A 40,393-nucleotide genomic window follows, 5' to 3' on the forward strand; every position below is an offset into this window, starting at 1 on the left:
GCGCAGCGCCGTCTCGAAGGACACGGAGGGAAAGACGGGGAAGATCGGGGGAAATAAGGAGACTGGCAGCGACCCGAAGCGAAACTCGTTACGGCTGCTTCCTTCCGGATCTGACCGGGTTGGCGAGGACTCCGTCCGCGCCAGCCTCCCGGCCCCTATATCGCGCAGCGGGCCGTCCAGCGCAAGGCCCTCTGGCGTCGCAAGGCGATTGAGCTATGCTCCTTGGCATAAGAACAATCGCGACACGCCCGGGAAACCCCTCATGCCGAAAATGAATTTCTACGCCTATGGCGGGCTCGACCGCGCGGCGGCGCTGCGCCAGCAGGAGGAATGGCTGGAGCGCAGCCTGATGGAGCCGGAAACCCGGCTGGTGCCGATCTGGCGCAGCCGCAATCTGGTGGCCGAGGGCGAGGAGCCGAAGGCCGTGCTGCTGGAGCCGGGCGCCGCGCGCGGGCTGATCGACGGCAAGCGGCACACCGCGCTGCTCGGCATCCAGGACGGCGTGACCTATGTCGCCGTCGATGTCTCCGATCTGGAGGAGGCGGACGCCCAGCAGCAATTCGCCCCCCTGGGGGCCTTCGCCGACCTCCGCAGCGTCGGGCCGTTGCTGGCGCGCCGGGAAGGCTCTCTGCTGGCTTATGCGCGCGGGCTGATGTACTGGCAGCTCCGCCACCGCTTCTGCGGACTGTGCGGATCGCCGACCCTGGCGAAGAAGGCTGGCCATGTGCTGAAATGCAGCAATCCCGACTGCGCCACCGAGCATTTCCCGCGCACCGACCCGGCGGTCATCATGCTGGTGGAGGATGGCGAGCGCGCCCTGCTGGGCCGCGCCCCGCGCTTCGCCGACGGCATGTACTCCACCCTGGCTGGCTTCGTCGAGCCGGGCGAAAGCCTGGAGGAGGCCGTGGCCCGCGAGGTGGAGGAGGAGACCGGGGTGAAGGTCTCGGACGTGCGCTACCACTCCTCCCAGCCCTGGCCGTTCCCGTCCTCGATCATGCTGGGCTTCTATGCGCGGGCGGAGAGCACCGCCATTACCGTCGACCCTGAGGAATTGGTCGACGCCGCCTGGTTCACCCGCGCCGAGATGCGCGATTTCGAGAATGTCGGCAAACGCCTGCCGCGCCCCGATTCCATCGCCCGCCGCCTGATCGAGGATTGGATCGACGGGACGGCGTGAGGGTGAGCGCCTTCCCTTAATGTCATGCCCGGGCTTGACCCGGGCATCCAGGGCAGCCTGCCAGGCCGGTGCGGCTGGATTGGAAAAATATCCCTTAAAGCCTCAAGCCCCGTTCTGCTTGGCGATCACGCGGTAGGGGTGCGCGGGATAGGTGCCGAGGATTTTCACCGCGCCCTGGGGGCAGAAGAATTTCAGCTCGTCGAGGGCGAGCTGCATCAGGTGATCCTCGGGGTGGCCTTCGGCGTCGACGTAGAATTGCGCCGCCTCGAAGGAGCCGCCGACCATGTAGCTTTCCAGCTTGGTCAGATTGATGCCGTTGGTGGCGAAACCGCCCAGCGCCTTGTACAGCGCGGCCGGCACGCTGCGCACGGCGAACACGATGGTGGTGACCATCGTGCCGGAATCGGCGAGCGGCACGATGCCGTCGCGCGCCATGATCAGGAAGCGCGTGGTGTTGTGCTCGGCATCCTCGACATTGCGGCGCAGGATGTCGAGATCGTAAATCTCCGCGGCCAGCGGGGAGGCCAGCGCGCCGCATTCCGGGTCGCCCAAATCGGCCAGCTCGGCGGCGGCCCCGGCGGTATCGGTGCTGGCGACGGCTTGCAGCTTCAACTCGCGGATCAGCTTGCGGCATTGCGCCAGCGCCATGGAATGGCTGCGCACCCGTTTCAGGCTTTCGATCCTGGTGCCCTTGGGGGCCAGCAGCGCCAGCTCAATGCGCTGGAAATGCTCGCCGATGATGTGCAGGCCGGATTCCGGCAGCAGATGGTGAATATCCGCCACCCGGCCGGCGACCGAATTCTCCACCGGCACCATCGCCAACGCGGCGTCGCCCTGCTTCACCGCGTCCAGCATCTCCTCGAAGCTGGGGCAGGGCAGCACCGTCATCTCCGGCTTCGCGGCCTTGCAGGCCATGTGGGAGAAAGCGCCGAGGACGCCCTGGAAGGCGATGGTGTTTTTCGGGTCGGACATGGGGGCTCTATTCACTGGAGGGGGCAAGGATGCGCCGCGCCCGTTCGAGGTCGGCCGGAGTATCGACGCCGAGCGGAACCGTGTCAACGCGAGCCACGGCGATGCGCATGCCGGCCTCCAGCGCGCGCAACTGCTCCAGCTTCTCGCGCTGCTCCAGCGGGCTCGGCGGCAGGGCGACAAAACGCTCAAGCGCCGAGCGGCGATAAGCGTAGAGGCCGATATGGTGGAACAGTTCGCCCTCGCCCCAGGGCGCCGTGGCGCGGGTGAAATAGAGCGCGCGGCCGACGGCGCCATCGTCGTTCCAGGCGACCACCGGCTTCACCACCTGGCTGGCCGTGCGCTCCTCCTCGATGCGGATGGGAGCGGCCAGCGTGCCGATATCGACCGAGGGATCGGCCAGCAGGTCGAACGCCGCCGTCACGATGGCCGGGTCGAGCGTCGGCAGATCGCCCTGCACATTCACGATCACGTCGAACGCGCCGCCGGGGTCGATGCGGCCCAGCGCCTCCCAGATCCGGTCGGACCCGCTGGGGTGGTCCGGATCGGTCAGCACCGCCTTGCCGCCCGCCGCCTCCACCGCCGCGACCACCGCCGGCTCCGACGCCGCGACATAGACCGGGCCGATGCCGGCATCCATCGCCCGGCGCCAGACATGGGCGATCATCGGGGCGCCGTGAATATCCGCCAGCGGCTTGCCGGGCAGGCGGGTGGAGGCCATGCGGGCCGGGATCAGAACGACAGGGCTGGCGGGCATGATTCCTCGATCCATGAGCAGGCAGCGACACGAATTGCGACAGAATGCCGCATAAATTTCACCGGCTTAGCGACGGTTTTGCGTCCCATCCTCGGCAAAAGACGATATATCGGACACCGAATTGCCGAAAGCTCGCCGCCTTGGCGCGACGGGCAGCGGCTTTTTTTGGACAGGACCGGCGGAAACCACTAATCTCCGCCGCCTGAGAAAAGCAATACGGGACTTGCACGAGGGCTCCCCATGTCGACGTTCGAGTTGAACAAGATCGCAGCAGGCATCCTTCTGGGCGCCCTTCTGTTCATGGTTACCGGGACCGTGGGCCATATGCTGGTGTCGCCGAAGCAGCTGCAGGAAAACGCCTATAAGGTGGATGTTCCCGAAGAGGAGACCGCGACCGCCGCGGCGCCGCAGGAAGTGAAGTGGCCGGAGCCGATCGCCCCGCTGCTCGCCTCCGCCGACGCCAAGGCCGGCGAAGGCCTGGTCAAGCGCTGCGCCGCCTGCCACAGCTTCGACAAGGGCGGCCCGAACAAGGTGGGCCCGAACCTGTACAGCATCGTGAATGCCAGCAAGGCGCATCTGGACGGCTTCGCCTACTCGCCGGCGCTGGCCGAGGCCGAGGGCGACTGGAATTACGAGAGCCTGTCCAAGTTCATCTACAGCCCGAAGGATTACGTGCCGGGCACCAAGATGAACTTCGCCGGCCTGAAGAAGGACGAGGACCGGGCGAATCTGATCGCCTATCTGCGCAGCCTCGCCGACAGCCCCGCGCCGCTGCCGTAATCGCCGCCATTCCGGTGAGCGAGACCTGCCCTGCCGAACTGATCCGCTTCGCCGGCCTGCTGGCCGACGAGGCGGGAACGGTGGCCCAGCGCTATTTCCGCAGCGGCGTTCTGGCCGAGGACAAGGCCGACGAAAGCCCGGTCACGATCGCCGACCGCACCGCGGAAGCGGTGATGCGCGAGCGGATCGAGAAGGAATTCCCCGAACACGGCATCATAGGCGAGGAGCACGGCACCGTGCGCCGTGACGCCGACTGGGTCTGGGTGCTCGACCCGATCGACGGCACCAAGGCCTTCATCACCGGCAAGCCGCTGTTCGGCACGCTGATCGGGCTGCTGCACAAGAACCGGCCGATCCTGGGCGTCATCAACCAGCCGATCATCCATGACCGCTGGATCGGCGCGGCCGGCCACCCGACGACGCTGAACGACATCCCCGCCCGCACCCGCCGGGTCGATGGCGGACTGGCCCAGGCGATCCTGCAGACCACCTCGCCCGACATGTTCAAGGGCGACAAATACGGCCAGTTCAACCGCGTGGTCGGGGCGACCAAATTCACCCATTGGGGCGGCGACTGCTATGGCTTCGGCCTGCTGGCGGCAGGCTTCATCGACCTCGCCATCGAATCCTCGCTCCAGCTCTATGATTGGGTCGCCCTGGCCCCGGTGATCGAGAATGCCGGCGGCATCATCACCGATTGGCAGGGCCGGCCGCTGGAAGTGCGCGAAGGCAGCTTCGACGTCATCGCCTGCGGCGACCGCGCCCTGCTCGACCCTGTCGTCGCGCTGCTGAACGGCTGACGTCCCTCCCTTTGCCGCCGCATCCCTTCGAGACCTCTCGACGAAAGGGGCGGCTGTCGCCACCCTTTCCGTTTCGTTAAATCCGGTTAATTCGGCGAGTTAGTACGAAGCGGCTCCTTTATCCCCGCCGATCTGCCATTATATCGCCCTGAGGCTGAGCTAGTCGGAACGGAACAACGACAAGGGAGCGTCGGGAACGCATGCGGATCTTCGCCATCCTCCTCTCCGCCCTGGCTTGTGGAATGCCACTGGCCAGCCAGGCCCAGACAGAAACCAGCCACGCGCTGGTGCTTCACGGCGAACCGAAATACGGGCTCGACTTCAAGCATTTCGATTATGTGAACCCGGACGCGCCGAAGGGCGGCCAGGTCACCATGGCGACCATCGGCACCTATGACAGCCTGAATCCCTTCATCCTGCGCGGCGTGCCCGCCGCCGGCCTGGCGCTGACCTTCGACACGCTGCTGACCGGCAGCAGCGACGAGGCCTTCGCCGAATATGGCCTGCTGGCCGAGAGCATCGAGCTGCCGGCGGACCGCAAATGGGTCGCCTTCACCCTGCGCCCGGAAGCCCGCTTCCATGACGGCAAGCCGGTCACCGCCGCCGATGTGGTCTGGACCTTCGAGACGCTGAAGGCCAAGGGCGCGCCCTTCTACCGCGCCTATTATGCGGATGTGCTGAAAGCCGAGGCGCTGGGCGAGCGGCAGGTCAAATTCACCTTCGGCGAGGCGGTGAATATGGAGCTGCCGCTGATCATCGGGCAGATGCCGGTGCTGCCGAAGCATTATTTCGAGGGCAAGGAATTCGATCGCGGCGCGCTGGAGCCCATCACCGGCAGCGGCCCCTACAAGGTGGCGAGCGTCGAGGCCGGCCGCGCCATCACCTATGAGCGGGTGGCGGATTATTGGGGCAAGGATCTTGGCGTGAACAAGGGCCGCAATAATTTCGGCACCCTCCGCTTCGATTATTACCGCGACGCCGCCGTGGTGATCGAGGCGCTGAAGGCCGGGGCCTACGATTTCCGCCAGGAGAACAGCGCCAAGGATTGGGCGACCGCCTATGACTTCCCCGCCCTGCAACAAGGCATGGTGGTGAAGGAGGAAATCGCGCATCAGCTGCCAACCGGCATGCAGGGTTTCGTGATGAACACCCGGCGGCCGATCTTCCGCGACCCCCGGGTGCGCCAGGCGCTGATCTACGCCTTCGATTTCGAATGGTCGAACAAGGCGCTGTTCTATGGCGCCTACAAGCGCACCGAGAGCTATTTCTCCAATTCCGAGCTGGCTTCGCGCGGCCTGCCGCAGGGCGAGGAGCTGAAGATACTGGAACGCTATCGCGGCAAGATTCCCGATCAGGTCTTCACGGCTGAATACAAGGCCCCGACCACCGACGGGTCCGGCAACAACCGCGAGAATCTGCGCAAGGCGCTGGAGTTGCTGCAGGCCGCCGGCTGGAGCGTGAAGGGCGGCCGCTTGGTGAATTCTGAAGGCCAGCCGCTGGAATTTGAAATCCTGCTCGACAGCCCGACCTTCGAGCGGATCGCCCTGCCCTACGCCAAGGGGCTGGAGCGGCTGGGCATCCGCGCCAGCGTGCGCACGGTGGACACCGCGCAATACCAGAATCGGGTGAATGATTACGATTACGACATGATCGTCGGCCTGTGGCCGCAATCCCTGTCGCCGGGCAATGAGCAGCGCGATTTCTGGGGCTCCGACAAGGGCAAGGAGCCGGGCAGCCGCAATTATGCCGGCATCGACGATCCCGTGGTCGACGAGATGATCGACCTGCTGATCCAGGCCCCCGACCGCGACAGCCTGATCGCCCGCACCCGCGCGCTCGACCGGGTTCTGCTGTGGAGCCATTACGTGGTGCCGCACTGGCATTTGCAGGCTTTCCGGACGGTCTATTGGAACAAGTTCAGCCATCCGGAGATAACGCCGAAATACGCGCTGGGCTTCATCGACACCTGGTGGGTCGATCCGGCCAAGGCGGAGCAGGTGAACGCCTTCCGCCGTCGCGGCAACTGACCCAGCCGGCCAGGATAGCCCCCGCATGCTCGCTTACATCGTCCGCCGCCTGCTGCTGATCCTGCCGACGCTGTTCGGCATCATGGTGATCAATTTCGCCATCGTGCAGGCCGCGCCCGGCGGGCCGGTCGAGCGGATGATCGCCGAAATCAGGGGCACGGCCGTCGACGCCACGGCGCGCATCACCGGCGGCCAGAGCGAGCAGGTCCAGGCCGGCCGTAGTTTCGATGCGGCCGGCGGCGACGTGACCAGCCGTTATCGCGGCGCGCGCGGCCTGCCGCCGGAGCTGATCCTGGATCTGGAAAAGCAGTTCGGCTTCGACAAGCCGCCGCTGGAACGCTTCGCCCAGATGATCGGCAACTACATCATGTTCGATTTCGGCGAGAGCTTCTTCCGCAACCAGCGCGTGGTCGACCTGGTGCTGGACAAGATGCCGGTCTCGATCTCGCTGGGGCTGTGGACCACCCTGCTGGTCTATCTGATCTCCATCCCGCTCGGCATACGCAAGGCGGTGCGCGACGGCAGCGCCTTCGATATCTGGACCTCCGGCGTGGTCATTGTCGGCTACGCCATACCGGGCTTCCTGTTCGCCATCCTGCTGGTGGTGCTGTTCGCCGGCGGCAGCTTTCTCGACTGGTTCCCGCTGCGCGGCCTGACCAGCAGCAACTGGGCGGATATGAGCTGGCCGGACCGCATCGTCGATTATTTCTGGCATCTGGCCCTGCCGATCAGCGCCATGGTCATCGGCGGCTTCGCCAGCCTGACCATGCTGACCAAGAATTCCTTCCTGGAGGAGATCAACAAGCAGTACGTCATGACCGCCCGCGCCAAGGGGCTGACCGAGAATCGCGTGCTGTACGGCCATGTGTTCCGCAACGCCATGCTGATCGTCGTGGCCGGCTTTCCCAGCGCCTTCATCGGCGTGCTGTTCACCGGGGCGCTGCTGATCGAGGTGATCTTCTCGCTGGACGGGCTGGGGCTGCTGGGCTTCGAGGCGGCGATCAACCGCGATTATCCGATCATGTTCGGCACGCTGTATTTCTTCACCCTGCTGGGGCTGCTTCTGAACCTGCTGGGCGACCTGATGTATGTCGTCATCGACCCGCGCATCGATTTTGAGAGCCGGGAGGTCTGACCGGTGACGGATACCGCCTTCGCGGCCGACCCCGAGACGCCGGCCCAGGACCGCTTTCTGGGCATCGCCATCACGCCGCTGACCCGCCGCCGGCTGGAGAATTTCCGCGCCAACAAGCGCGGATTCTGGTCGCTGTGGATTTTCCTGGTGCTGTTCGTGCTGTCGCTGTTCGCCGAGCTGATCGCCAACGATAAGCCGATCCTGGTCTATTACGATGGCGGCCTGTACGCGCCGGTGGCCAAGGCCTATCCGGAAACCGTCTTTGGCGGCTTCTTCCCGACCGAGGCGGATTATACCGACCCCGCCGTGCAGGAACTGATCCTGGACAAGGGCTGGATGATCTGGCCGCTGATCCCCTACAGCTACAACACGGTCTCCAGCGACCTGACCGGCCCGGCCCCCTCGCCGCCTGACGGCAACCACTGGCTGGGCACCGACGACCAGGCCCGCGACGTGCTGGCGCGGCTGATCTACGGCTTCCGCCTGTCGATCCTGTTCGGCCTGACGCTGACCTTCTTCAGCTCGATCATCGGCGTGGCGGCCGGCGCCGTGCAGGGCTATTTCGGCGGCTGGCTCGACCTGCTGGCGCAGCGCTTCATCGAGATATGGTCCGGCCTGCCGGTGCTCTATCTGCTGATCATCCTGGCCAGCGTGGTGGAGCCGAATTTCTGGTGGCTGCTGCTGCTGATGCTGTGCTTCTCCTGGATGGCGCTGGTCGGCGTGGTGCGCGCGGAATTCCTGCGCGCCCGCAATTTCGACTATGTCCGCGCCGCCCGCGCGCTCGGCGTCTCCTCGACAATCATCATGGTCCGCCATGTGCTGCCGAACGCCATGGTGGCGACGCTGACCTTCATGCCCTTCATCCTGAACTCCTCAATCACCACGCTGACCTCGCTGGATTTCCTGGGCTTCGGCCTGCCGCCCGGCTCCGCCTCGCTGGGCGAGCTGCTGGCCCAAGGCAAGGCCAACCTGCAGGCGCCCTGGCTCGGCATCACCGGCTTTCTGGTGCTCGCCGTGATGCTCAGCCTGCTGATCTTTGTCGGCGAGGCGGTGCGCGACGCCTTCGACCCGCGAAAGACGCTGCGATGACCGCTCCCCTGCTCGCGGTCGAGAATCTGTCGGTGCGCTTCACCGCCCGCAACCGGGTGGTGGAGGCGGTGAAGCATGTCTCCTTCACCGTCGCCAAGGGCGAGACGGTGGCGCTGGTCGGCGAATCGGGGTCCGGCAAGTCGGTCTCGGCGCTGTCGATCCTCCAGCTTCTCCCCTACCCGGCGGCGCAGCACCCCAGCGGATCGATCCGCTATCGCGACATGGAGATGATGGGCCAGGACCAGCGCGCCCTGCGCAAGGTGCGCGGCAACGAAATCTCGATGATCTTCCAGGAGCCGATGACCAGCCTGAATCCGCTGCATATCGTGGAGCGGCAGATCGGCGAAATCCTGGCCGTCCATCGCGGCCTGGGCAAGGAGGCGGCGCGCGCGCGGACCATCGAGTTGCTGGAGCAGGTCGGCCTCGACAATGTGGAGCAGCGGCTGGGCAGCTACCCGCACCAGCTTTCCGGCGGGCAGCGCCAGCGCGTGATGATCGCCATGGCGCTGGCCTGCCGACCGAAGCTGCTGATCGCCGACGAGCCGACCACCGCCCTCGACGTCACCATCCAGGCGCAAATCCTGCTGAAGCTGCGCGAGCTGAAGCGCGACACGGGCATGTCGATGCTGTTCATCACGCACGATCTGGGCATCGTGCGCAAGATGGCCGACCGGGTCTATGTGATGACCCAGGGCGAGGTTGTGGAGCATGGTCCGGTCGCTGAGATTTTCGCCAACCCGCAGCATCCCTACACCCAGCGCCTGCTGGCCGCCGAGCCGAAGGGCAGGCCCGCCCCGGTGCCGGCCGCGGCGTCGGAGATGCTGGCCGGCGAGGGGGTGAAGGTCTGGTTTCCGGTCAAGCGCGGTGTGCTGCGCCGCACCGTCGGCCATGTGAAGGCGGTGGACGGCGTGGATCTGGCGATCCGCGAGGGCGAGACGGTGGGCGTGGTCGGCGAGAGCGGCTCCGGCAAGACCACGCTGGGGCTGGCCCTGCTGCGGCTGGAGCGCGCCGAGGGCGTCATCCGCTTCGACGGCGCTGAAATATCCGCGCTGAGCACCGGCCAGCTGCGCCCGCTGCGCCGGGAAATGCAGATCGTCTTCCAGGACCCCTTCTCCTCGCTCAGCCCGCGCCTGTCGGTGGCGGATATCGTCGGCGAGGGGCTGGCGGTGCATCGGCTGGCGCAAACCAAGGCCGAGCGCGACCGGATGATCGATGCGGTGCTGGAGGAGGTCGGCATCGACCCCGCCATGCGCTTTCGCTACCCGCACGAATTTTCCGGCGGGCAGCGCCAGCGCGTCGCCATCGCCCGCGCCATGGTGCTGAAGCCGCGCCTGGTGGTGCTGGACGAGCCGACCAGCGCGCTGGATATGAGCGTGCAGGCGCAGATCGTCGAGCTGCTGCGCGACCTGCAGGCCCGGCACGGCCTGGCTTACATGTTCATCAGCCACGATCTGAAAGTGGTGCGCGCGCTGGCCCATCAGGTCATCGTGCTGCGCCAGGGCAAGGTGGTCGAGCAAGGCCCGGCCGATGCGATTTTCGACCGGCCCGCCGACCCCTACACGAAAGCGCTGATGAAGGCGGCCTTCGATCTGGAAGCGGTGGAGGATGGCGTGGTAAAGACCTGACAGCAGGTCTTACAACTATCCGCCGTCAATAAGGGGTTTCCATGGCCGTTCTGTTCAAATCCAATTCGGATTCCGCCGCCCGCTGGGCGCAGGAGATCAGAAAGCTGGTGCCGGACGTCGATTTCCGCATCTGGCCGGATTATGGCGATCCCGCCGACATCAAGTTCGCGCTGGTCTGGGGCATGCCGATCGGGGAGTTTCATAAATTCCCCAATCTGCGCTGCATCGCCTCGCTGGGGGCCGGCGTCGACCATATCTTCCGCGACCCCGACCTGCCCGAGGGCGTGGCGATCACCCGCCTGGTCGATCCCTGGATGGCCGAGGCGATGAGCGAGTATGTGCTGTTGCAGGTGCTGCGCTTCCACCGCCAGGGCGATACCTATGCCCGGTTCCAGGCCGAGAAGCATTGGGAGACCCTGCCCTTCCCGGATACTGCGCAGCGCCGGGTCGGCATTCTGGGTCTGGGCGTGCTGGGCGAGGATGCGGCGGTGAAGCTGGCCCGCCACGGCTTCCCCACCGCCGGCTGGAGCCGCCGGGCGAAGCAGATCGACGGCGTCGAATGCTTCCACGGGGCCGAGGGGCTGAAACCGTTCCTGAACCGTACCGATATCCTGTGCTGCCTGCTGCCGCTGACGCCGGAAACCGAGGACATCATCGACGCCAAGCTGCTGACCGAGCTGCCGAAGGGCGCCTACATCGTGAATTCGGCGCGCGGCCGCCATGTCGTCGACGAGGATCTGATCGCCGCAATGGATGCCGGCCATATCGCCGGCGCGGCGCTCGACGTGTTCCGACAGGAGCCGCTGCCGGCCGAGCATCCCTACTGGACCCACCCGAAGGTGCTGCTGACCCCGCATGCCGCGGCCCTGACCAACCCGCGCACGGCGGGCCAGCAGGTGGCGGAGAATATCCGCCGCGTGCTCGCAGGCGAAGCGCCGCTGCATCAGGTCGACCGCGCCGCCGGCTATTGAGGAAGGCGGCCTACGGGCTGGGGTGCAAATCCATATGGTTGCGATGGGAGGCGGCCGCCGTCTCCTTCGCCACCCGGTTCAGCCGGCGGGCGGCGTTGAATTCCGCCCCCACGATCAGCGCCGCGGCCGAGAGATAGAAGAACAGCAGCGTGATGACGATGCCGCCCAGGCTACCATAGACCACGGTGAACCGCCCGAAGCTGCGCAGATACCAGGAAAAGACCACCAGGATCGCCAGCCAGGTCACGCCACTTAGAATCGCTCCCGGAACGACATCGCGAAAGTGCTGGCGCACATTCGGCAGCCAGCGATAGAGCAGCGCGATCCCGATCCAGACGATCAGGATCGACAGGGCGATCTGCACCGCGTTCACGATCCACACCGTCGCCGCCGCGATGCCCAGCCAGCGCGCCAGCGGCTCCCACAGAAGCGGCAGGAAGACGAAGGACGTCATCACGAACAGCACCGCGACCGAGGAGATCAGCACGATCGCCGTGCCCTGCAACCGGCGCATCAGGAAATGCCGGTTGGTCTCCACATCGTAGGCGGCGTTCAGCGCGTCGCGCAGCGCCTCGACGCCGGAGCTGGCGGCCCACAGGGTCATCAGCATGGAGAAGGTCAGCACCCCGCCCTCGCCGGTGGTCAGTACCTGCTGGATCGCCGGGCGAAGCGTGTCGGCAACCTCCGGCGGCACGCTCTGCAACGCGAAATCGACGAAATCGCGCGCCGTCTGGGTTTCGCCCAGCGTCGCCGCCACCGCGGTCAGGAAAATCAGGAACGGAAACAGCGCGAACAGGCTGCTGAAGGAGATCGCCCCCGCCCGCGTCATCCCCTCATGCTGGACGAAGCGGATCGCCGTGGTGGCGATCAGATTGTAGCAGCCGCCGACGATGCCCCAGAGCTTGCCGGAGGCCATCCTACGCGACCGCCTGCGGCGTGGCGCCGGGGGCCTGGCCGGGGGTCGGCTGCGGCGTGTTTTGCGCCCCGGCGGCATCGATGACCAACACCGCGAAATCCGACAGGAAGACCGACCCCTTCACCGTGCGCTGCACCAGAACGCTGCGCCGGTCGGCATCGTCCACCTTGCGTTTCAGCATGCCCAGCTCGCCCAGCCGGTCGAGCGCGCGGGTGATCGCCGGCTTGGAGATGTTGAGCGTCTGGGCCAATCCGCGCACCGTGTGCGGCGGCGGCGTCAGATACACCGTGAGCAACACCGCCATCTGCCGGGCCGACAGATCGGGCGCATCGGCCCGCACGCCGTTCACCAGCGCAATCCGCCACAGATCGAGTGCCTGGTTCTGAGTCAGCATCGCCATTGCCAAGACCGCCAGCATGCTTTGCATGGAAACTCCGTAACGCAGCGGCAACCGCAGCTCGTTACGATAACGAACTGAATGGTACAGCCGATGAGTGGTTCCGCAAAGAATAATCCGACGAACGCGCGGTTTTGTTCCCAGGCAAATGAACGGGAGGCCGCCTTAAGCCCTCAAGCGTACTGGCCCTTCAGATAGGCGAACACCGCGCGGATCGCCTGCGCCTCGCCGCCCTCGGGCCGGCCGGGGCGGTCGCTGGGGTTCCAGGAATAGACGTCGAAATGCGCCCATCGGGTCGTGTCGGAAACGAAATTCTGCAGGAACAGCGCCGCCGTGACGGACCCGGCGAAACCGCCGCTGCCGGTCGATGAGGTGTCGGCGATCTTCGCCTTCAGCATGCGCTTATAGGGCTGGTAGAGCGGCAGCCGCCAGCAGGGATCGCCCTCCGCCTCGCCGGCCGCCAGAATATCGGCGGCAAGCCGGTCGTCATTGCTGAACAGCGCCGGCAGGTCGGGGCCCAGCGCCACGCGGGCCGCCCCGGTGAGGGTGGCGAAATCCAGCAGCAGCTCCGGCTTCTCGGAATCCGCCTCGACCAGCGCGTCGGCCAGGATCAGCCGGCCTTCGGCGTCGGTGTTGCCGACCTCGACGGTCAGCCCGTTGCGCATGCGGATGATATCCATCGGATGGAAGGCATTGCCGGAGACGGCGTTCTCCACCGCCGGGATCAGCACGCGCAGCCGCACTTTCAGCCCGGCCTCCATGATCATCCGCGCCAGGCCCAGCGTCTGGGCCGCGCCGCCCATATCCTTCTTCATCAGCAGCATGCCGCCGGAGGGCTTCAAATCCAGCCCGCCAGTATCGAAGCACACGCCCTTGCCGACCAGCGTGACCTTGGGATGCTTCTTGTCGCCCCAGGTGAAGTCGATCAGGCGCGGGGCCTGGGCCGCCGCCCGGCCGACGGTATGGATGCCGGGATAATTCTGCTTCAGCAGATCGTCGCCGACGATCACTTTGGCCTTGCTCTTGGCCGCCTTGGCAAGGCCGGCCGCGGCATCGGCCAGCTCGGCCGGGCCCAGATCGCCGGCCGGGGTGTTGATCAGATCGCGGACCATGGCGATGGCGGCGGCCATGCTCTCCACCTCCGCCTTATCCGCGCCGGCGGGCCAGACCAGCGTGGGCCGGACGCGCTCATCCTTGCGGTAGCGGGTGAAGCGGTAGCAACCCAGCGCCCAGCCCAGCGCCACGCGATTGGCCTCCGACGGCGTGAACGCCGCCTCCAGCCGGTAACGCCCGGCCGGCAGCCGGTCCGGCAGGCCGGCGACGGACCATACGCCCCAATCCGCCTCCACGCCGATCAGCACTTGCGGGGCCGCGTCGTCTTTCCCATCTGTCGGCAGGAAGCAAATTTCCCCGGCCTCGCCCTTGAAGCCGGTCGCCGCCACCCAGGCCCGCCGTCCGGCGGGCTGCTCCGCCAACCATTGCGTCAGGTCGCGTTGCCGTACCGGAATAAGGGTGACGGTGCCGGCATTGGCGCGGTTGGCGAAAGCGGATTGGGACACGGCGGCGGCTCCTAAAGGGCAGCGGGGACAGTGATATCGGCCGAAGGATGGCCCGGTTTGCCGGGCCTGCAAAGCCCGTTTCACGCGCAAGGTTGCGCCAACGGGCGGATGCGGGCAGGTTTGCGGGGCTCTGCCGAAGCTGAGGCCGACAGGTTTAGTGGGGGAGATAAAAAATGAGCGTTTCAGACGAAGCCGACAGCGCCATCACGCTCGTCATCGGCAACAAGAATTATTCCTCCTGGTCGCTGCGCGCCTGGCTGGCGCTGAAGATGACCGGCGAGGATTTCACCGAGGAGCTGATCCCGCTCGGTCAGGGCAATTCGCGCGAGCAGATTCTGCGTCACGCGCCGTCCGGCCAGGTGCCGGTGCTGAAACAGGGCGGCCTGGTGATCTGGGACAGCCTGGCGATCTGCGAATATCTGGCCGAAACCTATCCCGACGCCACCTTGTGGCCGGCCGACCCGGCGGCCCGAGCAGTCGCCCGCGCGGTCTCCGCCGAGATGCATAGCGGGTTTGCCAAGCTGCGCCAGAACATGCCGATGGATGCGCGCGAGAGCCTGCCGGGCAAGGGCATGGCGACGGGCGTGCAGGATGATATCAACCGCATCACCGCGATCTGGCGCGATTGCCGCCGGCGTTTCGGCGGCGACAACGGCTTCCTGTTCGGCCACTTCACCATTGCCGATGCGATGTTCGCGCCCGTCGTGCTGCGCTTCAACACCTACAAGCCGGAGATCGGCGACGACGCGCTGGCCTATTGCGCCACGATCCTCAGCCTGCCCGAGGTCGAGGCCTGGGTCGCCGCCGCCAGCAAGGAACCCTGGATAATCGAGCAGGAAGTGGCGTAGCGCCCGCCCCGGAAATCTCCGGGCGGGATCAGTTCGTCTTGCCCGCCGCCGGCAGGCGGGCGGGCTGCTTGCCGACTTCCTCGTAATAACGCATCGCGCCGGGATGCAGCGGGATGGCAACCCCGTCCAGCGCCGTTTCCAGCTGGATCTGCCGGGCCAGCGGGTGGCCGCGCTCCAGCGCCGGGCGGGCGGCTTCGTGCCACAGCGCCCGGGTCATCTGATAGACCAGCTCCTCCTCCACTTCGGAGGAAACCACCCACAGCGCGCCGACCGTCAGGGTCGGGGTTTCCGGCAGGCCATCATAGGTATCAGCCGGGATGGCGCCCGCCGTGAAGAATGGATAGGCGGCCGTCACCTTCTCCGCCGGCGCGCCTTCGATCGGGATCAACCGCACCGGCTGGCGGCGGGCCAGCTCCGTGATCGCCGCCGTGGGCGGGCCGGCGATGAAGAACAGCGCGTCGATCTCGCCGGCCGCCAGCTTGTCGATGGAAGGGCCGGGCTGCGCATAGACCGGTTTGATCGCCTTCTCGCCAAGACCATAGGCCTTCAGCAATATCTGCGCATCGACCATGGTGCCGGAGCCCTTGTCGCCCAGCGACACGCTGCGACCCTTCAAATCCTTCACCGTTTTCATCGGGGCGTCGGCGCGCACGACAAGATGGATCGCCTCGCGATACAGCGCCGCGATGGCGCGCAGTTTGCCGCCCTCCTTCTTACCCTTAAAGGAATCGCTGCCGTGAAAGGCGGAATAGGCGATGTCGGCCTGCACCAGGGCGGATTCGATCTCGCCACGGCCGATGGCCTCTATGTTCTCGACCGAGCCGCTGGTGGTCTTCGCCGCCGCAATCAGGCCGGGCACGCCGCAGCTGCCGCCCCGGTCGCAGGGCCGCGAGCCTTGCGGGTTGCTGATGATCGAGGCGATCATCGTGCCGATCGGAAAATAAGTGCCGCTGGTGGAGCCGGTGGCGATGCGCAGGAACTTCACGCCCGACCCTTGGGCGAGCTGCTGGGCCGACGCCGCGCTGGCGACGGACCCGGCGATCAGCGCCATCGCACCGGCCAGCCAGGCGCGCCGCATCCAGGCCCATCGGCGCCGCGTCGCGCGGGTGCCGGAATCCTGAATCGTCGCTCTGTGCCGCTGCATGGCGGGCGTCTCCAATAGCTCGCCCCATTCCGGCCCGAAGACCGCTCGAAAACCGCCGCCCCCTGTCTCTCCGTTAAGCTATGGCGGTTGCCCAGGAGAGCAAGGATAGAGCGGCGTCCGGTAAGAAACCCTTAAGATGAAGCCTCATAATGACGGAACGCCGGAACCGCGCGGCCGTTGCGATCCGCGGCAAACTGTCGCGGCCCGCCACCGCCTGACCGCTAGGCCAGATCGCGGCCGATGCGCGGATAATAGGCCGCCAGCGTCGCCCCGCGCGCCACCATGAACAGCATGAAGGCGCTCCACAGGCCGGCATTGCCCCAATGCGGGATCAAAAGCTCCCCCGCCGCGACGCACAGCGCCAGGCAGAGGATCATCGCGTTGCGCACCTCCACCGTCCGCGTCGCGCCCAGGAAGACGCCGTCATAGGTGTAGCCCCAGACCGAGACCAGGGGCGAGGCGATCGCCCAGGGCAGCAGCGCATAGGCGGTGGCCCGCACCGCCTCGATGCCGGTCAGCAGGCGGATCAGCGCTGGGCCGCCGGCGACCCAGAACAAGGAGAACAGCACGGCGAAGATCAGCGCCCACAGGAAGGAGGCGCGCACCGCCGCGCGCAGCACCCGGCGGTCGCGCTGGCCGACGGCGCGGCCAACCAGCACCTCGGCGGCATGGGCGAAGCCGTCCAGCGCATAGGCCATGATCGACTGGAATTGCAACAGGACCGCATTGGCGGCCAGCGTGACGTCGCCCATCGCCGCCCCCTTGGCGGTGACATAGCCGAAGGCGGTGAGCAGGCACAGCGTGCGGATGAAAATGTCGCGGTTCACCACGATCATCTTGCGCAGCGCGGCGGCGTCCAGGATGCGCGCCCGGCGGAAATCGCCGCCCATCTCCGCCAGCAGCCGCCGGGCGATCAACAGCCCCAGCGCCAGGCCGGCATATTCGGCGATCACGCTGGCGACGGCCACGCCCTCCACCCCCCAGCCCCAGCCCAGGACGAACAGCAGGTCGAGCGCGAGGTTGACCAGGTTCATCGCCAGCTGCATCAGCAGCGTGACCTTGGCCTTCTGCAAGGCCAGGAACCAGCCGATCAGCGCGAATTTCGCCAGCGCCGCCGGGGCCGACCAGATGCGGATCAGGAAATAATCCCCCGCCTCGGCGGCGACCGCCGGACTGCCGCCGATGGCCCAGAGCGCGAATTCCAGGATCGGCTTTTGCAGCAGGATGGCGATCAGCCCCAGCGCGCCGGCCATCAGCATGGCGCGGGCCAGGGTGGAGCGCACCTCCTCCAGATCGCCCGCCCCCGCCGCCTGGGCGGCGAGGCCGGTGGTGCCCATGCGCAGGAAGCCGAAGCTCCAGAACAGGTAATTGAAGATCAGCGCGCCGACCGCGACCGCGCCGATATGATGCGGCTCCGGCAGATGGCCGACCACGGCGGTATCCACCACGCCGATCAGCGGCACCGTGATGTTGGACAGGATGATCGGCCCGGCCAGCAGCCAGACGCGGCGGTTCCACTCGGAGGAGATTGGCGGGGCGGGCATGATCCGGTGCTGGCGACGGGCTTGGCTTGCGGGAGACGGACAGTAGCGCCGGAATCCCGGGACCGGAAGAGCACGCATCGCGCTTGCAACCTGGACGCTTATGACTAATGGTGGGCTGGCTTTGATCGCAACAGCGGAATGCCGCTCTTGTCTCCCGCGCTCGATCTTCGTCCCATCCTGTTTGTCCTGGGCTGGCTGCTCACCGTTCTCGGCGGGGCCATGCTGGTGCCGCTATTCGTTGACCTGGCGCTCGGCCATCCCGATTGGACCAGCTTCCTCGCCTCGGCGATCATCACCGGCTTCACCGGCTTCAGCCTGGTGCTGACGATGCGCGGCCGCACGCTGGTGCTGCGCCGGCAGCAGACATTCCTTTTGACCACCTCGGCCTGGGTATCGACCGGCGTGTTCGGCTGCCTGCCCTTCATGCTGTCGGAATTCGAGCTGGATTTCGCCGGCGCCTTTTTCGAGACCATCTCCGGCCTCACCACCACCGGCTCTACCGTGATGGCCGGGCTGGACACCGCGCCGCCGGGCATCCTGCTATGGCGCTCGATCCTGCAATGGCTGGGCGGCATCGGCATTATCGGCATGAGCCTGGTGATCTTCCCGTTCCTGCGCATCGGCGGCATGCAGCTCTTCAAGACCGAATCCTCCGACACGACGGAGAAGATCCTGCCCTCGGTCGGCCGGCTGGGCGTGGCCATCAGCCTGGTCTATCTGGGGCTGACAATCCTATGCACCCTGGCCTACTGGGCCGCCGGCATGACCGGCTTCGAAGCCGTGCTGCATTCCATGACCACATTGTCGACCGGCGGCTATTCCAACCATGACAGTTCCTTCGCCTATTTCGAGGAAGGGGCGATCCATTGGGTCGGCATCATCTTCATGACCGCCGGCAGCCTGCCCTTCGCGCTGTTCATCGGCGCGCTGCTGGGCCGGCCGATGATGCTGTTCGGCGATCGCCAGGTGAAGATGTTCCTGGCCTTCCTCGCCCTGGCCAGCCTGGCGGTGACCGCCTCGCTGATGATCACCGAAGTGGATCTGGATTTCGGCGAGGCGCTGACGCTGGCGACCTTCAACGTGGTCTCCATCGTCAGCACCACCGGCTACGCCTCGGCCGATTATTCGCTGTGGGGCGGCTTCGTCGTGGTGTTCGTCTTCCTGCTGATGGTGGTCGGCGGCTGCACCGGCTCCACCACCGGCGGCATCAAGATGTTCCGGCTGGATATCGCCTGGAAGCTCTATGGCGGCTATATCCGCAATTTGCTGATGCCGCATGCGGTGAATGTGCCGCATTATAATGGCCGCCCGGTCACGGACGAGCTGGGCCGGGCGGTGCTGCTCTACATCTTCCTCTACCTGGCCACCTGCACGGCCCTCAGCCTGGCGCTGGCAATGCTTGGCATGCCGGCGCTGGAGGCCGCCAGCTCGGCTTTTTCCGCGGTCGGCAATGTGGGCCCCGGCCTGGGCCCCATCGTTGGCCCGGTGGGCAATTTCGCCGACATCCCCGATACCGCGAAATGGCTGATGAGCTTCGGCATGCTGCTGGGGCGGCTGGAATTCTTCACCGTGCTGGTGCTGCTCAGCCCGAATTTCTGGAAGGCCTGACGGAAACATAACCGGCGGGAACGGCGTTATTGATTTCAGAGCGCCTTTCCGCTCCTCCCCACATTCCTAGCGAGCGCCCGCATGCCCACCGATGTCGTGCTGATTTTCGTGCTGCTTGTCGTCGTCATGGCCCTGTTCATCTGGGACCGCTGGCGCTACGACCTTGTCGCCTTCGGGGCGCTGCTCGCCGCCACCGCCCTGGGGCTGGTGCCGGCGAACGAGGCTTTCCTGGGCTTCGGCCATCCCGCGACGGTCACGGTGGCCGCGGTGCTGATCATCAGCCGCGGCCTGTCCAACACCGGCGTGGTCGATATGATCGCCGCCGCCATCCAGCCGATGACCAAGCGTACGGTCACCCATGTCGGCGCGTTTTCCGGCACGGCGGCGCTGCTCTCCACGGTGATGAACAATGTCGGCGCGTTGGCGCTGATGATGCCGGCAGCCATCCAGTCGGCGCTGAACGCCAAGCGGTCGCCGGCCGCGATCCTGATGCCGATGTCCTTCGCCGCCATTCTGGGCGGGCTGGTCACGCTGATCGGCACGCCGCCCAACATCATCGTCGCCACCTTCCGCGCCGAGGCCATGGGCGAGCCGTTCGGCATGTTCGACTTCACGCCGGTCGGCGGCCTTGTCGCCCTGATCGGCGTGGTCTTCATCGCCACGGTCGGTTGGCGGCTGATTCCCAAGGAGCGGCGCAGCGCGGCCTCCTCGCTCGACATTTTTGATATCGAAAATTACGTAACCGAAATGAATGTCACGGAAAGCTCGCCGATCAGCGGCAAGAGCTTTCAGGAGCTGGAAGAGGCGCTTGAGGATATCGACGCGGTAGTGATCGGCCTGGCCCGTGGCAGCCGCTTCATCCTGGCCGGTCGGCGCGACGAAAGGCTGTTGCCGAACGATGTGCTGTTGATCGAGGCCTCGCCCGAGGCTATCGGCCAGGCGGCGGAGATTCTCGATCTCGCCTTGCCCGGCGCGCCGCTGAAAGAAGATGAGGAAGAAAAGGCGCGCGACGAGGAAGAGGAGACGCCCAACACCCGCGCCCGGTTGAATGCCAGCAACAATACGCTGGTCGAGGCGGTGGTGGCGCAGAATTCCGCCATCGAGGGCTATACGCCCGCCTCCACCCGGATGCGCCGCCGCTATGGCGTCAATCTGCTGGCGGTTTCGCGCCAGGGCAAACCCTATCGCGGGCGGCTGCGCTCCTTCCGCTTCCAAGTCGGCGACGTGCTGCTGCTGCAGGGCGACACCGACCGGCTGCCGGACATCATCCAGGAGCTGGGCTGCCTGCCGTTGGCCCCGCGCAAGCTGATGGGCGCCAGCCGGCGGCTCGCCTGGGCGACCATCGCCATCTTCGGCGCCGCCATCGTCGCCTCCAGCTTCAATCTGATGGACCTGACCGTATCGCTGGGCATCGCCGCCATCCTGCTGGTGACGCTGGGCAGCGTGCGGCCGCTGGAAATATACGAGAGCGTCGACTGGCCGGTGATCGTGCTGCTGGGCGCGATGATCCCGGTCGGCACCGCGCTCCAGACCACCGGGGCGACCGAAGTGCTGGCGCAAGGCATCGTCGACCTTACCTTCGGCGCGCCGCCCATCGTCGTTCTGGCCCTGCTGATGGTGGTGACGATGACGCTGAGTGACATCATGAACAACGCCGCCACCGCCCTGGTGATGGCGCCCATCGGCGTCGGTATCGCCAAGGTGCTGCAGGTCAGCCCCGACCCGTTCCTGATGACCGTCGCCATCGCCGCCTCCTGCGCCTTCCTCACGCCCATCGGCCACCAGAACAACGCCCTGATCATGGGCCCCGGCGGCTATAAATTCGGCGATTACTGGCGGTTGGGGCTGCCGCTGGAAGTGCTGATCCTGGTCGTCTCCCTGCCCGCCATCCTGTTCTTCTGGCCGCTTTAATGCGGGAGGGGAAAAGGGGGCCGGCCTTTTCTTCCTATCCGTCATTCCTGGGCTTGTCCCCGGGAATCCAGGGTTCAGCCTACGCGACCGACATCCAGTAAGCGGAAGCATGGACCCCCGGCACAAGGCCGGGGGTGAGGGTCGGAATAGGAGGCAATAAAGAGAATCGTCTGGTCGCCTGCCCTATACAGCCGGCGCCGCTTTCTCTTTCGTCATGGTCGGATTTGATCCGACCATCCAGCGAACGGCGCGGCCTGGTTTGGCCCCCGGGTCAAGCCCGGGGGTGACGAAAGAAAGCAGGAACCCTTAGGCGAGCCTCAGATATGGATCGGCCTGCCATGGACGGCCAGCGCGGCTTCCTTGACGGCCTCATTCAGGGTCGGATGGCCGTGGCAGGTCATGGCGATGTCCTCGGCGGAGGCACCGAAGGCCATGGCGGTTGCCACCTCATGGATCAGCGTGCCGGCCTCGGCGCCCAGGATATGGCAGCCCAGTACCCGGTCGGTCTTGGCGTCGGCCAGGATCTTCACCAGCCCGTCGGTCATGTTGATCGCGCGCGCACGGCCATTGGCGGTGAACGGGAACTTGCCGACCTTGTACGCGACCTTGGCTTCCTTCAGCTCCTCCTCGGTCTTGCCGATGGAGGCGACTTCCGGCCAGGTATAGACGATGCCCGGCACCAGATTGTAATCCACATGCGCGGCCTCGCCGGCCATGATCTCGACGGCGGCGATGCCGTCCTCCTCTGCCTTATGGGCCAGCATCGGGCCGGGGATCGCGTCGCCGATGGCGTAGATGCCGTTCACGCTGGTCTGGTAGTCCTCATCGACCTGGATGAAGCCGCGCTTGTCCAGCGCCACGCCCAGCGCCTCAAGGCCGAGGCCCTGCGTGTAGGGCCGGCGGCCGATGGCGACCAGCACCACATCGGCCTTCAGCTCTTCCTTCTTGCCGCCGGCAGCCGGCTCGACGGTCAGGGTGACGCCGGACTTCGCCGTCTTGGCGCCGGTCACCTTGCTGCCGAGCATGAATTTGAAGCCCTGCTTGGTCAGCACGCGCTGGAACTGCTTGCCGATATCCTGATCCATGGTGGGAACGATGCGGTCAAGGAATTCGACAACCGTCACCTCGGACCCGAGGCGGCGCCAGACCGAGCCCATCTCCAGCCCGATCACGCCGCCGCCGATGACCACCAGATGCTTCGGCACGGAGGACAGCTCCAGCGCGCCGGTCGAGGTGACGATCTGCTTCTCGTCGATCTCCACACCCGGCAGCGGGGTCGATTCCGAGCCGGTGGCGATCAGGATCTTGCCGGCCTTCAGCGTGTGCTTCTTGCCATCCTCGCCGGTCACCAGCACCTCGCCAGCCTTCGGGATGGACCCGGTGCCGACGACCTGTTCGATCTTGTTCTTCTTGAACAGAAAGGCGACGCCGTTGACGTTGGCGGCGACGACGCCATCCTTATGCGCCATCATCTGCTTCATGTTCAGCTTCGGCTTGCCGACATCGACGCCGAAGGCGGCCAGCCCGGATTCCGCCTCGTGGAATTTCTCGGACGCCGCAAGCAGGGCCTTGGACGGGATGCAGCCGATGTTCAGGCAGGTGCCGCCCAGCGTGGCGCGCTTTTCGACGCACGCGACCTTCATGCCGAGCTGCGCGGCGCGGATCGCCGCCACATAGCCGCCGGGGCCGCTGCCGATCACCACGAGGTCGAAGCTGTCAGCCATGATGGTTCCTTAAGGTTTCCGTAAGCCGATTACATGTCCAGCAGCAGGCGCTGCGGGTCTTCCACGGCATCCTTCAGGCGGACCAGGAAGGTAACCGCCTCGCGGCCGTCGATGATGCGATGGTCGTAGCTGAGCGCCACATACATCATCGGCCGGATCTCGACCTTGTCACCGATCGCCATCGGGCGCGGCTGGATCTTGTGCATGCCCAGAATGCCGGATTGCGGCGGGTTGATGATCGGCGTGGACATCAGCGAGCCATAGACACCGCCATTGGAGATGGTGAAGGTGCCGCCCGACATGTCTTCCATCGACAGCTTGCCGTCGCGCGCCTTCAAGCCCAGCGCGTTGATGCCCTTTTCCACACCGGCAAAGGACAGGTGATCGGCGTCGCGCAGCACCGGCACCACCAGACCCTGCGGCGTGCCGACGGCGACACCGATGTCGTAGTAGTTCTTGTAGATGACGTCGTCGCCATCGATCTCGGCATTCACCGCCGGCAGTTCCTTCAGCGCGGCGATGGCGGCCTTCACGAAGAACGACATGAAGCCCAGCTTCACGCCGTGCTTCTTCTCGAACTCGTCCTTGAACTGGTTGCGCAGCGCCATGACGTTGGTCATGTCGATTTCGTTGAAGGTGGTGAGGATCGCCGCGGTGTTCTGCGCCTCCTTCAGGCGCTGGGCGATGCGCTGGCGCAGGCGGGACATGCGCACCCGCTCCTCCCCCTCGCGGTCGGCGCGCGGGGCCTTCGGCGCGGACGGAGCGGCGGAACCGGCCGCCGGGGCCGCACCATAGCTCGCCTTCGCCGTGCCGGCCTCAATGGCCTTCTGCACGTCTTCCTTCACCAGACGGCCATCCTTGCCGGAGGCCTGAATCTTGCGCGGATCGAGATTATTCTCGTCGATCAGCTTCTTCACCGCCGGGGACAGCACCTTGTCATAGCTGGCGGAAGCAGAGGCAGCGGCCGGAGCGGGCGCCGCAGCCGGCTTCGGCGCCTCGGCCTTGGCGGGTTCGGCCTTGGGTTCTTCCTTCTTCGGCTCCTCGGCCTTGGCGGCCGGCTTGGCGGCGGCGCTGGCCTTCTCGTCGATGGTGCCGAGCAGCGCGCCGACCTCGACATTCGCACCTTCCTGGGCGCTGATGTCGGCCAGAACGCCGGCGGCGGGGGAATTCACCTCCAGCGTCACCTTGTCGGTCTCCAGCTCGACCAGCGGCTCATCGACCGCGATCGGATCGCCGACCTTCTTCATCCACTTGGCGACGGTCGCCTCGCTGACGGATTCGCCCAGTGCCGGGACCTTGATTTCGGTTGCCATGCCATCTCCGCTTGGTTTTGACCGGCCGCTCCCCCGAGAAGCGGCCGGTTGCCTATCTACAGCGCCATCCCGCGCCGCTATCGCTATGCGCTTTTGCCGGTCAGGGCTTCCTCGACCAGCTTCGCCTGTTCCGCATTATGCCGCTTCAGCAGGCCGGTGGCGGTCGCCGCTGCCGCCGGGCGGCCGACATAGGTCGGGCGCGTCTGCTTGGCGCCCACCTCGGTCAGCACCGCCTCGATCCTGCGGTCGACGAAGGTCCAGGCGCCCATATTCTCGGGCTCTTCCTGGCACCAGATCATCTCGGCCTTCGGGAAGCGCTTCAGCTCCGCCGCCAGCGCCTTGTGCGGGAACGGGTAGAGCTGCTCCAGGCGCAGGAAGAACACGTTCTTCAGGTCGCGCTTCGCGCGCTCCTCATACAGATCGTAATAGACCTTGCCGGAGCACATGACGACGCGCTTCACATCCTTGTCGTCGCACAGGACATCATTGTCGTACAGCACCCGGTGGAAGGTGGTGCCCTCCGCCATGTCGGCCAGCCTGGAGACCGCCAGCTTGTGCCGCAGCAGCGATTTCGGCGTCATGATGACCAGCGGCTTGCGGAACTTGCGATGCAGCTGGCGACGCAGCACATGGAAATAATTCGCCGGGGTGGTGCAGTTCACCACCTGCATATTGTCTTCCGCGCATTGCTGCAGGTAGCGCTCCAGCCGGGCGGAGGAATGCTCCGGCCCCTGGCCTTCATAGCCGTGCGGCAACAGCATCACCAGGCCCGACATGCGCAGCCATTTATTCTCGCCGGAGCTGATGAACTGGTCGATCACGACCTGCGCGCCGTTGGTGAAGTCGCCGAACTGCGCTTCCCACAACACCAGGGCGCGCGGCTCCGACAGGGTGTAGCCATATTCGAAGCCCAGCACCGACATTTCCGCCAGCGGGCTGTCGATCACCTCGAACTGCGCCTGATTCTCCGACAGGTTGGCGAGCGGGACATAGCGCTCCTCCGTGGTCTGGTCGATGACCACGGCGTGGCGGTGCGAGAAGGTGCCGCGGCCGCTATCCTGGCCGGACAGACGCACCGGATAGCCCTCGGTCAGCAGCGTTCCGAAGGCCAGCGCCTCGCCGGTCGCCCAGTCGAGATTCTCCCCCGTCTCCAGGCGCTTCTTGCGATCCTCCAGCTGGCGCACCAGCTTGCGGTTCACATCCAGCCCCTCGGGCATATCGCACAGCTTCAGGCCGATCTCGCGCAGCTTTTCCAGCGGCACGGCCGTCTCGCCGCGGCGGTCGTCGCCCGAGGCGGTCTCCATGCCGCTCCAGGCCCCTTCCAGCCAGTCGGCCTTGTTCGGCTTGTAGCTGTTGGCCACCTGGAATTCCTCTTCCAGATGGGCCATGAAGTCCTTCTCGACCTGGTCGGCTTCTTCCTGGGTCAGCAGCTTTTCCTCGACCAGGCGCTGGGCGTAGAGCTTGCGCACCGAGGGATGTTGGCCGATGGCCTGATACATGAGCGGCTGGGTGTAGGCCGGCTCGTCGCCTTCATTATGGCCGAAGCGGCGATAGCAGAAGATGTCGATGACCACATCGACGCCGAATTCCTGGCGGTATTCCGTGGCCACGCGGGTGGCATGCACCACCGCTTCGGCATCGTCGCCATTCACATGGAAGATCGGCGCCTCGACCATCTTCGCCACGTCGCTTGGATAGGGCGAGGAGCGCGAATAGGCCGGGCTGGTGGTGAAGCCGATCTGGTTGTTGATGATCAGATGGATCGTGCCGCCGGTGCGATAGCCCTTCAGCTCCGACATGCCGAAGCATTCGGCCACGATGCCCTGGCCGGCGAAGGCGGCGTCGCCATGGATCAGCAGGCCCAGTACCTTGCGGCGCTCGGTATCCTTCAGCTGCGTCTGCTTGGCGCGCACCTTGCCCAGCACCACGGCATCGACGACTTCCAGATGCGACGGGTTGGCGGTCAGCGACAGATGCACCACCTTGCCGTCGAACTCGCGGTCGGTCGAGGTGCCGAGATGATATTTCACGTCGCCCGAACCCTGCACGTCGGCCGGGTTCGCCGGGTTGCCCTGAAATTCGGAGAAGACGGCGCGGAACGGCTTGCCCATGAAATTGGTCAGCACGTTCAGCCGGCCGCGATGGGCCATGCCGATGACGATCTCCTGCACGCCGAGCTGGCCGCCGCGCTTGACGATCTGCTCCAGCGCCGGAATCGCCGCCTCACCGCCATCCAGGCCGAAGCGCTTGGTGCCGGTATATTTCACATGCAGAAAGCGCTCGAAGGATTCGGCCGCCGTCAGCCGCTCCAGGATCGCCTTCTTGCCGTTCTCGGTGAAGTCGGTCTGGTTGCGGATACCCTCGATGCGCTCCTGCAGCCAGGCCTTGCGGGCCGGGTTGGAGACATGGGTGTATTCCACGCCGATGCTGCCGCAATAGGTGTCGCGCAGGATCGACATGATCTCGCGCAGCGTCGCCTTTTCCCGGCCCAGCACATTGTTCAGGAAGATTGGGCGGTCCCAATCGGCCTCGGTGAAACCGAAATGCGCGGGATCCAGCTCGGGATGGTTGAAGCGACTGCCAGCAAGCCCCAGCGGGTCCAGGCTGGCCAGTAGATGGCCGCGCGCCCGGTAGGCCCGGATGATCATCAGCGCGCGGATCGAATCGACCGCCGCCGCCTTCGCCTGCTCCACGCTCATCGTGTCGCCGGCCTTGCCGTTCGTCTTGCCCGGCTTCGCGGCCGCCGCCTCGGGATCGGGCACGCCGATCACCTTGGTGCGGGACCGCGCCCAGCTCGGCCCGTCCAGCGCCACGCCGTTGGCCTCGCCCAGCTCGCCGAAGACGGCTTGCCAGCTCGGATCGACAGAGCCCGGATTTTCCAGATATTTCGCGTACAGCTCGGCAATGAACGGGGCGTTTGCCCCGCTCAGCGCCGATTCGAGATCGATATTGCTTGCCATTGGCTTGCGCGACGCGTCCGCCGCGCTCCCTTCACTGTCGCTATTGCTGCTAGCCCTGCATGACTCTCAGCATGGTGCTGCCGAGACCGGCCGGGGAATCGGTGATCTGGATGCCGGCCGACTTCATGGCCTCCATCTTGTCGCCAGCGCCGCCCTTGCCGCCGGCGATGATCGCCCCGGCATGGCCCATGCGCCGGCCCGGCGGGGCCGTGACGCCGGCGATGAAGCCGACGACCGGCTTCTTCACCTTGCTGTGCTTCAGGAATTCGGCCGCCTCTTCCTCGGCGGAACCGCCGATTTCGCCGATCATGATGATGCCCTCGGTCTGCGGATCGCCGAGGAACATGTCGAGGCAGTCGATAAAGTTGGTGCCGTTCACCGGATCGCCGCCGATGCCGATGCAGGTCGACTGGCCGAGGCCCGCCGCCGTGGTCTGCGCGACCGCCTCATAGGTCAGCGTGCCCGACCGGCTGACGATGCCGATCTTGCCGGCGCGATGGATGTGGCCCGGCATGATGCCGATCTTGCACTGGTCCGGGGTGATAACGCCCGGGCAGTTCGGGCCGATAAGCCGGCTGGCGGAGCCGGCCAGCGCCCGCTTCACCGCCAGCATGTCGATAACCGGAATACCCTCGGTGATGCAGACGATCAGCCGCAGCTCGGCGTCGATGGCCTCCAGGATGGCGTCGGCCGCGAAGGGTGGCGGCACATAGATGACCGAAGCGTCGGCGCCGGTCTTCTCCACGGCGTCGGCTACGGTGTCGAACACCGGCAGGTCGAGATGGCTGGAGCCGCCCTTACCGGGCGTAACGCCGCCGACCATCTTGGTGCCATAGGCAATCGCCTGTTCGGAATGGAAGGTACCCTGCGCGCCGGTAAAGCCCTGGCAGATGACCTTGGTGTTGCGATCGACCAAAACCGCCATTTACTGGGCCTCCTTCACGGCCTTGACGACCTTTTCGGCTGCATCCGCCAGATTGTCGGCGGAAATGATCGGCAGACCCGATTCCGAGAGAATCTTCTTGCCGAGTTCGACATTCGTGCCTTCCAGGCGAACCACCAGAGGCACATGCAGGCTGACCTCGCGGGCGGCGGCGACAACGCCCTCCGCGATCACGTCGCAGCGCATGATGCCGCCGAAGATATTCACCAGGATGCCTTCGACATTGGGGTCGGACAGGATGATCTTGAAGGCCGTGGTGACGCGCTCTTTCGTCGCGCCGCCGCCGACATCCAGGAAATTCGCCGGCTCCCCGCCATACAGCTTGATAATGTCCATCGTCGCCATGGCGAGGCCGGCACCGTTCACCATGCAGCCGATGGCCCCGTCGAGCTTCACATAGTTGAGGCCGTGCTTGGTGGCCTCCAGCTCCATCGGGTTTTCCTCGTCCTCGTCGCGCAGCTCCTCAATGTCGGGATGGCGATAGAGGGCGTTGTCGTCGAAATTCACCTTGGCGTCGAGCGCGATGACCTGCCCGTCGCCGGTCACGACCAGCGGGTTGATTTCCACGATCGAGCAGTCGAGCTGGGTGAAGGCCTTGTACATCGCCAGCATGAACTTCACCGCCGCATTGACCTGCTTGCCTTCCAGGCCGAGGCCGAAGGCGATCTTGCGGGCGTGGAAGGCCTGCATGCCCGTCGCCGGGTCGATGGCGACCTTCAGGATTTTCTCCGGATGCGCCTCGGCCACTTCCTCGATCTCCATGCCGCCCTCGGTCGAGGCCATCACGGTGAGGCGGCTGGTGGCCCGGTCGATCAGCATACCGAGATAGAGCTCGCGCTTGATGTCGCAGCCTTCCTCGATATAGACGCGCTTCACTTCCTTGCCGGCCGGGCCGGTCTGCTTGGTGATCAGCACCTTGCCCAGCATCGCCTTGGCGTTCTCGGCCACATCCTCGACCGACTTCACGACGCGCACGCCGCCCTTGCCGTTCGGATCGTCCTTGAAGCGCCCCGCGCCGCGGCCGCCGGCATGGATCTGGGATTTCACGACATAGACCGGCCCGCCCAGATCCTTCGCGATCTTGCTCGCCTCTTCCGCCGTGTAGGCCACGCCGCCCTTCGGCACCGCCACCCCGTATTTCGCCATCAGCTGCTTGGCTTGGTATTCATGGATATTCATGCGATCCGCCTTCCCGGCTTGTCGATACGCCGCAGACCCCCGTGATCGGGCCCGGTTGACTGAGGTGAATGGCCGTCGGCAGAAGCCCCTCCCGGACGGCCATCATCGCGCAGGTACTCTAGCACCCGGATATGTAGGTTCAACCGGCTGTCGCGTCCATGTTCTTCACGATCTCGACCAGCGCCTTCACGGCGCCGACCGAATTCTCGAACATCTTCTGCTCATCGGCATTCAGCTCGATCTCGACGATCCGCTCCACGCCCTTGGCGCCGATCACCACCGGCACGCCGACATACAGCCCGTCCAGCCCGTAGGCGCCCTTCACATAGGCGGCGCAGGGCAGCACGCGCTTCTTATCCTTCAGGTAGCTCTCGGCCATCTGGATCGCCGAGGAGGCCGGGGCGTAGAAGGCCGAGCCGGTCTTCAGCAGGCCCACGATCTCGGCGCCGCCATCGCGGGTGCGCTGGACGATCTGGTCGATCTTCTCCTGGGTGGACCAGCCCATCTTGATCAGGTCCGGCACCGGGATGCCGGCGACGGCGGAGTAGCGCACAAGCGGCACCATCGTGTCGCCATGACCGCCCAGCACGAAGGCGTTCACATCCTCGACCGAGACCTTGAATTCCTCGGCCAGGAAATAGCGGAAGCGCGCCGAGTCCAGCACGCCGGCCATGCCGACGACCTTCTCGTAAGGCAGGCCGGCGGCGTCGCGCAGCACGCCGACCATGACGTCCAGCGGGTTGGTGATGCAGATCACGAAGGCATCCGGGCAGTTCGCCTTGATGCCGGCGCCGACCGCGCGCATGACCTTGGTGTTGATGCCGACCAGATCGTCGCGGCTCATGCCCGGCTTGCGCGGCACGCCGGCGGTGACGATCACCACGTCCGCGCCCTTCAGGTCGGCATAGTCGTTGGTGCCCTTCAGGACGGCGTCGAAGCCTTCGACCGGGGAGGCCTGGGCGATGTCCAGCGCCTTGCCCTGCGGCATGCCTTCGGCGATGTCGAACAGCGTGATGTCGCCAAGGTCCTTCAGACCGGCCAGGAGGGCGAGGGTGCCGCCGATATTGCCGGCGCCGACGAGTGCGATCTTGTTGCGTGCCATGATCTCTTCCGCTGGTTGTGCGTGCCTGGAAACGTCTCTAGGAAACAGCCCTGTCGCAGGATTCTGCGCGCGTGCGTCGCGCCAGATCGGGGCTGGACGGGGGAGGCTGAATAGGCCGCCGCCCCTGCAACTGCGTCAACCTGCCGCGCCGCAATGAAAAGTGTCGGGTTACTAGCGCGATTCCTTCGCAGGGGCAAGGGAAAGCGGCATTTCAAACTAGCCGTGCTATTGCGCCGCCGAGGCGGCGTCGGCCGGATTTGGCTCTTCCGCCACGGCGCCGCGCCCGAGATGACGCGCGGCGATATAGTCGGCCGACTGCATCTCCATCAGCCGGCTGACCGTGCGCTGGAATTCGAAGGCGCCCTCGCCTTCCCGGTACAGCGCCTCGGGCGGCGCCTCGGCCGAGCAGACCAGGTTGGTCTTGCGCTCATACAGCGCATCGACCAGGTGGATGAAGCGACGCGCCTCGTTGCGGTTCTCCTTGCCCAGGCGCGGGATGCCCTCGACGATTACCGTATGATAGCGGTCGGCGATGGCGAGGTAATCGCCCGCCCCCAGCGGCTTCTGGCAAAGGTCGGCGAAGCTGAACCAGGCCACGCCCCGCGCCGCTTTCGGCACCGGAACGTTTCGCCCCAGCACGGTGACGGATTGGGGCTCGCCCGGATCGTCATCGGTCAGCTGTGCGAAGGTCTCGGCCAGCGCGGCCGCCGCCGCGCCATCCAGCGGCGCGTGGTAGACCGGCCGGCCGCGCAGCCGGTCGAGGCGGTAATCGGTGCCGCCGCTGACCGACAGCACGTCCAGCTTCTGCTTGATCAGGTCGATGAAGGGCAGGAAGCGGTCGCGCTGCAACCCGTTCTTGTACAGATCGTCCGGCGGTTTGTTTGAGGTCGCCACGACCACCACGCCCAGCGCGAACAGCGCCTCGAACAGCCGGCCCAGGATCATCGCGTCGGCGATGTCGTTCACGTCGAACTCGTCGAAGCAGAGCAGCCAGGCGTCAGCGGCGATCTCCCGGGCGGTCGGCGGGATCGGGTCGCCGCCCTCCTGCTTCGCCTTCTGGCGCAGCCGGTGCAGGCGGCCATGCACCTCGGCCATGAATTCGTGGAAATGCACCCGGCGCTTCTTCTCCACCGGCGCGGTGGCGAAGAACAGATCCATCGCCATGGATTTGCCGCGCCCGACCGGGCCGTAGAAATAGATGCCCTGCGGCGGCGGATCGATATCCTTGTGCCGCTTGCCGAAGCCGAATCGCGCGAACCAGCCCTCCGGTTCCGTCGAAGGCCGGTAATGCACCAGCGCATGATGCAGGCTCTGCAGCTTCTCCACCGCCAGCGCCTGATGCTGGTCTGGCCGCAGCGCGCCCGTGGCCAGCTTTTCCCGGTAGATATGCAGCGGTCCGTCGGACATCGCTCGCTTCTTCAGAGTGTCGAATGCGCAGGGTTTAACGGAAAGCGGCGAGGGATACCATAGGCACGCCCTACAGCCGCCCGCCCGTGATCTGGATGCTGGTGCCGGTCACGTAGGACGCAGCGGGCGACAGCAGCCAGAGGATCGCCTCCGCCACCTCCTCGGCGGTGCCGACGCGGCCCATGGGGACGCCGGGAAGCAGGCGGTTCATGCGGTTCATGTCGCCGGTGGAATCGTGGATGTCGGTGGCGATCAGGCCGGGCGAGACGGCGTTCACCCGGATGCCGTCGCCGCCGACCTCCTTGGCCAGGCCGATGGTCAGCGTCTCAATGGCCCCCTTGGTCGCGGCGTAGGGGATCAGCTCCCCGGTGCCGCCCAGGCGCGCGGCGGCAGAGGACAGGTTCACGATGCCGCCGCCCTGCCCGCCATGGCGGGTGGACATTCGCTTCACCGCCTCGCGCGCGACCAGCAGCGCGCCGGTGACGTTCAGATCGACCACGGCGCGGATGGTCTCCAGCGTGGTGTCCTCCAGCCGGCTGCCGGTGCCGGTGATGCCGGCATTGTTCACCACGCCGCCGATCGGCCCCAGCGCCTTCTGCGCCTCGGCGAACAGGCGGATCACATCCGCCTCCACCGCCATGTCGCCCTGGATCAGCGCCGCCTTGCGACCGGCGGCGGCGATATCGGCGGCGACCGCGCCGGCCGCCGCCGCGTTGCCCTTGTAGTTCACCACGACGTCCCAGCCGCGCTGGGCCGCCATGCGGCAGGTGGCGGCGCCGATTCCCCGGCTGCCGCCCGTCACCACCAGAACGCCCATTAGCCCCTCCCCTTTATTCTGCTTGTCGTTACGGCTTGGTCTTTTCGTTTTTCGATACGTCCTGGGGGGCCACCGCGCCCAGCACCACGGTGGCGGTCACCACCATGCGCCGGCTGACCGAGAAGCCCTCGCCCCCGCCGGCATCCATCGCCGGGGCGGCGGCACTCGCCATTTCGCTTTTCATCATCATCTGCGGGCGCGGCATGGGCTGGTTGCCGGTCTGGAAATCGATCATGCGCAGCCGATAGCCTCGCTCCGGGAAGCTTTTGTTCAGCCGGTCCAGCTCCGCCTTCGCCTGTTCGTAGATTTCCGCGCGCAGGGTGGATTCGACCGCCTTGGTCTCCGCCAGGGTCGGCGTGAAATCGATGCCGGCGACGCGAATGCTCAGGCCCGGCTTGCTGGCCTGCTTGGCCTTGTCATGCACCCCGCCCAGCTTCGCCTCCGGCACCCGCGCCTCGGCCATCACCTGCCAGCGCTCCAGCCCGGCCGGATCGAGCTGCCGGTTGAAGCGGGTGGTGCGCCACTCGACGCCGTCGACCAGCCCGGTCAGCGCGCCGTTCACCTGGTCGCGCGCATCGCCCACCTCACCGCCCTGCAGCGCCATGTCGATGGCGACGGTGAGCTTCGCGGTCTTGGTCTCGACCCAATCCTCTACCTCCAGGCGCAGCATCACCTCATCGTCGGCGGGACCGGTGCGCTCAATCGTCTGGGCCGAGGCCAGCACCGGCGTCGCGGCCAGGAAAACGGCTGTCAGGCCGGAAAGCAGCAAGCGTCGCATGGGGATACTCCCGTTTATTGTTCCTGTTCTGCCTCTTACGCCCCGGCGATGGCAAGAGTGAGACGCCATTACGGCAGCGCCGTCACAGGCAATAAATCGTCCGGCCGGCAAATCGCCTCCAGCGTCGGGATCAGCGCCAACTCCGCGCTGCCCGCGGCCTCTGTTGCGGCCAAGGCGGCGACCATGCCGCTGGCCGCCAGCGCCAGGGCCCGGCCAGGATCGTTGGCCCCATTCAACCGGTGGCCCAGGAACAGCGCGCTGAACAGATCGCCAGTGCCGTAGATCGGCCGGTCGACCAGCGGCGCGCGCACGCCCAGCGCGGCCTCGCGGGTCACCGCCAGCGTGGCGACCTCCGGCCCCAGACGCAGGCCGGTGACGATGACCAGCTTCGGCCCTCTTGCCAGCAGGTCGCGGGCGGCGGCCACCGCCTCCGCCTCGTCGCCGACGGACCGGCCGGCCAGCAGCGACAGCTCGAAGGCGTTCGGCGTCACGATATCGGCCAGCGGCAGCAGGCTCTTTTCCATCGCCTCCGGCACGCCGTCGCGCACATAGACCCGCCCGGCATCGCCCATCACCGGGTCAAGCAGATAGAGCGCGTGGCGATTCGCCTGCTTCACCGCCTGCACGGCGGCGACCACGGCGGCGGCGGTCGCCGCCTCGCCCAGATAGCCGGACAGCACGGCATGGCATTCCTCGAACGCTCCCAGCCCGGCCAGGCCGCGCAGCAGCTCCGCGATTTCGGACGCCGGGCGCACGGCGCCGGTGAAGGCGCCATGGCCGGGATGGTTGGAAAAGCACACCGTATCGACGCGCCAGACCGCATGGCCCAGCCGGTTCAACGCCGGTTGGGCGGCGGAATTGCCGACATGGCCATAGGCGACGGCGGATTGGATGGACAGCACATTCATGGGCGGGCGGCATCGGTTGCGGAAGGGGCGAGGCGAGCTTGCCACGCCGGAGGCGATCATGAATAGTCTCCGGCGCTTAACGAGAAGAAGGAGTTAGCCGCATGGCCGCCACCATCCGCCCGCGCCGCAGCGTGCTCTACATGCCCGGCTCCAACGCCCGCGCGCTGGACAAGGCGCGCGGCCTGCCCGCCGACGGGCTGGTGTTCGATCTGGAGGACGCCGTGGCCCCGGACGCCAAGGCCGAGGCCCGCGGGCTGATCCGCGCGGCGATCGCGCAGGGCGGCTATGGCAAGCGCGAGCTGATCGTGCGGGTGAACGGGCTGGGCACGCCCTGGGGCTACCCGGACCTCGCCGAGATGGCCACCGCCGGCGCGCACGCCATCCTGCTGCCGAAGGTGGAGAGCGCCGATACCGTGCGCCAGGCCGAGGCCATCCTGGCCGCCAGCGGCGCGCCGGCCGACCTGGCCATATGGTGCATGATGGAAACCCCGCTGGCGATGCTGGACGCAAAGGACATTGCCCGCGCCACGCCGCGCCTGGGCGGCTTCGTCATGGGCACCTCGGACCTGGCCAAGGATCTGGGCGCGCTGCACACGCCCGACCGGCTGCCCTTCGTCACCAGCCTGGGGCTATGCCTGCTGGCGGCGCGCGCCTATGGGCTGGCCATCCTCGACGGCGTTTATCTCGATTTGACCGACGAGGAGGGCTTCGCGGCCGCCTGCCGGCAGGGCCGCGAGATGGGCTTCGACGGCAAGACGCTGATCCACCCCAAAACCATCGCGGCCGCCAACCAGGTCTTCGCCCCCAGCGCGGACGAAATCGCCTGGTCGCGCAAGATCATCGCCGCCCATGCCGAAGCCGAACGCCAGGGCAAGGGGGTGCTGCTGGTCGATGGCAAGCTGATCGAGAACCTGCACGTCGTCAGCGCCCAGCGCCTGGTCGCCCAGGCCGACGCCATCGCCGCCCTGGAGGCGGAGGCGGGATGACGACCGAAGAGCTTAGCGGCACGCCCCGATGGAGCCTGCCGCGCATTCGTGCTTTCCGTCGATCCAGGTCGCCCCGCTGAGATCGGCGCGGTAGAAATCGGCGTCGCGGATTTCGGCGCCGGTGAAGTCGGCATTGACCAAGATGGCGTTGTGGAAGCGCGCGCGGGCCAGATTCGCCTCGCGCAGCGACGCGCCGGTCAAATCGGCACGGGAGAAATCGGCATAGGTGAAACGGGACCGATCCAGTGTCGCGCCCGTCATCTTGGTTTCCAGGAATAAGGCCCGCAAGCCTTCGACCTCGGCGAGATTGGCGCCGGACAGATCGCTGCGGTTGATGCTGGCCTGGCGCAGGGTCGCTCCCGTCAGATCGACATTCGCGAGTTCCTGCCGGTTGACGTTGCAGCTTCGCCAATCGACGCCGGGCGCCGGCGGATCACCACAGCCCGCCAGGGCGGACTCGGGGACCGGCAACGCAAAACCGGCGGCGAGGGTTATGAGAAGCAAGCATCGCTTTATAGGCATCATGGCCCAGCGAATGTAGCGCCTGATCCCCGACATGCAATGCGCAGGGGAACAAAACCGTCATTTCCTGGCGGTCACGGCGCCTGCATCCACCAGATGTAGTTGTGCGAGGCCGGCGCTTTTGATAAAAAGAAGAGGCGTCGAGGATGCAGGCAGTAATGCCCGGCCCGGGAAGGCAAATCCTCGACGCCTCTCTTTGTCGGAGTCCGGGCAGACCGGAGACCCCGCAGCCTCACAAGCAGCATCGACGCGCGGCCCGAAGGCCGAGGCCCAACGGCCCCACCCCTTATCCGCGATCCCGGCGACAGTCTTGGCACGGACCCGCCGGACGGATAGTGGCTCGCCACCCTCCCCGGTCCCCGCATCCGCCGATGCCGCTCCGGCAGCGCCCGAAGGCAATTCCGAAACGACCCGACTTCCAGCCGGGACGAGAAAGGCCGAAAAGACGGCGGCTTCCGAGGAAGCCCGCCCCGCTGCATCCGCGTCGCCAGCCCGGAACAGGTCCGACCGGCGAGCGGCGCGGCGGTGTCTTTCGCCGAGCGCTTATGCGCTGAATAAGATGCTGTGGGATTTTTCTTTCGCCAACAACAGAAAAAATGCATGATCTCGCATGTTTTTACTGGCATTTTTATAATTCTATTTCATTCACTTACCGTTCACCGTTTCATCCCCAGCCGCCCGCGCCGATATCTCATCCCAAACCACCGGAATGATTGGGAAAATTACGCGCCTGGCCGAGTTATCCCAACCTGTGGATAAAGCCCCGCCAATTCATCCCCGGAACGGCCCTTGCATCGCCTGGACCGGCCCGCACAGCGCCGATCGGCCCGGTCGCATGGCTTGGTTGCGACGCGGCATGGCGCGTTGACTTGATGCCGGGCGCGGTCTAAATCAGACGCGACGCTTACACGGCGATTTCATTCCATCGCATCACAGCGAAGGGGGCACCATGCAGACCGGCGGTAAGGCGGCACGTCCGCTGTCACCCCACTTGCAGATTTATCGGCCGCAGATCACCTCGATCCTGTCGATCCTGCATCGTATCACGGGCATTGCGCTGTCGGTCGGCACGCTGATGTTGACCTGGTGGCTGCTGGCCGCCGCGGCCGGCCCGGATTATTTCGCGACCGCGCACGGCTTCATCACCTCCTGGTTCGGCTGGCTGCTGCTGTTCGGCTGGTCGGTGGCGCTGTTCTACCATCTGGCGAACGGCATCCGGCATCTCGCCTGGGATGCCGGCTGGGGGTTCGAGATTCCGCAGGTCTACACCACCGGCTACGCCGTGCTGGCGGCGACCGCGATCCTGACGGCGATCGCCTGGATCGCCGGCCTGACGATGGGGGGCTGAGGCATGAGCATGCAATCCAATCTCGGCCGCGTGCGCGGCATGGGTTCCGCCAAGGAAGGCGTGAGCCATTGGTGGATGCAGCGGCTGACCGCCATCGCCCTGGTGCCGCTGCTGCTGTGGTTCGTCATCTCGATCATCGCCCATGCCGGCGCGGGCCATGCGGCGGTCGTCGCCTGGATGGGCCAGCCGGTCCCGGCGATCCTGGCCGTGTTGCTTGTCGCCGCCGGCTATTATCACGCTCAACTCGGCATGCAGGTGGTCATCGAGGATTACGTGCATAACGAGGGCGTGAAATTCGCGATCCTCATCGGCTTGAAGTTGCTCACCGTGTTGCTAGGTGTCGCTTCCGTGTTCGCCATCCTGAAGCTGGCTTTCGGAGCTTAACCCATGCAGTCCTACAAGATTGTCGACCATGCCTATGACGTCGTCGTGGTAGGCGCCGGCGGGGCCGGCCTCCGCGCCACCATGGGCGCCACCATGGCGGGCCTCAAGACCGCCTGCGTGACCAAGGTGTTCCCCACCCGCAGCCACACCGTGGCGGCGCAGGGCGGCATAGGCGCCGCGCTGAACAATATGAATGACGGCGATAACTGGCAGTTCCACATGTACGACACCGTCAAGGGGTCGGACTGGCTGGGCGACCAGGACGCGATCGAATATATGTGCCGCAACGCGATCCCGGCGATCATCGAGCTGGAGCATTTCGGCATGCCCTTCAGCCGCACCGAGGAGGGCAAGATCTATCAGCGCCCGTTCGGCGGCCACACCACCAACTACGGCGAGGGCATGGCCAAGCGCGCCTGCGCGGCGGCCGACCGCACAGGCCACGCGCTGCTGCACACGCTGTACCAGCAGTGCCTGAAGCACCGCGCCGAATTCTTCATCGAATATTTCGCGCTCGATCTGATTATCGACGAGGAAGGCGAGTGCCGCGGCGTCATGGCGCTGTGCCTGGAGGATGGCACGATCCATCGCTTCCGCGCGCATCAGGTGGTGCTGGCGACCGGCGGCTATGGCCGGGCCTATTTCTCCTGCACCTCGGCGCATACCTGCACCGGCGATGGCGGGGCGATGGTGCTGCGCGCAGGCCTGCCCCTGCAGGATATGGAGTTCGTGCAGTTCCACCCGACCGGCATCTACGGCGCCGGCTGCCTGATCACCGAGGGCGCGCGTGGCGAGGGTGGATACCTCACCAATTCCGAGGGCGAGCGCTTCATGGAGCGCTATGCCCCGAACGCCAAGGACCTGGCCAGCCGCGACGTGGTGAGCCGGGCCATGACCATCGAGATCAACGAGGGGCGCGGCGTGGGTCCGAACAAGGACCATATCCACCTGCATCTGGAGCATCTGGACCCGGCGGTGCTGAATATGCGCCTGCCCGGCATCTCCGAGACCGCCAAGGTGTTCGCCGGCGTCGAGGTGACGAAGGAGCCGATCCCCGTTGTGCCGACCGTGCACTACAATATGGGCGGCATCCCGACCAATTATCACGGCGAAGTCTTCCGCCCGACCAAGGACGATCCGGACGCGGTCATCCCCGGCCTGATGGCCGCCGGCGAAGCGGCCTGCGTGTCGGTGCACGGCGCCAATCGCCTGGGCACCAACTCGCTGCTCGACCTGGTGGTGTTCGGTCGCGCCTGCGCCAATCGCTGCGGCGAGACGCTGAAAGCCAACACCCCGCACAAACCGCTGCCCGACAGCGCCGGCGAGAAGGCCATCGCCCGCCTGGATGCGGTGCGCCACAACAAGGGTGACACCAAGACCGGCGAGCTGCGGCTGAAGATGCAGCACGTCATGCAGCGTCACGCCGCCGTCTTCCGCGACCAGAACATCCTGGAGACCGGCGTGAAGAATATTCACGAGGTCGCCAAGGGGCTGGTCGATCTGACGGTGAACGACAAATCGCTGATCTGGAACACCGATCTGGTCGAGACGCTGGAGCTGCACAACCTCATGGGCCAGGCCGTCGTCACGCTGGAATCCGGCGAGGCGCGCAAGGAAAGCCGCGGCGCGCACGCCCGCGACGATTTCACCGAGCGCGACGATGTGAACTGGATGAAGCACACCGTCTCCTGGTGCGATGTGGATAACGACTTCAAGGTGGAGCTGGGCTATCGCCCGGTGCATCTGAACACCATGTCGAACGAGATCAAGACGATCCCGCCAAAGGCCCGCGTCTACTAAGCCCGGACCAGCCATCTCTCCGATTGAGAGCCAAGCCCAGGACGAGGAACCACATGGCTCAGTTCACGCTGCCCGCCAATTCGAAGATCACCGAAGGCAAGACCTACAAGGCGCCGGAAGGTGCGAAGCGGATCAAGAAGTTCAAGATCTACCGCTACGATCCCGATAGCGGCCAGACCCCGCGTCTCGATACCTACGAGATCGATCTCGACGATTGCGCGCCGATGATTCTGGACGCGCTGATCAAGATCAAGAACGAGGTCGACACCACGCTGACCTTCCGGCGGTCCTGCCGCGAGGGCATCTGCGGCTCCTGCTCGATGAATGTCGACGGCACCAACACGCTGGCCTGCCTGAAGCCGATCGAGGAGATCGAGGGCGACGTGAAGATCTATCCGTTGCCGCATATGCCGGTGATCAAGGATCTGGTGCCCGACCTGTCGACGCCCTACGCCCAGCTTGCCTCCATCGAGCCCTGGCTGCAGGCCGACTCGCCGCCGCCGCCGGACAAAGAGCGCAAGCAGAGCCCGGAGGAGCGCGAGAAGCTCGACGGGCTGTGGGAATGCGTGCTGTGCTTCTGCTGCACTACCTCCTGCCCGAGTTACTGGTGGAACGGCGACCGCTATCTCGGCCCGGCCGTGCTGCTGCAGGCCTATCGCTGGATCGCCGATAGCCGCGACGAGAAGACCGGCGAACGCCTGGACGCGCTGGAGGACCCGTTCCGCCTCTATCGCTGCCACACCATCATGAACTGCACCAAGACCTGCCCGAAGCATCTGAACCCGGCGAAAGCCATCGCCGAGATCAAGAAGATGATGGTCATGCGCCGCTGACGCGGTCACGCAGAACTGAAAAGCAAGGGCCGTCCCGCTGGGGCGGCCCTTTTTCTTTGGCAGCGAGTGATGGTTCTTTCGGCCGCCCTACCCTTCGAGACGCCTGCTCATGCAGGCTCCTCAGGGCGAGGG

At 66.0% G+C, this 40,393-nt stretch carries 33 protein-coding genes, 1 other RNA gene and 1 pseudogene; 16 read left to right on the top strand and 19 right to left on the bottom strand.

The window, feature by feature from the left end; translation table 11 throughout:
• Positions 1-56: 56 nt before the first annotated feature.
• Positions 57-147: signal recognition particle sRNA small type (ffs, locus tag AUP43_RS09740), an RNA gene on the bottom strand.
• A gap of 115 nt (positions 148-262) precedes the next feature.
• Here ffs and nudC point away from each other — a divergent pair.
• The gene (gene nudC / locus AUP43_RS09745; RefSeq protein WP_067555891.1) at positions 263-1,177 is read left to right on the top strand and encodes an NAD(+) diphosphatase; all 915 of its coding nucleotides are present in this window, start codon (positions 263-265) and stop codon (positions 1,175-1,177) included.
• Between the two features lie 102 nt (positions 1,178-1,279).
• On the opposite strand, the gene AUP43_RS09750 is transcribed toward nudC, so the two are convergent.
• Both AUP43_RS09750 and AUP43_RS09755 read right to left on the bottom strand, forming a co-directional pair.
• Positions 1,280-2,149 carry a prephenate dehydratase gene (locus AUP43_RS09750; protein ID WP_067555894.1) on the bottom strand — a complete coding sequence of 290 codons (870 nt, stop codon included), beginning with the start codon at positions 2,147-2,149 and terminating at the stop codon, positions 1,280-1,282.
• 7 nt (positions 2,150-2,156) lie between these two features.
• Entirely contained in the window at positions 2,157-2,903 is a 747-nt protein-coding gene (locus tag AUP43_RS09755; protein WP_067555897.1) for a 3-deoxy-manno-octulosonate cytidylyltransferase, read from the bottom strand.
• Positions 2,904-3,143: 240 nt separating this feature from the next.
• Between AUP43_RS09755 and AUP43_RS09760 the strand changes: the two genes are divergently transcribed.
• The 7 genes from AUP43_RS09760 to AUP43_RS09790 all read left to right on the top strand — a co-directional run bounded on the left by AUP43_RS09760 (position 3,144) and on the right by AUP43_RS09790 (position 11,330).
• Positions 3,144-3,683 (top strand): c-type cytochrome, encoded by a 540-nt coding sequence (locus AUP43_RS09760; protein ID WP_067555900.1) that lies wholly within the window; start codon positions 3,144-3,146, stop codon positions 3,681-3,683.
• Positions 3,684-3,697: 14 nt separating this feature from the next.
• Positions 3,698-4,483 carry a histidinol-phosphatase gene (gene hisN / locus AUP43_RS09765; RefSeq protein ID WP_067555903.1) on the top strand — a complete coding sequence of 262 codons (786 nt, stop codon included), beginning with the start codon at positions 3,698-3,700 and terminating at the stop codon, positions 4,481-4,483.
• A 200-nt stretch (positions 4,484-4,683) separates the two neighbouring features.
• Positions 4,684-6,510 carry an extracellular solute-binding protein gene (locus tag AUP43_RS09770; protein WP_067555906.1) on the top strand — a complete coding sequence of 609 codons (1,827 nt, stop codon included), beginning with the start codon at positions 4,684-4,686 and terminating at the stop codon, positions 6,508-6,510.
• 25 nt (positions 6,511-6,535) lie between these two features.
• Positions 6,536-7,645 carry a microcin C ABC transporter permease YejB gene (locus AUP43_RS09775; RefSeq protein WP_067555909.1) on the top strand — a complete coding sequence of 370 codons (1,110 nt, stop codon included), beginning with the start codon at positions 6,536-6,538 and terminating at the stop codon, positions 7,643-7,645.
• 63 nt (positions 7,646-7,708) lie between these two features.
• Positions 7,709-8,734 (top strand): ABC transporter permease, encoded by a 1,026-nt coding sequence (locus tag AUP43_RS09780; protein WP_157089304.1) that lies wholly within the window; start codon positions 7,709-7,711, stop codon positions 8,732-8,734.
• Positions 8,731-10,359: an ABC transporter ATP-binding protein gene (locus tag AUP43_RS09785; RefSeq protein ID WP_067555912.1), complete on the top strand. Its 1,629-nt coding sequence runs from the start codon at positions 8,731-8,733 to the stop codon at positions 10,357-10,359. Before AUP43_RS09780 ends, AUP43_RS09785 begins: the two co-directional genes overlap by 4 nt.
• A gap of 41 nt (positions 10,360-10,400) precedes the next feature.
• Complete coding sequence (locus AUP43_RS09790; RefSeq protein WP_067555915.1) at positions 10,401-11,330, top strand: 2-hydroxyacid dehydrogenase; 930 nt, start codon at positions 10,401-10,403, stop codon at positions 11,328-11,330.
• 10 nt (positions 11,331-11,340) lie between these two features.
• Here AUP43_RS09790 and AUP43_RS09795 read toward each other — a convergent pair whose 3' ends face one another.
• The 3 genes from AUP43_RS09795 to AUP43_RS09805 form a co-directional block, all read right to left on the bottom strand.
• Positions 11,341-12,246, bottom strand: coding sequence for a YihY/virulence factor BrkB family protein (locus AUP43_RS09795; protein ID WP_067555918.1), 906 nt, complete (start codon positions 12,244-12,246; stop codon positions 11,341-11,343).
• Position 12,247: 1 nt separating this feature from the next.
• Positions 12,248-12,673, bottom strand: a complete 426-nt coding sequence (locus tag AUP43_RS09800; protein ID WP_232315019.1) for a MarR family transcriptional regulator — start codon at positions 12,671-12,673, stop codon at positions 12,248-12,250.
• Positions 12,674-12,816: 143 nt separating this feature from the next.
• Positions 12,817-14,202, bottom strand: a complete 1,386-nt coding sequence (locus tag AUP43_RS09805; RefSeq protein ID WP_067555921.1) for a leucyl aminopeptidase family protein — start codon at positions 14,200-14,202, stop codon at positions 12,817-12,819.
• Between the two features lie 173 nt (positions 14,203-14,375).
• On the opposite strand from AUP43_RS09805, the gene AUP43_RS09810 reads away from it, so the two are divergent.
• The gene (locus tag AUP43_RS09810) at positions 14,376-15,050 is read left to right on the top strand and encodes a glutathione S-transferase family protein (RefSeq protein WP_067555925.1); all 675 of its coding nucleotides are present in this window, start codon (positions 14,376-14,378) and stop codon (positions 15,048-15,050) included.
• A 28-nt stretch (positions 15,051-15,078) separates the two neighbouring features.
• Here the strand turns inward: AUP43_RS09810 and AUP43_RS09815 are convergent, their stop codons facing one another.
• The gene (locus tag AUP43_RS09815; RefSeq protein ID WP_067555928.1) at positions 15,079-16,194 is read right to left on the bottom strand and encodes a TAXI family TRAP transporter solute-binding subunit; all 1,116 of its coding nucleotides are present in this window, start codon (positions 16,192-16,194) and stop codon (positions 15,079-15,081) included.
• 221 nt (positions 16,195-16,415) lie between these two features.
• Entirely contained in the window at positions 16,416-17,738 is a 1,323-nt protein-coding gene (locus AUP43_RS09820; protein ID WP_067555931.1) for an MATE family efflux transporter, read from the bottom strand.
• 138 nt (positions 17,739-17,876) lie between these two features.
• Here AUP43_RS09820 and AUP43_RS09825 point away from each other — a divergent pair, with 138 nt between their 5' ends.
• Both AUP43_RS09825 and AUP43_RS09830 read left to right on the top strand, forming a co-directional pair.
• On the top strand, positions 17,877-19,346 hold the full coding sequence (locus AUP43_RS09825) for a TrkH family potassium uptake protein (RefSeq protein WP_157089302.1): 1,470 nt from the start codon (positions 17,877-17,879) through the stop codon (positions 19,344-19,346).
• A gap of 81 nt (positions 19,347-19,427) precedes the next feature.
• Positions 19,428-21,257, top strand: a complete 1,830-nt coding sequence (locus AUP43_RS09830; protein ID WP_067555936.1) for an SLC13 family permease — start codon at positions 19,428-19,430, stop codon at positions 21,255-21,257.
• A 317-nt stretch (positions 21,258-21,574) separates the two neighbouring features.
• Here AUP43_RS09830 and lpdA read toward each other — a convergent pair whose 3' ends face one another.
• The 10 genes and pseudogenes from lpdA to pdxY all read right to left on the bottom strand — a co-directional run bounded on the left by lpdA (position 21,575) and on the right by pdxY (position 34,388).
• Entirely contained in the window at positions 21,575-22,981 is a 1,407-nt protein-coding gene (lpdA, locus tag AUP43_RS09835) for a dihydrolipoyl dehydrogenase (protein ID WP_067555939.1), read from the bottom strand.
• Between the two features lie 29 nt (positions 22,982-23,010).
• The gene (gene odhB, locus AUP43_RS09840) at positions 23,011-24,294 is read right to left on the bottom strand and encodes a 2-oxoglutarate dehydrogenase complex dihydrolipoyllysine-residue succinyltransferase (protein ID WP_067555941.1); all 1,284 of its coding nucleotides are present in this window, start codon (positions 24,292-24,294) and stop codon (positions 23,011-23,013) included.
• A gap of 83 nt (positions 24,295-24,377) precedes the next feature.
• Positions 24,378-27,254, bottom strand: coding sequence for a 2-oxoglutarate dehydrogenase E1 component (locus tag AUP43_RS09845; RefSeq protein ID WP_067555944.1), 2,877 nt, complete (start codon positions 27,252-27,254; stop codon positions 24,378-24,380).
• Positions 27,255-27,303: 49 nt separating this feature from the next.
• Positions 27,304-28,179, bottom strand: a complete 876-nt coding sequence (gene sucD / locus AUP43_RS09850; RefSeq protein ID WP_067555947.1) for a succinate--CoA ligase subunit alpha — start codon at positions 28,177-28,179, stop codon at positions 27,304-27,306.
• Positions 28,180-29,382, bottom strand: a pseudogene (sucC, locus tag AUP43_RS09855) (ADP-forming succinate--CoA ligase subunit beta); the annotation flags it as partial.
• Positions 29,383-29,515: 133 nt separating this feature from the next.
• On the bottom strand, positions 29,516-30,478 hold the full coding sequence (mdh, locus tag AUP43_RS09860; protein WP_067555953.1) for a malate dehydrogenase: 963 nt from the start codon (positions 30,476-30,478) through the stop codon (positions 29,516-29,518).
• 225 nt (positions 30,479-30,703) lie between these two features.
• Complete coding sequence (gene zapE / locus AUP43_RS09865) at positions 30,704-31,885, bottom strand: cell division protein ZapE (protein WP_067555957.1); 1,182 nt, start codon at positions 31,883-31,885, stop codon at positions 30,704-30,706.
• A 70-nt stretch (positions 31,886-31,955) separates the two neighbouring features.
• Complete coding sequence (locus AUP43_RS09870; protein WP_067555960.1) at positions 31,956-32,702, bottom strand: SDR family oxidoreductase; 747 nt, start codon at positions 32,700-32,702, stop codon at positions 31,956-31,958.
• 28 nt (positions 32,703-32,730) lie between these two features.
• Positions 32,731-33,480 (bottom strand): SIMPL domain-containing protein, encoded by a 750-nt coding sequence (locus AUP43_RS09875; RefSeq protein ID WP_067555964.1) that lies wholly within the window; start codon positions 33,478-33,480, stop codon positions 32,731-32,733.
• A 68-nt stretch (positions 33,481-33,548) separates the two neighbouring features.
• The gene (gene pdxY / locus AUP43_RS09880; RefSeq protein WP_084462698.1) at positions 33,549-34,388 is read right to left on the bottom strand and encodes a pyridoxal kinase PdxY; all 840 of its coding nucleotides are present in this window, start codon (positions 34,386-34,388) and stop codon (positions 33,549-33,551) included.
• 101 nt (positions 34,389-34,489) lie between these two features.
• Between pdxY and AUP43_RS09885 the strand changes: the two genes are divergently transcribed.
• The gene (locus tag AUP43_RS09885) at positions 34,490-35,374 is read left to right on the top strand and encodes an HpcH/HpaI aldolase/citrate lyase family protein (protein ID WP_067555970.1); all 885 of its coding nucleotides are present in this window, start codon (positions 34,490-34,492) and stop codon (positions 35,372-35,374) included.
• Positions 35,375-35,386: 12 nt separating this feature from the next.
• On the opposite strand, the gene AUP43_RS09890 is transcribed toward AUP43_RS09885, so the two are convergent.
• Positions 35,387-35,845, bottom strand: a complete 459-nt coding sequence (locus AUP43_RS09890; RefSeq protein WP_232315021.1) for a pentapeptide repeat-containing protein — start codon at positions 35,843-35,845, stop codon at positions 35,387-35,389.
• A gap of 1,000 nt (positions 35,846-36,845) precedes the next feature.
• Between AUP43_RS09890 and sdhC the strand changes: the two genes are divergently transcribed.
• The 4 genes from sdhC to AUP43_RS09910 are packed head-to-tail and all read left to right on the top strand — an operon-like array spanning position 36,846 to position 40,261.
• Positions 36,846-37,244, top strand: coding sequence for a succinate dehydrogenase, cytochrome b556 subunit (sdhC, locus tag AUP43_RS09895; protein ID WP_067555973.1), 399 nt, complete (start codon positions 36,846-36,848; stop codon positions 37,242-37,244).
• A 3-nt stretch (positions 37,245-37,247) separates the two neighbouring features.
• Positions 37,248-37,628 carry a succinate dehydrogenase, hydrophobic membrane anchor protein gene (gene sdhD / locus AUP43_RS09900; protein ID WP_067555976.1) on the top strand — a complete coding sequence of 127 codons (381 nt, stop codon included), beginning with the start codon at positions 37,248-37,250 and terminating at the stop codon, positions 37,626-37,628.
• 3 nt (positions 37,629-37,631) lie between these two features.
• Entirely contained in the window at positions 37,632-39,428 is a 1,797-nt protein-coding gene (sdhA, locus tag AUP43_RS09905) for a succinate dehydrogenase flavoprotein subunit (RefSeq protein WP_067555979.1), read from the top strand.
• Positions 39,429-39,481: 53 nt separating this feature from the next.
• The gene (locus AUP43_RS09910; RefSeq protein WP_067555982.1) at positions 39,482-40,261 is read left to right on the top strand and encodes a succinate dehydrogenase iron-sulfur subunit; all 780 of its coding nucleotides are present in this window, start codon (positions 39,482-39,484) and stop codon (positions 40,259-40,261) included.
• Positions 40,262-40,393 lie beyond the last annotated feature (132 nt).

It is taken from the genome of Oceanibaculum pacificum (assembly GCF_001618175.1).
GTDB classification, from domain to species: Bacteria; Pseudomonadota; Alphaproteobacteria; order Oceanibaculales; family Oceanibaculaceae; genus Oceanibaculum; species Oceanibaculum pacificum.

Bases quoted from the DNA above. Each gene is read 5' to 3' on its own strand.
- AUP43_RS09830 (WP_067555936.1), top strand. From the start codon at position 19,428: ATGCCCACCGATGTCGTGCTGATTTTCGTGCTGCTTGTCGTCGTCATG.
- AUP43_RS09910 (WP_067555982.1), top strand. From the start codon at position 39,482: ATGGCTCAGTTCACGCTGCCCGCCAATTCGAAGATCACCGAAGGCAAG.
- sucD (WP_067555947.1), bottom strand. From the start codon at position 28,179: ATGGCGGTTTTGGTCGATCGCAACACCAAGGTCATCTGCCAGGGCTTT.
- AUP43_RS09760 (WP_067555900.1), top strand. From the start codon at position 3,144: ATGTCGACGTTCGAGTTGAACAAGATCGCAGCAGGCATCCTTCTGGGC.
- AUP43_RS09810 (WP_067555925.1), top strand. From the start codon at position 14,376: ATGAGCGTTTCAGACGAAGCCGACAGCGCCATCACGCTCGTCATCGGC.
- pdxY (WP_084462698.1), bottom strand. From the start codon at position 34,388: ATGAATGTGCTGTCCATCCAATCCGCCGTCGCCTATGGCCATGTCGGC.
- odhB (WP_067555941.1), bottom strand. From the start codon at position 24,294: ATGGCAACCGAAATCAAGGTCCCGGCACTGGGCGAATCCGTCAGCGAG.
- AUP43_RS09825 (WP_157089302.1), top strand. From the start codon at position 17,877: ATGCCGCTCTTGTCTCCCGCGCTCGATCTTCGTCCCATCCTGTTTGTC.
- lpdA (WP_067555939.1), bottom strand. From the start codon at position 22,981: ATGGCTGACAGCTTCGACCTCGTGGTGATCGGCAGCGGCCCCGGCGGC.
- AUP43_RS09750 (WP_067555894.1), bottom strand. From the start codon at position 2,149: ATGTCCGACCCGAAAAACACCATCGCCTTCCAGGGCGTCCTCGGCGCT.
- mdh (WP_067555953.1), bottom strand. From the start codon at position 30,478: ATGGCACGCAACAAGATCGCACTCGTCGGCGCCGGCAATATCGGCGGC.
- AUP43_RS09785 (WP_067555912.1), top strand. From the start codon at position 8,731: ATGACCGCTCCCCTGCTCGCGGTCGAGAATCTGTCGGTGCGCTTCACC.
- AUP43_RS09845 (WP_067555944.1), bottom strand. From the start codon at position 27,254: ATGGCAAGCAATATCGATCTCGAATCGGCGCTGAGCGGGGCAAACGCC.
- AUP43_RS09815 (WP_067555928.1), bottom strand. From the start codon at position 16,194: ATGCAGCGGCACAGAGCGACGATTCAGGATTCCGGCACCCGCGCGACG.
- sdhC (WP_067555973.1), top strand. From the start codon at position 36,846: ATGCAGACCGGCGGTAAGGCGGCACGTCCGCTGTCACCCCACTTGCAG.
- AUP43_RS09870 (WP_067555960.1), bottom strand. From the start codon at position 32,702: ATGGGCGTTCTGGTGGTGACGGGCGGCAGCCGGGGAATCGGCGCCGCC.
- sdhD (WP_067555976.1), top strand. From the start codon at position 37,248: ATGAGCATGCAATCCAATCTCGGCCGCGTGCGCGGCATGGGTTCCGCC.
- zapE (WP_067555957.1), bottom strand. From the start codon at position 31,885: ATGTCCGACGGACCGCTGCATATCTACCGGGAAAAGCTGGCCACGGGC.
- AUP43_RS09795 (WP_067555918.1), bottom strand. From the start codon at position 12,246: ATGGCCTCCGGCAAGCTCTGGGGCATCGTCGGCGGCTGCTACAATCTG.
- AUP43_RS09820 (WP_067555931.1), bottom strand. From the start codon at position 17,738: ATGCCCGCCCCGCCAATCTCCTCCGAGTGGAACCGCCGCGTCTGGCTG.
- AUP43_RS09875 (WP_067555964.1), bottom strand. From the start codon at position 33,480: ATGCGACGCTTGCTGCTTTCCGGCCTGACAGCCGTTTTCCTGGCCGCG.
- AUP43_RS09885 (WP_067555970.1), top strand. From the start codon at position 34,490: ATGGCCGCCACCATCCGCCCGCGCCGCAGCGTGCTCTACATGCCCGGC.
- AUP43_RS09775 (WP_067555909.1), top strand. From the start codon at position 6,536: ATGCTCGCTTACATCGTCCGCCGCCTGCTGCTGATCCTGCCGACGCTG.
- AUP43_RS09800 (WP_232315019.1), bottom strand. From the start codon at position 12,673: ATGCAAAGCATGCTGGCGGTCTTGGCAATGGCGATGCTGACTCAGAAC.
- AUP43_RS09770 (WP_067555906.1), top strand. From the start codon at position 4,684: ATGCGGATCTTCGCCATCCTCCTCTCCGCCCTGGCTTGTGGAATGCCA.
- AUP43_RS09790 (WP_067555915.1), top strand. From the start codon at position 10,401: ATGGCCGTTCTGTTCAAATCCAATTCGGATTCCGCCGCCCGCTGGGCG.
- nudC (WP_067555891.1), top strand. From the start codon at position 263: ATGCCGAAAATGAATTTCTACGCCTATGGCGGGCTCGACCGCGCGGCG.
- AUP43_RS09755 (WP_067555897.1), bottom strand. From the start codon at position 2,903: ATGCCCGCCAGCCCTGTCGTTCTGATCCCGGCCCGCATGGCCTCCACC.
- sdhA (WP_067555979.1), top strand. From the start codon at position 37,632: ATGCAGTCCTACAAGATTGTCGACCATGCCTATGACGTCGTCGTGGTA.